The 56,913-nt window shown below is 66.2% G+C and carries 49 protein-coding genes and 4 tRNA genes (2 of these 53 running past the window's edge); 21 read left to right on the plus strand and 32 right to left on the minus strand.

Annotated features, from left to right (window positions below; all coding sequences use genetic code 11):
* Window positions 1-2,977, minus strand: the 5' portion of a protein-coding gene (locus tag D3D02_RS05460) for an ATPase, T2SS/T4P/T4SS family (RefSeq protein WP_233560586.1). 788 nt of this gene lie to the left of the window's left edge; 2,977 of the gene's 3,765 nt are visible here — the first part of the coding sequence; its start codon is at window positions 2,975-2,977; its stop codon lies off the left edge, out of view.
* 194 nt (window positions 2,978-3,171) lie between these two features.
* Here D3D02_RS05460 and D3D02_RS05465 point away from each other — a divergent pair, with 194 nt between their 5' ends.
* Window positions 3,172-5,424, plus strand: coding sequence for a hypothetical protein (locus D3D02_RS05465; RefSeq protein ID WP_121568972.1), 2,253 nt, complete (start codon window positions 3,172-3,174; stop codon window positions 5,422-5,424).
* 74 nt (window positions 5,425-5,498) lie between these two features.
* Entirely contained in the window at window positions 5,499-6,434 is a 936-nt protein-coding gene (locus D3D02_RS05470; protein ID WP_121568973.1) for a hypothetical protein, read from the plus strand.
* Between the two features lie 99 nt (window positions 6,435-6,533).
* Here D3D02_RS05470 and D3D02_RS05475 read toward each other — a convergent pair whose 3' ends face one another.
* The 3 genes from D3D02_RS05475 to gatB all read right to left on the minus strand — a co-directional run bounded on the left by D3D02_RS05475 (window position 6,534) and on the right by gatB (window position 12,165).
* Window positions 6,534-7,829, minus strand: a complete 1,296-nt coding sequence (locus D3D02_RS05475) for an MFS transporter (protein WP_121568974.1) — start codon at window positions 7,827-7,829, stop codon at window positions 6,534-6,536.
* 124 nt (window positions 7,830-7,953) lie between these two features.
* Complete coding sequence (locus D3D02_RS05480) at window positions 7,954-10,527, minus strand: DNA topoisomerase I (protein WP_121568975.1); 2,574 nt, start codon at window positions 10,525-10,527, stop codon at window positions 7,954-7,956.
* 147 nt (window positions 10,528-10,674) lie between these two features.
* Complete coding sequence (gene gatB / locus D3D02_RS05485) at window positions 10,675-12,165, minus strand: Asp-tRNA(Asn)/Glu-tRNA(Gln) amidotransferase subunit GatB (RefSeq protein ID WP_121568976.1); 1,491 nt, start codon at window positions 12,163-12,165, stop codon at window positions 10,675-10,677.
* A gap of 144 nt (window positions 12,166-12,309) precedes the next feature.
* Between gatB and D3D02_RS05490 the strand changes: the two genes are divergently transcribed.
* The 5 genes from D3D02_RS05490 (at window position 12,310) to D3D02_RS05510 (ending at window position 19,825) form a co-directional block, all read left to right on the plus strand.
* Complete coding sequence (locus tag D3D02_RS05490) at window positions 12,310-13,611, plus strand: MFS transporter (RefSeq protein WP_158599321.1); 1,302 nt, start codon at window positions 12,310-12,312, stop codon at window positions 13,609-13,611.
* Between the two features lie 79 nt (window positions 13,612-13,690).
* Window positions 13,691-14,593 carry an alpha/beta fold hydrolase gene (locus D3D02_RS05495; RefSeq protein WP_121568978.1) on the plus strand — a complete coding sequence of 301 codons (903 nt, stop codon included), beginning with the start codon at window positions 13,691-13,693 and terminating at the stop codon, window positions 14,591-14,593.
* Between the two features lie 126 nt (window positions 14,594-14,719).
* Window positions 14,720-15,187, plus strand: a complete 468-nt coding sequence (locus D3D02_RS05500) for a hypothetical protein (RefSeq protein WP_121568979.1) — start codon at window positions 14,720-14,722, stop codon at window positions 15,185-15,187.
* A gap of 29 nt (window positions 15,188-15,216) precedes the next feature.
* Window positions 15,217-18,813 (plus strand): chromosome segregation protein SMC, encoded by a 3,597-nt coding sequence (gene smc / locus D3D02_RS05505; RefSeq protein ID WP_121568980.1) that lies wholly within the window; start codon window positions 15,217-15,219, stop codon window positions 18,811-18,813.
* Window positions 18,806-19,825: a ScpA family protein gene (locus tag D3D02_RS05510; RefSeq protein ID WP_121568981.1), complete on the plus strand. Its 1,020-nt coding sequence runs from the start codon at window positions 18,806-18,808 to the stop codon at window positions 19,823-19,825. The genes smc and D3D02_RS05510 overlap by 8 nt, the downstream gene beginning before the upstream one ends.
* Window positions 19,826-19,931: 106 nt before the next feature.
* Here D3D02_RS05510 and mtnP read toward each other — a convergent pair whose 3' ends face one another.
* The 6 genes from mtnP to D3D02_RS05540 all read right to left on the minus strand — a co-directional run bounded on the left by mtnP (window position 19,932) and on the right by D3D02_RS05540 (window position 29,415).
* Complete coding sequence (gene mtnP, locus D3D02_RS05515; protein WP_121568982.1) at window positions 19,932-20,792, minus strand: S-methyl-5'-thioadenosine phosphorylase; 861 nt, start codon at window positions 20,790-20,792, stop codon at window positions 19,932-19,934.
* A gap of 186 nt (window positions 20,793-20,978) precedes the next feature.
* Window positions 20,979-21,935, minus strand: coding sequence for an AEC family transporter (locus tag D3D02_RS05520; protein WP_121568983.1), 957 nt, complete (start codon window positions 21,933-21,935; stop codon window positions 20,979-20,981).
* 93 nt (window positions 21,936-22,028) lie between these two features.
* Complete coding sequence (locus D3D02_RS05525) at window positions 22,029-22,742, minus strand: phosphoribosyltransferase (protein ID WP_121568984.1); 714 nt, start codon at window positions 22,740-22,742, stop codon at window positions 22,029-22,031.
* 172 nt (window positions 22,743-22,914) lie between these two features.
* Window positions 22,915-25,281: a PAS domain S-box protein gene (locus D3D02_RS05530; protein ID WP_121568985.1), complete on the minus strand. Its 2,367-nt coding sequence runs from the start codon at window positions 25,279-25,281 to the stop codon at window positions 22,915-22,917.
* Complete coding sequence (locus D3D02_RS05535) at window positions 25,274-26,728, minus strand: ATPase domain-containing protein (RefSeq protein ID WP_394337712.1); 1,455 nt, start codon at window positions 26,726-26,728, stop codon at window positions 25,274-25,276. The genes D3D02_RS05530 and D3D02_RS05535 overlap by 8 nt, the downstream gene beginning before the upstream one ends.
* A 179-nt stretch (window positions 26,729-26,907) precedes the next feature.
* Window positions 26,908-29,415, minus strand: a complete 2,508-nt coding sequence (locus tag D3D02_RS05540) for a PAS domain S-box protein (protein ID WP_121568987.1) — start codon at window positions 29,413-29,415, stop codon at window positions 26,908-26,910.
* Window positions 29,416-29,556: 141 nt separating this feature from the next.
* On the opposite strand from D3D02_RS05540, the gene D3D02_RS05545 reads away from it, so the two are divergent.
* Complete coding sequence (locus tag D3D02_RS05545; RefSeq protein ID WP_121568988.1) at window positions 29,557-30,456, plus strand: PhzF family phenazine biosynthesis protein; 900 nt, start codon at window positions 29,557-29,559, stop codon at window positions 30,454-30,456.
* Window positions 30,457-30,555: 99 nt separating this feature from the next.
* Here D3D02_RS05545 and D3D02_RS05550 read toward each other — a convergent pair whose 3' ends face one another.
* The 5 genes from D3D02_RS05550 to D3D02_RS05570 are packed head-to-tail and all read right to left on the minus strand — an operon-like array spanning window position 30,556 to window position 32,840.
* Window positions 30,556-31,314: a proteasome assembly chaperone family protein gene (locus D3D02_RS05550; RefSeq protein ID WP_121568989.1), complete on the minus strand. Its 759-nt coding sequence runs from the start codon at window positions 31,312-31,314 to the stop codon at window positions 30,556-30,558.
* 4 nt (window positions 31,315-31,318) lie between these two features.
* Window positions 31,319-31,501, minus strand: coding sequence for an RNA-protein complex protein Nop10 (locus D3D02_RS05555; protein ID WP_121568990.1), 183 nt, complete (start codon window positions 31,499-31,501; stop codon window positions 31,319-31,321).
* A 41-nt stretch (window positions 31,502-31,542) separates the two neighbouring features.
* On the minus strand, window positions 31,543-32,346 hold the full coding sequence (locus tag D3D02_RS05560; protein WP_121568991.1) for a translation initiation factor IF-2 subunit alpha: 804 nt from the start codon (window positions 32,344-32,346) through the stop codon (window positions 31,543-31,545).
* Between the two features lie 24 nt (window positions 32,347-32,370).
* Window positions 32,371-32,556 carry a 30S ribosomal protein S27e gene (locus D3D02_RS05565; protein WP_121558855.1) on the minus strand — a complete coding sequence of 62 codons (186 nt, stop codon included), beginning with the start codon at window positions 32,554-32,556 and terminating at the stop codon, window positions 32,371-32,373.
* A 2-nt stretch (window positions 32,557-32,558) separates the two neighbouring features.
* Complete coding sequence (locus tag D3D02_RS05570; RefSeq protein ID WP_121568992.1) at window positions 32,559-32,840, minus strand: 50S ribosomal protein L44e; 282 nt, start codon at window positions 32,838-32,840, stop codon at window positions 32,559-32,561.
* Between the two features lie 223 nt (window positions 32,841-33,063).
* Here D3D02_RS05570 and D3D02_RS05575 point away from each other — a divergent pair, with 223 nt between their 5' ends.
* A complete protein-coding gene (locus D3D02_RS05575) occupies window positions 33,064-33,321 on the plus strand; it encodes an HAH_0734 family protein (RefSeq protein WP_121568993.1) in 258 nt (85 codons plus the stop codon).
* Window positions 33,322-33,393: 72 nt separating this feature from the next.
* On the opposite strand, the gene D3D02_RS05580 is transcribed toward D3D02_RS05575, so the two are convergent.
* A complete protein-coding gene (locus D3D02_RS05580) occupies window positions 33,394-35,826 on the minus strand; it encodes a DUF2298 domain-containing protein (RefSeq protein ID WP_121568994.1) in 2,433 nt (810 codons plus the stop codon).
* Window positions 35,827-35,955: 129 nt separating this feature from the next.
* Between D3D02_RS05580 and D3D02_RS05585 the strand changes: the two genes are divergently transcribed.
* From D3D02_RS05585 to D3D02_RS05595, 3 genes are all read left to right on the plus strand, one after another.
* Window positions 35,956-36,768: a glycosyltransferase gene (locus tag D3D02_RS05585; RefSeq protein WP_121568995.1), complete on the plus strand. Its 813-nt coding sequence runs from the start codon at window positions 35,956-35,958 to the stop codon at window positions 36,766-36,768.
* Window positions 36,769-37,218 carry a GtrA family protein gene (locus D3D02_RS05590; RefSeq protein WP_121568996.1) on the plus strand — a complete coding sequence of 150 codons (450 nt, stop codon included), beginning with the start codon at window positions 36,769-36,771 and terminating at the stop codon, window positions 37,216-37,218.
* 69 nt (window positions 37,219-37,287) lie between these two features.
* Window positions 37,288-37,362: transfer RNA gene (locus D3D02_RS05595), tRNA-Met, on the plus strand.
* 304 nt (window positions 37,363-37,666) lie between these two features.
* Here D3D02_RS05595 and D3D02_RS05600 read toward each other — a convergent pair.
* The 5 genes from D3D02_RS05600 to D3D02_RS05620 all read right to left on the minus strand — a co-directional run bounded on the left by D3D02_RS05600 (window position 37,667) and on the right by D3D02_RS05620 (window position 40,982).
* Complete coding sequence (locus D3D02_RS05600; RefSeq protein ID WP_121568997.1) at window positions 37,667-38,077, minus strand: Rieske 2Fe-2S domain-containing protein; 411 nt, start codon at window positions 38,075-38,077, stop codon at window positions 37,667-37,669.
* Between the two features lie 73 nt (window positions 38,078-38,150).
* A complete protein-coding gene (locus D3D02_RS05605) occupies window positions 38,151-39,047 on the minus strand; it encodes an aminotransferase class IV (RefSeq protein ID WP_121568998.1) in 897 nt (298 codons plus the stop codon).
* Window positions 39,048-39,070: 23 nt separating this feature from the next.
* Window positions 39,071-39,958, minus strand: a complete 888-nt coding sequence (locus tag D3D02_RS05610; protein ID WP_121568999.1) for a helix-hairpin-helix domain-containing protein — start codon at window positions 39,956-39,958, stop codon at window positions 39,071-39,073.
* Window positions 39,959-40,040: 82 nt separating this feature from the next.
* The gene (locus D3D02_RS05615) at window positions 40,041-40,535 is read right to left on the minus strand and encodes a DUF5790 family protein (protein ID WP_121569000.1); all 495 of its coding nucleotides are present in this window, start codon (window positions 40,533-40,535) and stop codon (window positions 40,041-40,043) included.
* A gap of 84 nt (window positions 40,536-40,619) precedes the next feature.
* Window positions 40,620-40,982 (minus strand): dihydroneopterin aldolase family protein, encoded by a 363-nt coding sequence (locus tag D3D02_RS05620; RefSeq protein WP_121569001.1) that lies wholly within the window; start codon window positions 40,980-40,982, stop codon window positions 40,620-40,622.
* 184 nt (window positions 40,983-41,166) lie between these two features.
* On the opposite strand from D3D02_RS05620, the gene azf reads away from it, so the two are divergent.
* A complete protein-coding gene (azf, locus tag D3D02_RS05625; RefSeq protein ID WP_121569200.1) occupies window positions 41,167-41,952 on the plus strand; it encodes an NAD-dependent glucose-6-phosphate dehydrogenase Azf in 786 nt (261 codons plus the stop codon).
* A gap of 27 nt (window positions 41,953-41,979) precedes the next feature.
* Here the strand turns inward: azf and D3D02_RS05630 are convergent, their stop codons facing one another.
* Window positions 41,980-42,264: a hypothetical protein gene (locus D3D02_RS05630; protein WP_121569002.1), complete on the minus strand. Its 285-nt coding sequence runs from the start codon at window positions 42,262-42,264 to the stop codon at window positions 41,980-41,982.
* Window positions 42,265-42,318: 54 nt separating this feature from the next.
* Window positions 42,319-42,981, minus strand: coding sequence for a DUF309 domain-containing protein (locus tag D3D02_RS05635; RefSeq protein WP_121569003.1), 663 nt, complete (start codon window positions 42,979-42,981; stop codon window positions 42,319-42,321).
* A gap of 186 nt (window positions 42,982-43,167) precedes the next feature.
* On the opposite strand from D3D02_RS05635, the gene D3D02_RS05640 reads away from it, so the two are divergent.
* Window positions 43,168-43,395, plus strand: coding sequence for a hypothetical protein (locus tag D3D02_RS05640; RefSeq protein WP_121569004.1), 228 nt, complete (start codon window positions 43,168-43,170; stop codon window positions 43,393-43,395).
* A gap of 189 nt (window positions 43,396-43,584) precedes the next feature.
* On the opposite strand, the gene D3D02_RS05645 is transcribed toward D3D02_RS05640, so the two are convergent.
* A tRNA-Arg gene (locus D3D02_RS05645) sits at window positions 43,585-43,657 on the minus strand.
* Window positions 43,658-43,831: 174 nt separating this feature from the next.
* Between D3D02_RS05645 and D3D02_RS05650 the strand changes: the two genes are divergently transcribed.
* The 4 genes from D3D02_RS05650 to D3D02_RS05665 all read left to right on the plus strand — a co-directional run bounded on the left by D3D02_RS05650 (window position 43,832) and on the right by D3D02_RS05665 (window position 47,747).
* Window positions 43,832-44,329, plus strand: coding sequence for a hypothetical protein (locus D3D02_RS05650; RefSeq protein WP_121569005.1), 498 nt, complete (start codon window positions 43,832-43,834; stop codon window positions 44,327-44,329).
* A 347-nt stretch (window positions 44,330-44,676) separates the two neighbouring features.
* Window positions 44,677-46,161: a single-stranded DNA binding protein gene (locus D3D02_RS05655; RefSeq protein WP_121569006.1), complete on the plus strand. Its 1,485-nt coding sequence runs from the start codon at window positions 44,677-44,679 to the stop codon at window positions 46,159-46,161.
* 135 nt (window positions 46,162-46,296) lie between these two features.
* Window positions 46,297-46,728: a histone family protein gene (locus D3D02_RS05660; RefSeq protein WP_121569007.1), complete on the plus strand. Its 432-nt coding sequence runs from the start codon at window positions 46,297-46,299 to the stop codon at window positions 46,726-46,728.
* A gap of 2 nt (window positions 46,729-46,730) precedes the next feature.
* Window positions 46,731-47,747: a histone deacetylase gene (locus D3D02_RS05665; RefSeq protein WP_121569008.1), complete on the plus strand. Its 1,017-nt coding sequence runs from the start codon at window positions 46,731-46,733 to the stop codon at window positions 47,745-47,747.
* Between the two features lie 35 nt (window positions 47,748-47,782).
* Here the strand turns inward: D3D02_RS05665 and cca are convergent, their stop codons facing one another.
* Window positions 47,783-49,198, minus strand: coding sequence for a CCA tRNA nucleotidyltransferase (cca, locus tag D3D02_RS05670; RefSeq protein WP_121569009.1), 1,416 nt, complete (start codon window positions 49,196-49,198; stop codon window positions 47,783-47,785).
* Window positions 49,199-49,353: 155 nt separating this feature from the next.
* On the opposite strand from cca, the gene D3D02_RS05675 reads away from it, so the two are divergent.
* Window positions 49,354-49,426: transfer RNA gene (locus tag D3D02_RS05675), tRNA-Asn, on the plus strand.
* 111 nt (window positions 49,427-49,537) lie between these two features.
* Window positions 49,538-49,612 (plus strand) — tRNA-Ile (locus tag D3D02_RS05680).
* A gap of 189 nt (window positions 49,613-49,801) precedes the next feature.
* On the opposite strand, the gene D3D02_RS05685 is transcribed toward D3D02_RS05680, so the two are convergent.
* The gene (locus D3D02_RS05685) at window positions 49,802-50,476 is read right to left on the minus strand and encodes a type 1 glutamine amidotransferase (protein ID WP_121569010.1); all 675 of its coding nucleotides are present in this window, start codon (window positions 50,474-50,476) and stop codon (window positions 49,802-49,804) included.
* Window positions 50,477-50,720: 244 nt separating this feature from the next.
* Window positions 50,721-51,236 carry an ester cyclase gene (locus tag D3D02_RS05690; protein WP_121569011.1) on the minus strand — a complete coding sequence of 172 codons (516 nt, stop codon included), beginning with the start codon at window positions 51,234-51,236 and terminating at the stop codon, window positions 50,721-50,723.
* A 332-nt stretch (window positions 51,237-51,568) separates the two neighbouring features.
* Here D3D02_RS05690 and D3D02_RS05695 point away from each other — a divergent pair, with 332 nt between their 5' ends.
* Window positions 51,569-52,054, plus strand: coding sequence for a zinc ribbon domain-containing protein (locus tag D3D02_RS05695; RefSeq protein WP_121569012.1), 486 nt, complete (start codon window positions 51,569-51,571; stop codon window positions 52,052-52,054).
* Window positions 52,055-52,074: 20 nt separating this feature from the next.
* Here the strand turns inward: D3D02_RS05695 and D3D02_RS05700 are convergent, their stop codons facing one another.
* The 5 genes from D3D02_RS05700 to D3D02_RS05720 form a co-directional block, all read right to left on the minus strand.
* On the minus strand, window positions 52,075-52,503 hold the full coding sequence (locus D3D02_RS05700; RefSeq protein WP_121569013.1) for a CopG family ribbon-helix-helix protein: 429 nt from the start codon (window positions 52,501-52,503) through the stop codon (window positions 52,075-52,077).
* A 32-nt stretch (window positions 52,504-52,535) separates the two neighbouring features.
* A complete protein-coding gene (locus D3D02_RS05705) occupies window positions 52,536-53,258 on the minus strand; it encodes a DUF6663 family protein (protein ID WP_121569014.1) in 723 nt (240 codons plus the stop codon).
* Window positions 53,259-53,268: 10 nt separating this feature from the next.
* Window positions 53,269-54,228 (minus strand): bifunctional 2-dehydro-3-deoxygluconokinase/2-dehydro-3-deoxygalactonokinase, encoded by a 960-nt coding sequence (gene kdgK1, locus D3D02_RS05710; protein ID WP_121569015.1) that lies wholly within the window; start codon window positions 54,226-54,228, stop codon window positions 53,269-53,271.
* Window positions 54,229-54,311: 83 nt separating this feature from the next.
* Window positions 54,312-56,753 carry a DNA mismatch repair endonuclease MutL gene (gene mutL, locus D3D02_RS05715; RefSeq protein ID WP_121569016.1) on the minus strand — a complete coding sequence of 814 codons (2,442 nt, stop codon included), beginning with the start codon at window positions 56,751-56,753 and terminating at the stop codon, window positions 54,312-54,314.
* Window positions 56,750-56,913: the 3' portion of an NUDIX domain-containing protein gene (locus tag D3D02_RS05720; RefSeq protein WP_233560587.1), read on the minus strand. It continues 358 nt past the right edge of the window; only the last 164 of its 522 coding nucleotides appear in the window; its start codon lies beyond the right edge, outside the window — the gene reads right to left on this strand; it ends in the stop codon at window positions 56,750-56,752. Before D3D02_RS05720 ends, mutL begins: the two co-directional genes overlap by 4 nt.

The following is a 56,913-nucleotide window of genomic DNA, read 5'->3' on the forward strand; positions in this document are numbered from 1 at the left end:
CGGCGGTGACGTCCGGCGCGGCGTCGACGTCGACCAGTGCATCCGCGACGTCGACGTCTTCGAGGTCCTGGTAGTCCGGCCAGAGTTCTTCCGCCGCGCGGCCGAGGATGTCGCGACAGAGGTCGCGGATGTCCTCGTCGGGGTCCGGCCGGGGGACCATCTCCTCTTTCTCGGGGTCGACGTCGATCTCGACGGACTCCATCTCGCGGAGGTCTTCGAGGCTCCGTTCGAGGTCGTCGCGCGCCATCAGCGCGAGGATCGTCTCCTGATCGTTGATGAACGCCTGCAGCGTCGCCGCGACCTGCGTGTACGTGTTGAGGCCGCGATCGATCAGGTACGCGAGGACGACGCGGCGCTTGAACAGTTCCTCGTCGAGTCGCTCTCTGGTCCACCCGCGGTCGAACCGGACGTCTTCGAGCGTGTTCGACGAGCCCATCTTGAGGAACTCGTCGCCCTCTGCCTGCCACTGGTAGACGTCCTGGACGTTGATCTCGTCGTTCTCGGCGTCGTAGTGGTTGATCTCGGTCAGCGACTTGTTCCGCCGGACCTTGTCGCCGTGGACGCGGGTCGACGTCTGGATCGAGACGAGATCCAGCGCCGTGAACATCGTCTTCGAGACGTTGATCGGGTCGGTCGTGAAGCGCTTGAGGACCTCACCGACGCTGTCTGCGTGGAACGTCGTGTACGTGGTGTGACCCGTCGACATCACCTGAAAGAGCGTCCGCCCCTCCTCGCCGCGGATCTCGCCCATCACGATGTAGTCGGGGCGCTGTCGCAGCGCGGCCTCCAGTAAGTCGAACTCGTCGACGTCGCCGCGGTCGTCGTCGCTGAACGACGGGCGCGTGACGGAGGCGACCCAGTTCCGCTGGGGCAGTTCGACCTCGCGAGTGTCCTCGATCGAGACGATCTTGGAGTTCGAGGGGATGAAAAGCGACACCGCGTTCAGTGACGTGGTCTTCCCCGAGGCAGTCCCGCCCGCGAAGATCAGGCTCTTGTCGTTCTCGATGCAGAGCCAGAGGAACGCCATCTCCTCTAAGGAGAAGGTCTTCCAGTTCACGAGGTCGATCGGCGTGAACGGGACGTCTTTGAACTGGCGGATGGTGTAGTTGGTCCCGTGGTCGGATACCTCCCGACCCAGCGTCAGTTGGGCGCGAGAGCCGTCCGGGAGCGTCGCGTCGACCTGCGGACGGCGCTTCGAGATGCCCTTGCCCGACCGCTGGGCGAGTTTGACGACGAAGTCGTCGAGTTCCTCCTCCTCGTGGTAGACGTTGGTGATGATCTGCTCGTAGTCGGAGTGATAGACGAACACCGGGGAGTTGTAGCCGTCACAGGAGATGTCCTCGACGTTCACGTCGTGTTTGATGCCGTCGATCCGCTCGTAGCCGATGAAGTCCCGCCGGAGGACGTATAGCAGTTTCTCGACCTGGTAGTCGGTCAACTCTGTCGGGTCCTCCTCGAGCACGGCCGGTTCGGGCCGCGCGGCGATCCCGTCGAGTGAGGGATCGGAGTGCGCTGTCGTCGACTCGGCGAACAGGCCGTCGAGACGGCCGCCGAGCGAACCCTCACCGAGGCCGAGCGAGCGCGCGATCGACGCGAGCGGCCGTTCGGAGGCGGTCGCCGCCGACCCGGGTCCTGCAGATTGGGCCGCGGCGTCACCGTTGCCGAACGCTCCCCCGAGGTCGAAGTCGAACTGCGAGAGCATCCCGTCGTCCGCAGAGCCGGTAGACTGCGTCGGAAGGATCGAGAGCCCGGTCTGTCGCGGGCGGTCGGGGACCTGATAGAGGTTGTAGCGATCGAGGAGTTCGAGCGCCTGCTGTTCGATCACGCGGCGGCGGGTGTCGGGACCGTCGCCGACGACGCTCTCGTCGTCGTACTTGATTGCCGTTCGGAGTTTGCCGGTCAGGAACTCCACCAGGTCGGCTTCGATCCGGTTCTGGTAGGGCTCGACGACGTAGTACTTCTTCTCGTTCTCCTTCGTCGAGTGGAATATGATGACGAACGAGTGCGGCTTGTCGACCCAGTAGCGCTCGACCTCGCGGAAGTGCGTCTTCTTCGAAAGCGGCACCGCCTTTTCGAGATCGTAGCGGTTGGCGACCGTCGTCGCCCCACGCGCGTCGGTGAAGAAGGCGTCCTCGTCGAACTCGGGGTCGACGTCGACCGTGCGCTCGTCGACGACGTCTTTCAGCTCTGCGGCGCGCTGCCCGCCGCGAGCGAGCGCGTTCTCCATCACCTCGGGGGCGAAGCCGAGCGCGTCCTCGGCGTCGAACCGATCGATTTCGCCGTCTTCGTCCCGCGGGCGCGAGCCGTCTTCCTCGTAGTAGTACTCGCGCTTGTAGTGCTCCCACATCCAGACGTCCTTGACCACGGGCGTCGTCTCCGGGTCGCAGAACGCCTCGAACTCCGCTGAGATGCGGACCGCTTCCGCGATTGCGGCCTCGACCTCGTCGTCGGTGTCGACGGGGTGGAACTCGAGGTACGCCTCGGGATCGAGGCTCACGTCGTCCCACTCCTCGCGCGTCGGCGTCGGAATCTCGACGGTCTCGCCGTCGTCCCAGCGGGCGCTCTCGGCGTCCTCGTCGTCGTCTACCTCGCGCGGGTCGTAGCCCTGATAGAGCGTGGTGACGTCGCCGTCGACGCCGTACTCGTCGAGAAAGTCCGCCCAGGTGTACTCGCCGACTGCGACCGTCGGGCCGTCCTCGGACGGCCCGGCTGCAGCGTCCTCGGTCGCGTCGCCACTGTGGTCCTGCGCGCCGGTGCCGCGCGCAGCCTGGTCGTCAGATCCGTCCGCCGGAACGTCTGCGGCGTCAGTCGCCGGGAGCCCCCCAGCTTCCTCGACTGACAGTTCCCCCGCGTCGTCGGCGGTCCGATCGACGATGTCCCCCTCGTGAGGCGACGGCGAAGCGTCCCCGCCCCCCTCCAACGCGTCCTCGCCGTCCGACTCGGAGTCGGCGGCGGACGCGTCGTCGTCGGTTGCCATCGTTCGGGGGTCGGCTTCCCCACTGAAAAAGACTTCTGCCGGATCGGACGAGTATTTATGACCGCGTCGGCCTGAAAAAATGTGTTCGGGTTGTTACGTCCACAGCGGGAAGAACCGCCACGACCCCGGCCGACGCTATCAGGAACGGTATTTTGCCCGGTTGTTTTATGTGAGCAGTTTCGGTAAGGTGGCCTATGAGCCACGAGTCCGACGCCGATAGAACGACCGCCGTGTCAGACGACGACGTGCGCGTAGAGAAGTCGTTCGTCGGCGACGAGTTCCCGGTTCCGGCGATCAAGTTCCGGCTCGACTCCGAGAGCGACGAGCCCGTACACGTACGGCTCGTCGATCAGATCCCCGAGGACTTCCCGATGGAAGGGGTCGGCTTCCATCCGGACTACGAGAGCGACAACTGGACCGCTTACAAGGACCACCGCGTCGAGTACGAGCGGACCCTCGACCCCGGCGAGGAGACGACGACGGTGTACGGGATCCGTCTCGAACAGATCTCGGACGTCGAGGGATTCCTCGGCGAGCCGATTCTCGAACGCCCGCCCGCACCCGAAGAATCCAGCGACGACCAGACCGGCGCCGAGGTCGAAGACATCCTCGGCGCGGACCGGAGCCAACTCGTCCGCGACGCCCTGCAGGGCAACGGACGGCTTGCGACCGAAAGCGAGCCTAACGGAGACCTCGGACACGAGCAGTCGGTCGGACACGAACCAGAGCACGAACAGGAGCCGGTGCCGGACGCCGTCGAATCGTCCGCAGCGGTGGACGCCGACGACGCGCGTTCGGACGATCCGGTACTCGGCGCGGAGACCAGCGCCGAGGCGGCAGCCGAGAGCGTCACCGACGACGCCGCAGTAGAAGACGCCACAGGCGACGCAGCAGAAGGCGACGCGGACAGTGTCGCGGGAGAAGTGGACGCGGGCGACGCAGACAGTGTCGCGGGAGAAGCGGACGCAGGCGACGCCACGGCAGAGGGCGATGCAGGAACGGCGGCAGCGGAGTCGGACGCGACCGCCAGCCTGGCGGACGCATCGGACGTGGCCGCGGGGCCCGGAGCCATCCCGCGCGAGATAGCGACTGATCTCACGCCCGCACTACGCCAGCGAGACGACGGCGAGAGTACGCCAGTGGAATCAGACGAGGCCGACGAGGAGAGTGCGGAGCCGGTGGAGTCGGATGCAGAGGGCAAAGAAGATGCCGACGCCGACGCGGCCGACGAGGCACCCGAAGCAACGGCGTCCGGAGAGAGTAACGCAGACGACTATCTCGATATGGACGAACACGTCGAAGAACACGTCGACGAACCGGGTGTGAACGCTTCTGACGTCGGAGTGGCCGCCGCAGCCGACGAGTCCGGCACCGATGCGAGCGCCGAGTCCGGCACCGACGTGAGCGCTGAGCCAGCATCGACGCAGTCGGCCGGTACCCAGTCGGCGTCCGCCGCCGCGGAAGCCGGAACCGCAGCGTCCGGGGGCTTGGCGGCGACGCTCGCCGAGGAAATCCGTGCCGGGAACGTCTCCGAGTCCGATCTCGATACGCTCCGCGGCGAACTCGACGTCGGGCTGCCACGGAGCGCGGACGTTCGCCTCCGGCGCGTGCAGGCGCAGATGGAGGAGCTCAACGCCTACGCCGACGCGCTCGCGGAGTTCATCGACGAGGAGGGCACCGGCGCGGAACTGGTCGAGCGCCTCGACACGGAACTGAACGAGATCACCGCGGAACTCGACGATCTGCAGGCCTCGCTCGACGCCGCCGAGACGGACCGCGAGGAGATTCGCGCGGACGTGTCGGGCCTCCACGAAGACGTCGACGCGAACGACGAGCGGCTCACTGAGACGACGCGGCGGGTCGGCGAGATCGACGAGACCGCCTCGGCCGCCGCAGCCGGCCTCGACGACCTTCGTGAGCGAGCCGACGGGCTCGAAGAGCGACTCGACGCGACCGCAGACCGTGTCGCGGACGTCGAGGTGGGCGTCGACGACGTTGCGAGCGACGTCGAGACAGTCGCAGCCGACGTCGGCGACGTCGAAGCAGACGTCGACAGGGTCGCAGCAGACGTCGACGACGTGGCTTCCGAGATGGGGGAGGTTGCGGCTGACGTCGACGGACTCGCGGCCGACGTAGACGGGATGTCGTCCGACCTAGAGGGCGTCGCAGCCGACGTCGACGACGTCGCGATGGACGTAGACGAGACCGACGCGCGCGTCTCGCGGCTCGACGAGGAGATGGGCGACGTCCGGGAGGACATCGCGACGCTCGACGGCGACGTCGTCGACGTCCGCGACTCGCTCGAAGCCGAGATCGACGAGCTTCGGGCCGATATGTCCGCACTCTCGGCCGAACTCGATCGCTTCGAGTCCATCGAACGCGACATCGAAGAACTGCAGACGTTCCGCGACCGCCTCAACGACGCCTTCGGCCCCGGCGGTCAGTGAGCGGGTCGAGTCCCCTCCGAGAGACGTAACCGCGAAGCGCAATCTGTTTAGCGCGCCACCCCGTGCGTTCGACAATGACTGAGACGGAGGCGATTCGCGTCGCCGTCCCCCGCAAGGGCCGACCCCTCGAAGCCGTTCTCGAACGCGTCGCCGACGTTGCCGAGCGAAGCGCCGCCGGCAGCGCGGCCGACGTCGAGACCGTGGCCGACGAGATCATCTCGACGCTCCGCCACGAGAAAGCGGTCACGAAGGGCCATACCCAGCCGGGCGCGGACATCTACCAGCGGCTCGCGACGTACTCCGATCTCGAGGACGACTACGAGCCCGAGTACACGCTCCTCCGCGACGACCGCCAGGGGATGCCCCGGCGGATCGTCTTCGACAGCCTCACCGTCGACATCGACGGCGTCCCGGTCCAGTTCGTCGGTCGCGAGGAACCCTTCCGCGCGCTCCGCACCCACGAGTTCGGCCTGGGCTTCGACAGCGCGGATCTGGTCTTAGAGGAGGTCGTCGAACTCGAACCCGAAGGCGTCGGCTCGATCGCCGACGTCAACGCCCGGATCGACCCGATGAACACCGACGTGCGGGTCGTCTCGGGACTCGGCGACACCGTCTATCACACGCTGATGGCCCGCCCGGAGATTCTGCCACCGGGGGCCGACCTCGACCGCGAGTTCGTCGCCGGCTACGAGGGCGAACTGTGCATCTCCCCGCGGTACGAACGGCTCGTCGAGGCCGTCCTCGGTACGCGACCGCTCGACGGCATCTCCTTTGCCTACCCCGACGACGACCGCGAGGAGGAAGCGGCCATCGCGGACGTCGGTCTCGGCGTCTATCTGACGATGACCGGCTCGACCGCCCGCGATCACGGCCTCGTCCTCGGCGAGCACCTGTTCCCCTCGGAGACGGTCCTGATGGAGAACGTCGCGGAGGCCGAGGAACTCGACGCCGCCGAAACCGTTCGCGACGCGCTCGCGACCGCGGCCCACGAGACCGAAATCGCGGTGTGAGCGCGCAGATGGCGTGACCGCCCTGTGCGCTCCGGGCTTGTCGCTGGCGGGGTGACGCGCAGTTCGGTTCGAGCTATATCACTGACGGATAGCGCCCGGTTAGTCCTCGCCGAGCGGCGTGGCACCGCTGTCGGCGTCGGTCGGCAGCGACTCGCGGACCTGGGTGTACACGAGAACGAGCGCGACGAGCGCCGCGACCGCACCGAAGGTGAACGGCGTCGACAGCCGACCGGCGTTGTACAGGAAGCCGGCGGTGAGTGGCCCGACCGCGACGCCGAGCCCGAACGCCATCGTCAGCACCGAAAGGGTGCTGCCCGATTGTCCCTCGCGTGCCAGGTCGCCCGCGAGCGCGAGCGACGGCGCGAACACCAGCGCGACCGCGACGCCCTGGAGGAGACGTGCGACGAGCATCGTCAGCGGCGTCGAGACGACGCCCTGCGCGAAGACGGCGGGGACGAGGATCACGAATCCAGCGAGCAGGAAAGGCCGACGGCCGTAGGTGTCGCTCGCGCTTCCGATCGGGATCTGGAGCAGGACGTTCGCGATGACGACGGCCGCGAACTGGACGCTGAAGAGGAACGTCCCCTCGTTCAGGCGGGCGCGTATGGGCGCTTCCAGCGGCGCGAACAGCGCGATCGTCATCGCCATAAAGAACGTGGCGACGCCGAGGACGAACACCGAGTCGAACCGTCCCGGCCCGCTCCGTTCGAGAATCCGAACCGAGAGGTCGTCGCCGGCCTCGGCGTCGAGCGTCGGCGGGTCGTTCACTACCGCGTAGACGAGCAGGAAGCTCACGATGGCCCCGGCCACGGCGACGCCGAACGCCGCGTCGAAGCCCGAGAGCAGGCCGAACGGGGTCGGGTACGGCCCGAATCGGATGACGACGCCGGCGACGATCGGACCGAAGCCGAACCCGATCAACCGAAACGTGTTGAAGACGCCGAAGTTACCCCCGCGTTCGCTGTCCGAGCGGGCGTAGTCGTTGACGAGCGCGACGGTCGCCGGAACCGTGAACGCGGCACCGATCCCCTGGAAGCCACGGGCGACGAGGACCGCCCAGTAGTCGGTCAAGAACGGATACGCGACGCTCCCGATAGCGAACAACACCAGGCCGAAGAGGACGAACGACTTGCGCTTGCCCAACCGATCGGACAGACGACCGGTGAACGGTTGCCCGAAACTGTTGACGAACCCGAACAGCGACAGGACGAACCCGATGAGTAACTCCTCGCCGACGGCGACGCCGAAGAGGTCGCCGCCGACGAGACCGCCCAGCGATACCTGGCCACTCGCGATGTACAGCGGCAGCACGATGATGAGAAAGGAGTTGCCGAGCGCGTCCGCCATCCGGGCGAGCCCGAGCGCGATCACGCGCCCGTCGGTGTCACCGATCATCGTACGGCCCCGCTCTGTGTCCGCGTTCGAGCGACGACAGCTGGCCCCGAGCGTCTCCACATACTCGGAGCGACGGACGCCGCACGGAAGTCGCTTTCAGTCGGGACAGATCCGCAACAGGGCCTCAATCGGCGTTCGCCTGCCACTTCCGCACCGTGTCGGGACCGACGCCGTCGACCTTTTCGGCCAGCGCATCCGGTTCGACCTCTTTGAGCGAGGCGACGTCCTCGACGCCGGCGTCTTTGAGTTTCTCGGCCGTCTTCTCGCCGATGCCGCTGACGCTTTCGAGGTCGGAACCGCTCTCGCTCTGCTCGGCCTGATACTCGCGGTAGTTGCAGATCGGACAGCCGAGATCCCACGGCTCACTGTCGTCGTCGTAGGTGATCCGGAGTTCCGGGAGGTCGTGTTCCTCACAGATCTCGTCTGTCACCTCGATGTCGCCGCGGCGCGGTAAGGGAAGCGAGTACTCACAGTCGGGATAGCGCGTACAGCCGACGAGCCGCGACCCCGAGCGGAGGCGTTTGATCGCGAGTTCGCCGCCCGCTTCGCCGTCGCCGCCTTCGTCTCGCGGCGTCTCCGACGCCGCGCTCTCACCGCATTCGGGACACGGCCCGATCACCAGATCTTCCTGCTCGTCGGCCTCTTCGGCCTTACAGAGCGGACAGCCGTGGACGAACGTCTTGCGGCCCGCGAGCATCTTGATGTGGTGCAGGCCGTGTTCGTCGCAGGTCTCCTCTAAGATGAGCGGCTTCCCGGTCGAGGGCAGCGGGAGCGTGTAGGTGCAGTCCGGATAGGAGTCACACCCGATGAAGTACGAGCCCTGTCGGCTCTTTCGGATCACGAGGTCGCCGCCGCACTCGGGGCACTCGCCGACGGTCTTGTCCGCCTTCAGCGACTCCTGGAGGTGTTTTCCAACTTCCTCGCCGGACTCCATCAGCCCCTCGAACACCGATTCGAGAATCTCGCGGGACTCGTCTGTCACCTCGTCGAGCGTCGCCTCGCCGCGGGCGATGGCCTGCATATCTTCCTCCAGTTGGGCCGTCATCTCCTCGCTCACGATGCGGTCGGCGAACTCCTCGGAGGCCTCGACGACCGACCGGGCCAGTCGCGTCGGTCGCGGCGGGTCGCTCTCGATGTACCCGCGGTCGTACAGCTTCTGGATGACGTCGTGGCGGGTCGCCTTCGTCCCGATGCCCATCTGTTCCATCGTCTCGATGAGCCGCGACTGCCCGTAGCGCCGCGGCGGCTGAGTCTGCTTTGCGTCGAGGCGAGTGTCGGTGACGGTCAGTTCCTCGCCCTCGGCGACGTCGGGGACGAACGACTCGCTGGCGTTGGAGTACGGGTAGACCGCGTGGTAACCCGGGTCGAGGAGTCGCTTGCCGTTGGCCTTCAGCGAGAGGTCCTCGTCGTCGCCAGCGACGGTCGCGACGACGCGGAGGTGCTCCCAGGTGGCCGCCTCGGCGACGGTCGCGAAGAACCGCCGGACGACGAGTTCGTAGACCTCCCACTCGTCTTCGGTGAGTTCAGAATGACTGGGCAGTTCGCCGGTCGGGTGGATCGGCGGGTGGTCTGTCGTCTCCTCGTCGCCGGCGGTCGGTTCGATCTCCTCCTGGTCGAGCAGCGATTTCGCGTCGTCGCCGAAGTCCCGCGTGCCGGCGAACGAATCCAGGAGCTCCCGGGGGTCGAGGTCGTCGGGGTAGACGGTGTTGTCCGTCCGCGGGTAGGTGAGATAGCCGGCGGTGTAGAGGTCCTCGGCGATGCTCATCGCGCGCTGGGCGGAGTAGCCGATCGAACCCGCAGCGCGGATGAACTGCGTCGTGTTGAACGGCGCTGGCGGATCGTCGGTCCGGGTGCGCCGACGGACCGACTCGACCGACGCCGTCGACGACGACCGGAGGGTCTCGTAGGCTTCATCAGCCGTCTCTTCGTCCCAGACGCGCTCGGCTTCGTTGCCGTCCTCGTCGAGGTAGAAGTACTGGGCCTCGAAGGAGCCGTCTTCGTCGGCGTCGTCCTTTTCGAGGTCCGCAAACAGCTCCCAGTAGTCTTCGGGGTCGAACGCCTCGATCTCGCGCTCGCGGTCGACGATGAGCTTCAGCGTCGGCCCCTGGACCCGGCCGACGGAGATGAAGTCGTCGCCGAGTTGGCGCGCCGACAGCGAGAGAAAGCGCGTGAGCGCCGCCCCCCACACGAGGTCGATGATCTGGCGGGCCTCGCCGGCGGCCGCGAGGTCGAAGTCGAGTTCGTCGGGGTTCTCGAAGGCGTCGGTCACCTCGTTCTCCGTGATCGAGGAGAAACGGACGCGGTCGACCGGGACGTCGTCGTTGACCTCGCGGACGAGTTCGTAGGCCTCCTTGCCGATGAGTTCGCCCTCGCGGTCGTAGTCGGTCGCGATGACGACGCGGCCGGCGCGGCGGGCGAGACGACGGAGCGCCGCGACGATGTTCTCCTGGGTCGGATGCTTGTCGATCGGTGCGTCGATCAGTTCGACCGGCTCGACGTCCCGCCAGTCGTTGTACTCCGGCGGGAAGTCGACGCCGACGACGTGGCCTGAGAGGCCGATACAGCGCTTGCCGCCCCACTTGTAGACGTTCACGCCGTTGAGGCGGTCGGCCTCGGCGGACCCTCCGCTCAGGATGTCGGCGATCCGCCGAGCGGCGTTGTCCTTCTCGGTGATGATCAGTTCCGGGCCCTGACTCATTGCCCGGCGATAAGCGAGGGGCCGGCCTAAAGCTTTCGCGCCGAATCGTGCAAAATCAGCGGACAGCGTGCCCGTGCGCGCGAAACAGCCGTTTCAGGCGCTCGCAGTGTGGCGGGCGTCGCAACTCCTCGGATCGAGACGGGGTCGCTACTCGTCGAGTCGCTCGCGGAGCTTCTGGTTCACGTCGCCGGGGTCGGCGCTGCCGCCGGTCTTCTGCATCACTTGCCCCACGAGGAAGTTGATCGCGCCGCCCTCGCCGGCGTGGTAGTCCTCGACGGCGTCGGGGTTCTCCTCGATGGCTTCCGCGACCGCGACGTCGACCTCGTCGTCGTCGGCCGTGCCGAGGCCCTCCGCCTCGATGACCATATCGGGGTCGTCGCCCTTGTCGAGCATCGTCCGGAGGACGATCTCCTCGGCGTTCTTCGTCGTAATCTCGCCGGCGTCGACGAGTTCGACGAGGCGCGTGAACTCGTCGAGACGGTCGTCGACGTCGGTGATCGCCATATCGCGGTAGTTGAGTTCGCCCAGTAAGTTGTCCGCGACCCACGTCGCCGCGAGGTCGGGATCGAACTGGGAGGCGACGTCCTCGAAGAAGTCTGCGACCTCCTTCGTCGAGGTGAGTTTCGCCGCCGACTCGGCGTCGAGGCCGTACTCCTCGCGGAAGCGCTCGCGGCGGGCGTCGGGGAGTTCGGGGATGTCGATCTTCGCTTTCCAGTCGGAGACTTCGAGCGGCGGCAGGTCGGCCTCGCGGAAGTAGCGGTAGTCCTTTTCTTCTTCCTTCGAGCGCATCGAGACCGTGATGCCGCGTGATTCGTCCCAGTGGCGCGTCTCCTGTTCGACCGCGCGACCGCGCTGGACGGCGTTCTTCTGCCGCGTCACCTCGTAGGCGAGCGCCTGCTCTGCGCCCTTGTGGCTGGATATGTTCTTCACCTCGGTCCGGTTGGCCGCCTCCAGCGACTCGACGCTGATCGAGCCGTCGTCGTCGACCTCGTCGGCGGGGACGAGCGAGATGTTGGCGTCGACGCGGAGCGACCCGTCGCGCGTGGAGTCGAAGACGCTGAGGTATTCGAGGACCTCTTCGAGTTTCGCGAGGAACGCGCGGGTCTCCTGAGGGCTACGGAAGTCGGGGCGGGTAACGATCTCCATCAGCGGCGTGCCGGCGCGGTTGTAGTCGACGAGCGTGTAGTCTGCGGTGTCGATGCTGCCGCCCTTGTGCTGGAGGCTGCCCGGGTCCTCTTCCAGGTGGGCGCGTTCGATGCCGATCTCGCGGCGCTCGCCCTCGACGGAGACTTCGAGGGTGCCGTCGGCGCAGATCGGGGCGTCGTACTGCGTGATCTGGAAGTTCTTCGGCAGGTCGGGGTAGTAGTAGTTCTTCCGGTGGAACCGGGTGTGTTCGGCGACGTCGGCGTCGAGCGCCTTGCCGACCTTCACGGCGGCCTCGACGGCCCCCTCGTTCAGGACGGGCAACGCGCCCGGCAGGCCGAGACAGATCGGGCAGGTACGGCTGTTGGGCTCTTCGTCGTCCGCCGGTTCGGTCGAACACCCACAGAAGATCTTCGTGTCCGTCTCGAGTTGGACGTGGACCTCCAACCCGATGACGGTGGCGAGATCGCGCTGGGAGAGCGCCTTCGCGGTCATTGACGCGTGATTCGACGTAGCGGGGCTAAAGGCTAACGGGACGGTCGGATAGGTGGGCATCGAGACCACCCCGACCACTGTCAGCTAGCGCCCATACCACCGGGAGTTTTTTCGCCGGACGGTCAATAACGCTCGATTGGAACTGTGGGCCCAAACTCACCGCCGCGTTCGACGCGGGTCGGTCAGTTCATCGACGTCCGGCGGCTGTTGGTCGGCTTAGATCTCTACTACGGTTGGTTCGTCGTCGCCTCGTGCTTTCTCGGCGGGCTGCTGATCTACGGGCTCCTGTACTCGTTCAGCGTCTTTTTCGGCCACCTCGTCACCGCGTTCGGGATGTCGCACGCTAACACGTCTCTTATTTTCTCTCTGCAGTCGGTGATGATGTACGTCGGCGCGGCGGTGTTCGGGTTCACCATCGACCGATACGACGTCCGCCGACTGTTCGCGCTCGGGTCTGTGCTGATCGTCGGCGGCCTGTTCGGGACGAGCATCTTCTCCAGTTTCATAGGCGTGCTGGTGTGTTATGGGATCGCAGTCGGTACCGGATTCAGCATCGTGATGGTTATTGCATACGTGACACCGGTGTTCTGGTTCGAGCGGCGACGGGGCGTCGCCACGGGGATCGCGACCGCGGGTGCCGGGGTCGGGATGATGGCGATGCCACCGTTCGCTCGTCTGTTGATCGCAGCGCTGGGCTGGCAGCGCGCGTACTTCGCGCTGGCGTTGTTAGTGAGCGTCGCCCTCGCAGTTGCGACGGTCCTGATTGCCGACCGGCCGGAACGGCTCGGTATCGACGCCTCCGCGGAGTTCGTGACGACAGCCGACGACCGGTCTTACCCCTCGGCCCGTGAACAGTTGCGTGACGTCCGATCTGTCGTGCTATCGCCGTCGTTCGCTGTGTTCTTTCTGGCGTTTCTCGGATCGTATCTCGTGCCGTTGTCGCTGACGGTCAACTTCGTCGAGTTCGCCCGGTCGGTCGATATCGGAGCACAGGCCGGCGTCTTCGCAATCAGCGTGATCGGAGCGACCAACACCATCGGGAAGTTCGTCACCGGCTACCTCGCCGACCGGTTGGACACGACGCACGTCCTCGCCGGCAACGCGGTCGTGATCGGGGTGCTGACGGTTCCGATCACGCAGATACACGACGCGGGAGTGGTGCTCGCTATGTCGGCGCTGTTCGGGTTCGGATACGCCGGACTCGGGGCGCTGATGACGCCGGTGATGGCAGACCTCTTCGGAGCGGAGAATCTGAACGGGCTGTTCGGTGTCGCGTCCGTCTCCTCAGCCTTCGCGGGTGCGCTCGGCCCTTATCTCGCGAACCTCTCGTTCGACCTGTACGGGACGTACATCCCCGTGTTCCTCGGGATGGCACTCATCAGCGTCCTCTCGGCGGGCCTGTTCCTCCTGGCCCGGCAGTGGGCCGCGACGGGAGTTCGTGGATGACCGAGGAGACACGGCGCTATTCGACGTCTTCCTCGCGCTTCCGTAACCTATTCCCTCGGTCCCATCGACGGCACGCCCGATGAGCGACTCGCTGGCCGACGCTGCTGGGATCGACGTTCGCCGCGGGGTCACCTTCGCGACCCCTGACGGCAACCCCCTCCATCTCGATCTCTATCGCCCGGCGACGGCTGGGTTCGGGACAGCCGATGCCGCCCGCCGCGCCGCCGTCGTCCTCGTTCCCGGCAGTCGCGGTCGCGCCCCCGGCAGCGGCGAACTGGCGCGGTACGCGCTCGATCTGGCCGAGCGCGGCTACGTCTGCGTCGTCCCGGCGTATCGCGGCAGCGACGTCGCGAGTTTTCCCGCCCAGATTCGGGATCTGAAGGCCGCGATCCGGTGGCTTCGCGCCGCCGCGGACGACGTCGGCGTCGACTCGGACCGCGTCGGCGCGTTCGGCCACGGCACGGGCGCACACCTCGCCGTCCTCGCCGCGGTGACGGCCGGAGAGGAGTCGTTTGCGCCCCACGAATCGGCGTTCGCCGGTGTTTCGATCGGCGCCGCGACCGCATCCAGCGCACACGACGGACTCGCCGCAGCCGTCGGCGTCGCCGGCACGTACGCGCTGGAACAGCAGCCCGAAACCGACGATCTCGTGGCGCTGCTGGGCGGTGACCGCGAGTCGGCACCGGACGCCTGGGAGCGAGCGTCGCCGTCGACGTATCTGGGTGGTAACGGGCGGCCGGGAGCGCGGGACACCTCACAGACGGACGCCGCGGCCGACGTCCCTCCAATTTTGCTCCTCCACGGCGAGGACGACAACGTCGTTCCGGCGATGGCCTCGGAACTGTTCCACGATATGCTGGAAGAGAGCGACGTCATCGCCGAATGCGTGGTCGCGGCCGACGCCGGCCACGACGTCCACGAGACGCAGCGGCCGTTCACGCTCGGCTGGACCGAAGCGTTCTTCGATCGGCACCTCCGGTGAGAGGTTCGGCGTGCCGTCGCAGCCGATGCTACCGGCGTCCGTCGAATCGGATATTCACGTCAACTATCACTTCCTGGGTAGGTGTCTGACGTACGTTTATGTGGCCGGAGACGGGCTATCTACCCTATGAGCAACCGTGTGGAGGAGCTCGAGTCGAAAGTCGCGGAGCTACAGGCCGCCGTCAACGGGCTGACCGAAGAGCTCGTCGAGACGAAAGAGCGCGTTCGGCTCCTCGAAGAGGAGGTCGAAGTCGACCTCGCGGCCGGGACCCGTCCGGTCGGTCACGACAACGTCGTCGCGTCGGAGCCCGAATCGGCGTCGGACACCCAGTCCGAACCCGAGGCGGCCGCCGAATCCGACGCCGAGGCGAACACCGCGGAAGACCCGATGGACCCACACCAGGAGTCGCCGGCGCAGGCGGAGTCGCGCCGCGAAACGTCCGCACAGCAGTCCGACGACGCGGACTTCATCGACGCCGACGCGGACGACCACATCCCGAGCGAGGTCGAATCGAAGGACGACGATACTAAGACGGACGAAACCGAGGGTGACGACGAGGCGGCGACCGAAGACGACGACATCATCGTCGCATAATCGGGCGCTCCGCCCGCTACGAGCAACCTATGCACATCAAAGAGCTCGTCCTCGACGGCTTCAAGAGCTTCGGGCGGACCACGCGTATCCCGTTCTACGAGGACTTCACGGTCGTTACGGGGCCGAACGGCTCCGGTAAGTCGAACATCATCGACGGCGTACTGTTCGCGCTCGGGTTAGCCCGGACGCGCGGCATCCGCGCCGAGAAGCTGACTGATCTCATCTACAACCCCGGTCACGCCGACGACAGCGACGGCGGCGGGAGCGGACCCAAAGAGGCCACCGTCACGGTCGTCCTCGACAACGCGGACGGCACGCTGGAACGTTCGCAAGTCGTCAACGCCGCGGGCAGCGACGACGTCGGCGACGTCTCCGAGATCCGCGTCAAGCGCCGCGTGAAAGAGACCGAGGACAACTACTACTCGTATTACTACCTCAACGGCCGCTCGTGCAACCTCTCGGACATCCAGGACCTCCTCGCGCAAGCGGGCATCACGCCCGAGGGCTACAACGTCGTGATGCAGGGCGACGTCACCGAGATCATCAATATGACGCCCCACCAGCGCCGGGGCATCATCGACGAGATCGCCGGCGTCGCCGAGTTCGACGCCAAGAAGGAGGACGCCTTCGAGGAACTCGACGCCGTCGAAGACCGGATCGAGGAGGCCGACCTCCGGATCGAGGAGAAAGAGACCCGGCTCGACCAGCTCGAAGACGAGCGCGAGACGGCGCTGGAATACCAGTCGCTCCGCGAGGAGCGCGAGGAGTACGAGGGCTATCAGAAGGCCGCCGAACTCGAAGACAAGCGCGAGGATCTCGAAGCGACCCGAGAGCGAGCCGAGCGAACCGAATCGAAGCTCGAATCGCACCGCGAGGAACTCGACCGCCGACAGGGTCGCGTCTCGCGGCTGGAGGACGAACTCGAAGCGCTCACGCGGGAGATCGAACGGAAGGGCGAGGACGAACAGCTCCGGATCAAATCCGAGATCGAGGAGGTCAAAGGCGAGATCGACCGGCTGGAGAACGCCATCGAGGCGGCCGAAGCGCGAATCGACGACGCCGAGAGCGAGCGGCGGAACGCGTTCGTCCAACTCGACCGCAAGCAGGAGGAGATCGACGAACTCGACGCGGAGATCCGCTCTGTCAAAGTCGAGAAGGCCTCCGTGAAGTCCGACATCGGCTCGCTGGAGACGGACCTGGCCGAAGTCCAGGCCGAGATCGACGACGTCGACACCGAGTACGACGAGCTGAAATCCGATCTCGCCGAGAAGAAAGCCCGGCTCGAAGAGCTGAAAACGGAACAGAACGACCGCCAGCGCGAGAAGGACCGCCTCCTCGACGACACGCGACGGCGGGCGACCGAAATCTCCGAGACCGAAGCGGAGATCGAGGACCTCCGCGAGACGCTGCCCGATCTGAAAGCCGAGGTGTCGGACCTCTACTCGGAACTCGACAAGGCCGAGAAGAACGAATCGAAGATCGAGGGCGTCGTCGACGACCTCCAAGAAGAGAAAGCGGAGCTGAAAGACGACCTCGACGACGTCGTCGAGGAGATCCAATCGAAGCAGTCGGAGTACGCCACGCTGGAGGCCCGCGCGGGCGACGACGGCGACAACTCCTGGCCGCGGGCGGTCACGACGATCCTCAACGCCGGGATGGCGGGCGTCCACGGGACCGTGGGCGAGTTGGGCGCGGTCGACGGCGAGTACGCGACTGCCTGTGAGACGGCCGCCGGCGGCCGTCTCGCGCACGTCGTCGTCGACGACGACGGGGTCGGCGCTGACGGCATCGACTACCTCAAGTCCCGAAACGCCGGCCGGGCGACGTTCCTGCCGATCACGAAGATGGACGACCGGGGGCTGCCGCGACTCCCGGATCACCCCGGCGTCGTCGACTTCGCCCGCAACCTCGTCGACTACGACGCCGAGTACGAGCCCGTCTTCTCGTACGTGCTGGGCTCGACGCTCGTCGTCGAGGATATGCAGACCGCCCGCGACCTGATGGGCGACTACCGGATGGTGACGCTCGACGGCGACCTGGTCGAGCGCTCCGGCGCGATGACCGGCGGGTCCGGCGGCGGCTCGCGCTACTCCTTCTCGAAGTCCGGCAGCGGCCGGCTCGAACGACTCGCAGAGGAGATCGAGGAGCTAGAAGACCGGCGTCGGAGCCTGCAAGCGGAGATCCGCGAACTCGACGAAGACATCGAGGACGCCCGGAGCCGCGCGGCCGACGCCCGCGAGCGCGTCCGCTCGGTCGAGGCCGAGATCGAGGGCGCCGAAGCCGACGTCGAGGAGGCCGAAATCGAGATCGACGACCTCGAAGCCGAGATCGAACGCCTCCGCGAGAAGCGCGCCGAGGTCGACGAGGAGATGCGAACGATCGACGCAGAGATCGACGACCTCGACGCCGAAATCGCCGACGTCGAAGCCGAGATCGACGACCTCGAATCCGAGCTCGAAGACTCGAAGATCCCCGAGCTCACGGCCGAAGCCGACGAGATCCGCGCGTCCATCGACGAGAAAGAAGAGCGGATGGACGACCTCGACGGCCGGCTCAACGAACTCCAGTTAGAGAAGGAGTACGCCGAAGACGCCGTCGCGGACCTCGAAGAGACGATCGAGAACGCCCAAGAGCGGAAGGCCGACGCCCGCGACGTCATCCGCGAGAAAGAGGCCGGAATCGAAGACCGCGAGGGGGCGCTCGAGGCGAAGCGCGAGGCCGTCGAGGCGCTCGAAGAAGAGCTCAAAGAGCTCAAATCGGACCGCTCGGACTTGCAGGCGACGCTTCGAGAAGCCAAGAGCGAGCGCGACGAGAAGCGCGACGACGTCGACCGCGTCGAGTCGAAACTGGACTCGCTCCGAGATAGCGTCGAGCGGTTGTCGTGGGAGATCGACGAGTTGGAGGGGGAAGTCGGCGAGTACGACCCCGAGAACATTCCGGACCACGAGGAGGTCGAATCCGAGATCGAGCGACTTTCATCTGCGATGGAGGCGCTCGAACCGGTGAACATGCTCGCGATCGACGAGTACGACGAGGTGGAGGCTGACCTCGACGACCTCCAAGAGCGTCGGGACGTCCTCGTCGACGAGCGCGAGGCCATCGAGGAGCGGATCGACCGCTTCGAAGCCCAGAAGAAAGAGACGTTTATGCGGGCGTTCGACGCGATCAACGAGAACTTCACCGAGATCTTCGAGCGCCTCTCCGACGGGACGGGCGAACTTCACCTCGAAGACGCCGACGATCCGTTCGAGGGCGGGTTGACGATGAAGGCCCAACCGGGCGACAAGCCGATTCAGCGGCTGAACGCGATGTCCGGCGGCGAGAAGTCCCTCACCGCCCTGGCGTTCATCTTCGCCATCCAGCGGCACAATCCCGCGCCGTTCTACGCGCTCGACGAGGTCGACGCCTTCCTCGACGCCGCCAACGCCGAGCGCGTGGGTGAGATGGTCGACGACCTCTCGGCGGACGCCCAGTTCGTCGTCGTCTCGCACCGCTCGGCGCTCCTGGAGCGCTCCGAGCGCGCCATCGGCGTGACGATGCAGGGCGACAACGTCAGCGCCGTCACCGGGATTCAGTTGAGCGACGACGGCGACGAGGAGGAGGCGGAGGTGCCGGCGGATGACTGACTCAGCCGGGTCGGCTCCGGGAACCGGCGCTCTCACCGATGGCCTCCGCACCGACCGCAGTCCGGAGCGCGACCCGTCGGCCGACGTCGACGACGACGAAGTCGAGCCCGTCGAACTGCTCGTCCAGTTGGCCGAGGAGGGCGAAATCGATCCCTGGGACGTCGACCTCGTCGAGGCGACCGACGCGTTCCTCGAACGTCTCGACGAGACCGATCTGCGGACCTCGGGGCGGGCGCTGTTTTATGCGGCCGTCCTCCTGCGGATGAAGAGCGACGCGCTGCTGGAACCGGACGACGAGGAGCCCGAAGACGAGATCGAACCGTGGGAGGCCGCACTGGAGAGCGGCGGACCGATCGCAGACAGCGGCGGCGACGGCGCGGGCGCACCGGGGTTCGATCCGGTCGACGCGCTGGAGGCGGAGATGGACCGGCGTCTCGAACGCAAACAGGCGCGTGGGTCGCCAGAGACGCTCGACGAACTCGTCCGCGAACTGCGGGAGGCCGAGCGGCAGTCGTGGTGGAAGCGCCGCCGCGAGTACGACACCTCCGAGTCGCCGCACGGCCACCGCCGCGGGACCCAAACGCTCGATTACCGCTCGGCCGACGAGTTCCGCGAGGCCGACGAGCCGACCGCGGCCGACGTGACCGACACGGCCCACACCGAGGACATCGAGACGTCGATCGCGGCCGTCCAGGAGTCCATCGACGTCCACTACGACAACGGCCGCGAGGAGGTCCTGTTCACGGAGGTCGCCGACGCCGCCGAGACGCCGGTGACGTCCTACCTCGCGCTGCTCTTTCTCTCGCACCGCGGCGACGTCCGACTCCAGCAGGACGACCTCTTCGGGGACCTCTGGATTCGGAATCCCGACGCGGAGTTCGCGGACCCAGACGCCGACGGCGACGAGGACGTGAGCCGATCGGGAGCCGACACCAAGGCGGACGGCGATACCGACGCGGAAAGCGAGAAAACAGCGGACGAGGCCGTCGCGCCCGCCGCGGACGACGACTGAGGCGCGGTCCGCGTCGGCTGGCGGGGCAGGTCCTTCGTGACCCACAGGAGCCGGCGAGTCGTTCGTGACCCACAGGAACTGGCGGAGTCGTTCGCGACGACCGGACTTACTCGACGTACGCGCCGATGAGCGGTTCGAGGTCGTCTTTCGTCGCGTCCGGAATCGCGTCGTCGGGCGTGTTGATCGTGCCGTCGAGCGCCGTGTGGCAGTCGCAGGAGTGGTCTTCGGGAATCGCCTCGATCGCCGCCTCGACGGTCTCTTTGATCGCCGTCTCGTTCTTCGCGGCGTTTTCGAGCACTTCGTCCAGCGTGACCTCGCTGTCTTCCTTCCAGACGTCGTAGTCGGTGACGCCCGTGACGGTGGCGTAGGCCATCTCGGCCTCGCGGGCGAGTTTCGCCTCGGGGATGGTCGTCATCCCGATGACGTCCCAGCCCTGGTCGCGGTAGAACTCGCTCTCGGCGCGCGTGGAGTACTGCGGCCCCTCGATGCAGACGTAGGTGCCGCCGCGGACGACGTCAGCGTCGGTCGCCGATTCGGCGGCGTCCGCGAGGATCTCGTTGAGGTCCCCGCAGTACGGATCGGCGAACGGTTGGTGGACGACGACGTCCTCGTCGAAGAACGTCAGGTCGCGGTGTTTCGTCCGGTCGTAGATCTGATCGGGAATCACGAGCGTCTGCGGTGGGAGGCCCTCGCGGAGGCTCCCGACCGCGTTCGAGGCGAGGACGTGCGTGACGCCGAGTTTCTTCAGCGCGAAGACGTTCGCTCGATACGGCAGCGTCGTCGGCGAGCGCTGGTGGTCGGGGCCGTGTCGCGGCACGAACACGACTTCGCGGCCCGTGTCGCCGAACTCGCCGACCGTCAGGGGTGCCGAGGGGTTCCCGAACGGCGTGTCGACGTCGACCTCGCGCGTGTCTCGCAGCGGTAGCGCATCGTAAATCCCGCTCCCGCCGATGAATCCGATAGCCATAGTCGTGGCTTCGAGCGACGGCGCTAAAGCGTGATGGGTCGGCGTCGGTTCGGTGATCGTTCGCACGCGATCGGCGCGGGCCGCAGCGCCGGCGTCGCAGCGGCTTCAGAGGGAGTATCGTACGTCCCCATAGATTTCTCGCCGGACGGTACGGCGAGACTCTCCGAACAGGTACGGGACTCCCTATCAGAGCACCACGCCGCTCTCTAGAACGGCGATGAGGACCGTCAGCGTAAGCACGGAGACCACTGTGGTCGCGAAGATCGCCGTCGAGACGAACTCGGTAACGGGGACACCCGCGACCTCGCCCTCGGCGAACTCGCCGACGAGGATCAGCGGCGTGACCGCCGACGGCATCGCAGATTCGAGGACGAACGTCCGCGCGACGGCGGGATCCGAAAAGCCAACCAAGAGCGCGACGCCGACTGCGATCACCGGCGCGACGACCATCTTCAGGCCGACGACGCCGCTGACAGACGACAGCGTCGATGCGACGTTCGTCCGTGCGAGCTGGATTCCCAAGAGGAGCAGCATCACCGGAATCGCCGAGTCGCCGACGAGTTGGAGCGTCGACATCGCGGTCGAGTCGACTGGCGGGACGACGCCGAGCGCGCGAGCGAGGAGCGCGGCGGCGACGGCGTACACGAGCGGCACGCGGAAAACCTGCCGGACGCCCGCAAAGCGGCTCTCGGCGCTTCCACGTGAGGCGAGGAAGACGCCCACGGTGTAGATGAGCGCGGCCTGCACGGAGAGATAGACGACGGCCGTCGCGCGGCCGGTGTCGCCGAAGGCGAAACTGGATACGGGGACGCCGTAGTTGCCGGTGTTCGGAAAGGCGATGACGAGCGTCAGCGCCGCCAGCGCCGTCTCCGACGCGCCGAAGAGACGACCGGCAGCCTCTGCGAGCGCGATCGCGAGAACGTGAAAGACGAGAATCGCGACGGTGATGCGCGCCAGCGTGGACTGTGCGAGCGTCGTCGTCGCGAGGCTGTGAAAGACGAGAGCCGGCGCGAGCACGTAGACGACGACGGTGTTGAGCGCGTCCGTCTCGATGTCGCGGACGCGCCCCAGCAGGTATCCGACGCCGCCGACGGCGACGATCGGGAGGATCGCGGTCGCGAAGACGGAGACCAGAGAGACCACGTCAGAGGACACTCGAAGTCGCTATTCAAACGCTTCGGTCGCCGGCGTGACGGGAGCGTCCGTATCGGAGGCTCGGATCCGTCCCGACCGGCCCTACGCGCCGATACCTTCGTTGTCGACGAGTCGCCAGGCGTCAGTGTGAGCCGATTCGACGTAGCCGCGCCGCTCCATCTCGGCCATCACTTCGCTCATCCGATCGGGCTGGGCGATCTCCATCTCGATCCGGTCGACCGAGTGGAACTCCGAGAGGTAATGGCGGATGTCCTCGACCTCGAAGGTCTCCTCGTCGGCCTTCTCCATCACGCCGGAGATGAGGTCGATCATATCCTCGATGAAGTTCCAGGGGTAGACGATCCACGTCCACTCCTCTAGGCGCTCGCCGACGAAGTCGGGCTCGAACTCGCTCGTCTGCAGGAGTTGCAGCGTCGCGGTCCGGACCTCGCCCGCGTCGCGGTCGGTCACGTACTCGTAGGCGCGCTCGATCGACCCGCCGGTGTCGGCGATGTCGTCGATGATGAGCACGTCTTTGCCCTCGACGCTGCCTTTCGGCATCGGGTAGCGCACCTCCGGCTCGTCGGCCTTCTCGGCGGTGCCGACGTAGTGCTCCATCTTCAGGCTCGTCAGATCGTCGAGTCCGAGGAAGTCGCAGATGCACCGACCTGCGAACCAGCCGCCGCGAGCGAGCGCGACGACGACGTCCGGTTCGAAATCGGCGGTCTTCACCTGGTCGCTGACGTCGCGACAGAGCCCGTAGATGTACTCCCAATTAGTGATCGTGCAGTTGAACTGGTCGGGCAGGTCGCCCATAGATTTCGGTCACCGTTCGGTGAAGGGTGCGGCTGGACCCTTAATCTGTTCGTCTGGGCCGGCTTCGGAAGCGTCACGCGAACGATCCGTCTCATAGGGATTATCGTAAGTTCTCATAGATTTCTCGCCGGACGGTACGGCGAGACTCTCCGAACAGTTACGATAATCCCAATCAGCTCGTGACCGGGAGTGTGATCGAAACGACCGTGCCACGGGGGTCGTTGTCGGTGATCCGGATCCGCCCGCCGAGTTCGGTCACGACCCAGTTGACAAGCCACAGGCCGAGCCCGCTGCCGTGGAGGAGCGGCGTCTCTTCGCCCTCTTCGAGCACGAGCCGTTCGTTCTCGGGGATCCCCGGCCCGTTATCGGTGACAGTGATCGTCGCGTGGGGATGCGCAGCAGACTCGGAGACGTCGGCAGTCAGTCGCACTTTCGGGGTGTCGGCATCGTTGTGCTGGACCGCATTCCGAAGCAGTTCCGTGAGCGCGGTTTCGAGTTCGGCGTTGACGCGGTGCTGCGTCTGCGGGATCTCGACCGATTCATCGACGCCGGCAGTAGTGTCGAGGACGTCCTGCTTTGCCCGCCGGATCACTGTTTCGAGGGACCGGACGACGTTGCGCTCTTTGTCGTCGCTGAACGTGCGTTCGATCTGCTGTACCTGGTCGCTGATCCGGAGGAGTTCGTCCGCCGAATCGATGATCCTCGGGACGGCACCCCCGGCGTCGGTCCCGTGATCGGAGAGCAGGTCGGCGTAGCCGCTGATGATATTCAACTCGTTGCGGAGGTTGTGTCTGAGCACTCGATAGAGCACCTGGAGCTGTTGTCTGCGCCGCCGTCGCTCCGTGATTTCGGTATTGACTGCGACGAACCGTTCGACGGCTCCGTCGTCGCCGAAGAGAGGTGCGATCGTCTGGTCGATGTACTGGCGCCGGCCGTCTTTGCGGCGGTTGATCACCTCGTTCTCCCATATCTCGCCCGACGTGATCGTCTCCCAGAGGTCGCGGTAGAACCGCCGGTCGTGCTCGCCGGAGCGTAGGATGCGCGGTGTCCGTCCCAACGCTTCCTCTCGCCCGTAGCCAGTCGCCTTCTCGAACGCCCGGTTTACGTACTGGATCGTGCCCTCGACGTCGGTGATGTAAATCGCGTGTCCGGTGTGTTCGATCGCCTTCTCGAAGAGTTCCGCCTCTTCGCGTGCGCGGATTCCGGTGATCTCGCGACCGATAGCGCGTCCGAGGTTCGCCAGGGTCTCTCGTTCCTCCCCGCCAAATGCGTCTTCCCGCGAGGTGTAGAGGTTGAGGACACCGAACAGTGTGTCGTCGTGCTGGATGGGGACGGCGGCCGTCGCGCGGACATCGAATTCCGATAACGCGTCGTGCCACGGGGTCATCTCTGGGTCAGCCGTGGCGCGCTGGGCGGTTTCGACCGCACGAGACCGAAGCGCGCGGCCCGTCGGCCCCTGCCCGGTCGGGGCCTCGCCGGCGGTGATGTCGACCTGGTCGAGATACGCCGCCGCCTCCCCACCCGTCGCCCGCGGCACGACCGGATCGCCGCCCGTCTCGAACTTCCGTTCGCCAATCCAGGCGAACTGATAGGACTCGGATTCGGCGAGTCGCTGGCAGACAGTGGCTTCGAGTTCGTCCCGATCGGTCGCCTGAACGACTGCCTCTGTCGTCTCTTGTAGCGTCCGAGTGATTCGGGTGAGTTCTTCGAGTCTGTCTCGCTGGCGTTCGACCGTCCGCTCGCGCTCGCGCCGCGCGGTGACGTCACGGATGCTCAACACGATGTTCGGATGCGCGTCGCCGTGGCCTTCGAGGACGCTCGCAGAGACCTCTGTCTCGATGACGGTTCCGTCCTTTCGAATGCACGAAAGCGCCCCGGTCCGCGCTCGGCCCTCTTCGAGTACGCGCTGGACGAACGCCTCGTACGCGTCTCGGTCCTCACGGTGCAGGTCGGCGGACGGTGACAGCGACGCTATCTCGGACTCGGAGTAGCCAAGTAGTTCCGTCGCGCGGGGATTGCACTCAGCGATCCGGTCGGCCGCGGGATCGATAATCAACAGCGCGTCTTCGACCGCGGCGAAGATCGTCTCGTAGCGCTCTTTGTTCCGTTCGAGCCGGGTCGTGAGGTCTGCAGAGAGCCGCCGTCGTTCGAGGAGGTTTTCGAGTCGTCGTCGAAACTCCGGGACCTCAAGCGGCGTCGTGATCGTCTCGTCGACGACTGACCGGAGAGCGTCAGTAAGCGTCTCACCGCCGTCGGCCGTCGCGAGCAATACGGGCAAGAACCGCGGACGTTCGCGTTCTTTGCACGCTTCAACCCACTCGTGGTGGCGTGCGAGTGCAGCAGGGTCGACGAGACAGAGGTCGCCATCGACGGCGTCTTCGGGATCGGAGACGACGACGGGGGTGTACGGCGAGTCATCCCGGAGCCACCGTTTGAGGTGTCGTCGATTCTCCTCGTGCTCCAACAGGAGGAGGATTCGTCTGTCGCGCTGCACGGTCGGTGATTGGGGATCGCGCGGGTCGAGGCGGCCGTCAGTCATCGGTACGGGGCGACTCCCACTCGGGCGTGCCCGAGAGGATACCGCGGAGCCCCGTCAGCGGTTCACCGACTGAGAGCCCGTCTTCGGTAATCTCGAACTCCCGGAGTGACCGTTCGAAGTTGCTGGTGCGTTTCTTGAGAACGCCGCCGATTTTCCGGAGCGTCCCCTGGTGTTCGATGTGCTGGAGAACGACAATGTTGTCCGCGAGATAGCTCAGATCGGCACCCGTCGCGGAGAAATCGCCAGTGACAGTGGGTGTCTCGTCGACGAGGATGACCGTGACACCCATATTCTTCAGATACCGGCTCAGCGCGTGGAGACGTCTGGTGAGTTCGTTCTCGGGACCGCGGACGGAAACTTGGTAACCGTCGATACCGTCGATCATCACGATATCGGCGTCTTGCTCTTCGACCTCCTGCCGGACGCGTCCAGCGAACTGTTGTGGAGACAGTTGCAGCGGTTCCATCTCCTCGATTGACAGCGATTCCTGCTCGCACATCTCCGTCACGGGCACGTCGATCGACTCAGAGCGCTCGTGGAACGTCGCCGTATTCTCCTCGAAGAGGTAGATCACCGAACGCTCACCGCGCGCTGCGGCTTCCTTCATAAAATGCGTCCCGAGGGTGGTCTTGCCGACGCCCGTAGGCCCGCTGATCACCGTGACCGTTCCCCGTTCGATACCGCCGTGAAGCAGTTCATCGAGGCCGGGAACGCCCGAAGAGATCGGTTCGGCGACGAACTGCTGAGTGTGCTCTTCGGGCTGTAACGCCGGATAGACCACCATTCCCTCGTCTGAGATCTCCATCGCGTGCGTGCCGCTTTGTGCCGCCGACCCGCGGAATTTCGGAACCGAAATCGATTGCCCCTGCTCGGCGTCGCCGAGTTCGATCGTGCCGTCGCTGAGGAACTGGAGGTCCTCGTCGGATGAGCCCGCAGTATGTTGGGAGGTGAAAAGTACGGTCGCGTCGTCCCGTGTGAGATATTCGAGGAAGCCAATCGCCTGTTTTCGGAACCCGCGGTCGTCGCGGGTCAGATGCCGAAGCCGAGTGATCGGGTCGACGAACACGCGGTCGGGATCGACCGTTTCGACCGCGTCGGTGACGCTCTCGGCGAACGGCTCCCGTTCGACATCGCTCGCCTCGAAGACAGTGTACGATTTGTCTTCGAAGAACACGTCCGCGCTCGGACTCAGATCCAGGAACTCGACGGAGTCGAGGTCGAACCCCAGCGCCGTGCCGTTCTGTTTGATATCTTCGGCGGCTTCCTCGAGGTTGATGAAAAGTGTCGTCTCGCCTCGTCGGACGCCTTCGAGTAAGAAATGGCAGCCGAGAATCGTTTTTCCGGTCCCGGGGTCACCGCGGACAAGGTAACTACGACCGGGGATCAGCCCACCCTGCAACACCGAGTCGAGTCCGTCGACGCCCGTCGAGAGTCGACGATCAGTCACAGCCTGTCCCCCCATAGCCCGTGTGGCCGACAGGGGAGCACACGACACTCGTTGTGTTCCCTGAGATTCCCTCCGAGTTCCCCACTACCATTTGGTTGTGCGTATGGCAGTGTTTACGATAGAAAAATCACTGTGGTCATATGTACATATGAACTTTTATTTATATTGGATATTTCCAGTCAGCGGCCAGAGCCAGCAGCGCGGTCATCGAAGAGGCTGCTGAGGAGGTGCCGTTGTGCCGCCCGAAGGTGATTGTGGAACGACGACGAAGAGATATCCATTTTCGCGGCGAGTTCGGTGCCGGAAAGCCCCTTCGGAGACTCGAAGTATCCGCCGTAGTACGCAAGCTCGATGGTCTCTCGCTGACGGTCGGTGAGTCCGTCGAGGACGAACTCCGAAGAGTGTTCTGAGACGACGGGCGGATCCTCCGGTCCCTTCACCGCGAGGAGTTCTGCGTCCGGATACGTCGCAGCGACGATGTCGACAGCGCGATGGACGGGCATCGTCGACGGAGTCGTAACACGGATCCGGGCATTGGTTTCGTCTTCGCCGACGATCTGCTGGAGCCGGATGCCGTGCTTGGCTAAGATGGTCGCGATAAACGGGTCTGAGAACGTCACCTGGAACAACACGTGGTCGCCGCCGTCACCGAGCTGTCGGATGGACGTGATTCCAGTCGACTCCACCGCCGTCTGGACAACCCGTTCGGCCGAACCTGCGAGCAGTCGTACGAAGACCGTCGTCTCGCCGCTTTCCTTCTGGTGGAGTCCGTCGAACGAGACAGAACACTGATGTTCCAGTGCGATCCGGATGAGCGGACACGACTGCGAGCGGATCTCGAAGTCGAGTTTTTGGCCCTGCTCCGAGAGAACAGCATCCTCCCACTCCATCATACTCATCATACAGCCCAGGAGTTCACCACACTCTTCGAGTACGGCGGTGGTCCACTCCGACACCGCGCCACGCTCGCTCGCGAAGACCGTGAGGACGCCGTAGAGAACGCCCTGGTACTGGAGCGGGATCGCGACAGCCGATCGAAAGCCACGGCGTACTGCGTCCCGACGCCAGGGTTGGTGTTGGATATCTGTCGCCGTGTTCTGGACGACAGTCGTCTCAACGGTGCGAGCTGTCCGAACTGCGGGCTCCGCGACCGTCTCGTCGAGAGTGAACGCGTCAGTGTCGAGGTACCCCTGGTCTTGGCCAGCCCACGCTTCGGGGACGAGTTCGTCGCGTTCTGGACTCAGGCTCCCAACCCACGCGAACGTGAACGGGTCGGTGGTGCTAAAGAGTTCACACGCTTTCTGCTCGAGTTCCGCGCGCGTGTCTGCCGTAATAGCGATCCGAACGATCTCACGGATGTCCGCGTTCAGTTGTTCGATCTGCTGGAGCGTCTCCGTCTGCGCTTCGAGTTCGCGGCGCTGTCGTCGCATCTCCTGTTCGCGCTCCGTGCGGGCAAAGACGGCCTCCGCGTTTCGCGAAAGCAGTTCGAGTAGCCGCTGCTCCGTGACCTCGAACTCGTCGACAGAGGTGTGGCCGCAGACGATCGCTCCGAACCCATCGATCGGGGCAACGAGGACGCTCCGGATCGGCGTCTCCGAGCTTTGGATGCACTCGTCCGTTCGGGCGTCGGCGAGTCGAACCGACTCGCTCGTCAGATATGCCTCACCGATGATACTCTCGCCGAGCGACAGCGGGAGGAGATCACCGAACGCCTCCGGGACGTCGTCCGAGTGCGCGATCGGATGCAGTCGTTCGTCGTCGGGATCAAAGAGATAGACGGCGACGAAGTCCCGATTGATGGTCTCGACCGCCGTCTCGACGATCGACTCTGCGATTTCGACGTCTGTCTCGGCGCGAACCAAGTCGCGCGCGTTCTCGTGGAGTTCTTCGAGCGTCTGCTCGTACCAGACTTGATCGGAGATATCGCGAAAGATACCGTGTATCAGCGTCTCGTCTGTCGGGGCCTCGTCTGGCGCCTCGACGGCGGCGACGCTGATCTCCACGGGGACGGTGTCGCCATCGGCGTCGACGACGTGGATCTGCTCGCCGTCAGGCCGATACCGCAGCGTGCCACCCACTTCGAGGTGTCTCTCAAAGAGTTCCTCGTATCGGTCCGATTCATCACGGGGGTGCAATGTCGTTATCTTCTCGCCGATCAGTTCGGATCGCGATCGCCCAGTCAATTGCTCGGCTTTGTCGTTCAGTTCGCGGAGATGCCCGGTCTTGTCGCTCACGAGAATCGGAACCGGTGCGTTTTCGACGAGCGCACGGTAGGGGTCAGCTGCCGCATCGGACTGCAGCGCGCCGCTCGTCGCCCCATCGAGACGACCGACGACGAAGCGCTGCTTCGCCGACTGGACCGTCGACTCCCAGACGAGGAGGTGGGAGCGTCCCTCACCGGCCGCGGAGGCACCGCCGATCACGATCGGTTGCTCGTCGACGCTCGGGTCCTCGGGGTCGCTGGAGTCTGACTCGAGTCGCTCGCGAAACGCCTCTCGAGCGTCTGCACGGCTGTGGGCGGGAACCAGCGCGTCGAACAGATCCGCATCACGAAGTGTTTCGCTGCCGGTGTTGACGGCGTCACAGAACGTATCGTCGACGTACCTGATGCAGCCATCAGCGTCGACCGTCACGATCCCCGCCGAGAGCGATTCGAGAATCGATTCGAAGAACTGCGCTGACGGCATTCGAACTGCAATCTTTCCCCCTGACTGGTCATTCTATCGGTACGCGTGAGAGTCGCCACCATTCGCCAATAATCCGAGGCGCAGGACGAACCACACACGGAGGGACGGGGACTTTTCACCCGCGACCTCGTTCGGGCGGGTATGGATACCCGCCGTACACTGCTCGTAGACGCCTTCGCCGCCGAACCGCTCGCCGGCAACGCGGCCGGCGTCGTCCCGGAGGCGGACGGTCTCACAGCGGATCAGATGCGGGCAATCGCCCGCGAACTCGCCGTCAGCGAGACGGCGTTTCTGCTCCCCTCGGAGACGGCCGACCGCCGACTCCGCTACTTCTCGCCGGAGCAGGAAGTCGACCTCTGCGGGCACGCGACTGTCGCCGCGCACGCACATCTCCGCGAGGCCGGGGCGATAGACGAGGGTGAGCACACCATCGAGACGAACGTCGGCGTCCTCGACGTCGAGGTCGAATCTGACGGGAGCATCTGGATGACCCAGGAGATGCCGCGGGTCGAACGCGTCGAGGTCGACTACGAGCGGCTGGGGAACGCGCTCGGAATCGACCCCGCGGCGCTTCGCGACGTCGGCGCGGACGCTCCCGTTGCGGTCGCCTCGACGGGGCTCCCCTTCCTGATCGTGCCGGTGAACTTCCTTCAGAACCTCGGGTCGGCCGATCCGAACGACGGGGCAGTCGAAGCGATCGCCGACGAGCACGACGTTGCTGGCATCTACGCGTTCACCTTCGACGCGCTGGGCGCTGACTCGACGCTGCACGCCCGGGCGTTCGCGCCGTCGGTCGGCATCGCCGAGGATCCGGCGACGGGAACCGCAAGCGGCGCCTGCGGCGCGTACCTGCGCGAGGTCGGCGCCTTCGATGACTTCCCCGAGGAGATGGTCTTCGAGCAGGGGCACTTCGTCGACCGGCCCAGCGAAGTCCGCGTGCGCGTCGCGGGAGACGTTCGCGTGGGCGGGCGCGCGGTGACGTCGCTCGACGGCCGGCTCGCGGTCCCGCCGGCAGAAGAAGACGACATCGTCGAGGCGTGAGCACTCGACGCCGACGGGCGTACCGCAGACCGCGTATTCGGGAGGCGAACCGATCCGAACCAACCTGGATCGGCCGCGGGCTCACTTACAGGATCCGGCTCAGCCGATGTACCGCAGGTCGTCGTCGGTCGGCATCCCCTGCTGTTGGCTCTGCATCTCCTGAATCTTCTCTGCGACCTCTTTCATCTCCTCGGCGCGCTCTTCGAGGGAATCGTAACCGACCTCGAATCCGATGACCGCCTCGAGAATTTCGAGAACCACTTGCGCGCTCGTGGGATCGACCAGATAGCCGCTCGTCTCGCCCATCAGGCACGCGGCCGAGAAGTCGCGGCGGCCGCCGAGCCCGAGGAGCAGACCGCTGACGCCGACGATGCCGCCGGCGGGTTCGCCCTCGCGGAACTCGACGCCGGCCTCAGTCAGGGCGTCGATGGCGTCGGCGTCGCTGACAGCGCCCAGCACGTCCGGCTCCTCGACGAGTTCACCCGTCGGGACGCCGCCGAGCGCGTAGATCTCGTCGACGCCGAACGACGTCGCGACGTCGAGGAAGGCGTCGGTGACGTGGTAGTGTCCCGAATGTGACTGTGCCTGGTGGTCGCCGGTGAGAACCAGGAGGTCGCGTTCGCCGGCGTCGACCGCGTGGAACTCGGCGCAGGCCAGCGAGGCGACGCCGTCGTCGTCGACGCCGACCTGCGGGGGGAACTCGTCGGAGTAGACGCGGGCGACGAGGTCCGAATCGAACTCCTCCAGCAGGTGCTCTACAGCCAGTTTTCCGACATGGCCGACGCCGGGCAATCCCTCAACGAGCGCCGGCTCGCGGAGCTCAGGCTCTGCGAGCGTCTCGATTTCGATGTCGTCCATACCCTCACTCGCGGACGCGGCGTTTAAGAGCGCGTCGGTACTCGCCGTAGGCGTCCTCGGGGTCGAACGGCGCGGGCGCGGAGTTTTCCGTCTCGGCGCCGCACTCGGGGCAGGTAGAAGAGAGCGTGTAGACCGGGCGCTCGTGGGCGTCGCGCCAGGCGGAACACACGCGAATGTCGGATTTCACGAGCGGAAGATGGGGTCGTGGTCGCAGTCGGTCAGTCGGGGTTATTCGTCTTCTTCGTGCCGTTCGCGGTGGTAGTTGGCAGTACCGCCGTCGGCCTCGATCGACTCGCTGGCGCGGCCGGCGGCCGCCTCGAGGGCGTCCTCGGCCGTCTTGTAGTCCGGCGCGCGGACGCGGATGCGGTACTCCGGCGAGCCGACGTAGGTGACTTCGAGTTCGATCTCCTCGGGGATCTCGTCCTCGTCGCCCTCGGCCGCCTTGAGCGCCTCCTTGATCCGATCGACGCCGTCGCCGGTCGGACACCGGAGATCGACGTAGCCCGTGACGTTCACGTACGGGACGGAGACGTTCTGGCGTGCGGTGTCGACGATCGCCTCGATCTCGTCGTCGTCGAGGTCGACGTCTTCGAGCGCGCTGGTGCCGTGGATCGCGGCCGACTCGAAACTGTCGTAGAGGGACTCGAACTCCGCCAGCAACGCGTTCGCGACTGCGCTGTAGCGCTCGTCGTCGACGTCGTCGCCGAACGCGATCTCCATCCAGTTGTCGGCCTTCTGTTCGTTCTTCCACTCCTGGATCTTCTCTTTCCGCTGGTGCTCGTTGACGTCCTTGATCGAGAGATCGATCTGCTGTGAGCTCTCGTCGACGTCGATGACCTTTGCCACGACGGTCTGTCCCTCGCGGACGTGGTCGCGGACGTTCTTGATCCAGCCGCTGGCGACCTCGCTGATGTGACAGAGGCCGCGTTTGTTCTCGTACTCGTCGAGGTCGACGAAGACCCCGAAGTCCGTGATCTCGTCGACTTCGCCGACGACGAGTTCACCGGATTCAGGCCAACCGCTGTACTTCATATATTGGAACCTCCGAGCGGAGACTTACGCCTCGGCCGAGCGTCGCTCGACCGTCTCGATGACTTCGCCGTGGATCTCGGCGTCGCCGCCGGTCGGCGTCGCGAGCGTCGTCCCGCAGACGGCGCAGTTGACGGTCGTGGACGCCTTGCCGAAGACGACCTGTTCGTTGTCGCAGTCCGGACACTGAACGCGGTAGAAGTTTCCTGCCATCGTTACTCCTGGAAGGTGAGACGGCCTGCGCGCCACCCTTCTCGCATATGGGCTTTGCCGCAGTCCGAGCAGATGTACTTCAGGTGGGTCTTCTTCGTCGGCTTGTCCCCACCGGGCACTTTCGAGAACTTACCGGCGTTTCCGATCGTCGCTTTTCCGCGGCGGGTCTGCCGCGCGTTCCACTTCATTCCGGTCGACCGGCCCGTTCGGACCTTCTCGACCTCGTGCTCGTGGTGCCCGTCACAGTTCGGGCAGTACGTGTTGAATCGGCGTGGCATCTCCATAGATATCGACCTTGTGCGCCTTTCGATATGGCCAGTTAAAACCCGTTTGGTTCGGATCGACGCTCACGACGCCCGCCAGACGGCTTCGGGAGGCCGGCCGCGTGTGAGACAACAACGAGCGGACATAGAGGAGAGATTCGTCGCGGTGGCCGCTGAGAGACGCTGGGAGCGCCCCCGAGGCGTCTCCGAAGCGATTAAGCCCCGACTGAGCAAACGTCGTCGTATGAAGAAGGTCATCATCCGCGGGGATCCGGACATCAATCGCGGCGCGACCATCGAGGTCGACGGCGAGGAGGTCGTCTGCTTCTCGATCGACCGCCAGAGCGACTACCACGGTGCCGAACGGCCGCAGCTGTGGTGTACGGTCGGGGCCGAAGACGAGCGCGAGGCCTTCGAGAAACGCGAGTTCGTCCCGCACTTCCTCGACGTCGTCGCCGTCGACGCCGAGGCGGTGAACGTGATCTCCAAGCGCGGCGCATAACTCGGGTCGATCACGGGTCGATCACCCGCTCACCGGCCGGTCTGCCGCTGTTTCTGCCGGAGGCGAGAGTGGCTACGCGGCATCAGACGGCTCGCGCCGGAGTTCCCCGAGCGCGACTTCGTAGACGGTCACGTCGCCCGAACGGTGGACGGCGTCGATGGCTTCGGAGCCGAACGACACCGAGCCGTAGCGCGCGCGCTCGTTCGGCCCGACCCAGATGTACCGCACCTGATACTCGTAGAGCAGCGCCGCCCGCGCCGACGCGTTGCCGGTGTAGATCGTGTCGACGTCGCGCACGCGATCGAAGTACGCCTCGCGCCCGCGGTAGCCGATCTCGTGTCGCCACCCCGCCACGGTCGGTACGCCAGTCAGACTCGATGCGGGGTTTGCGTTCCAACTGTACATCGCGCGCTCGCGAGCGTCAGTCCCGCCGGGATAGGTGGTCGTTCCGGGCGCTTCGAGGATCGTCGGTCGGCCCTCCAGGTCGTCGATCCAGTCGATCGCCGCCGCTTGTTCGGGGTGGTCGGTCTCGACGAACTGTGTCGCGTCGAGCGTCGGTCCGCCGGCGGGGACACGCTCGACGTGCGCGCCGACCGCGAGCACGCCGTAGACGCTCGTCGAGGCGACGAGGGCGACAGCGAGACCGACGGCGGCGACGCGTCGCCACGGAATCTGTGACCACAACGTCGATCCAGAGGTGTCGCCGTCGCCACCGCCGTCGCGTGCGGCGTCTCGGTCACCTGTTGCCCACGGCCCGAGCACGAGTCCGGGGAGCGCGACGCCCATCGCGGTGCCCCAGAACGCCCAGATCTGCGCGTACGTCTTGAAGACGGTGTTCATCCGGCCGGGTCCCGCCTGCTCGTTGACGTACACGAGTTCGACGAGGGTGACCAGGCCAGCGCCGGCGACGACGAGCACGGCCTCGTAGCCGATCGACCGCGACGTGCGGAGACCGACCCAGGCGACGACGAGGAGCGGCATCGAGACCGCGAGCGTGGCGAAGCCGATCGAGTGGCCGACGTAGCCCGCGACGAGGAGTCCGGCCGCGAGGAGCCACGGGCGGGCGACGCGCAGGCGCGAGAGGAGATAGCCGCCGAGGCCGACGACGAACGCGCCGTGGACGAGCACGAGCGCGCCGAGACCGCTCCGCATCTCGGGGCCGAGGAGTTCGATCGAGCGTCCCCCGCCGCCCGTCGCCGTGCCCAGGAGAAACGGGGCCGCGAACACGACGGCGACGACCGCGGCGACTACTGCGACGACGAGCGAACCGAGAACGCGGCCGAGTTCGTCTGTCGCTGCGGCGGTCGGACCGTCGCCGTTAGTGCGTGCGACTCGCTCAGAGAGGCGACGAAGTCGCGAGCGAAGCCCCGCCGTGTCGGGAAGGAGCGTCCACGGATCCGCGGGCGCGAAGGTCACCGCGAGCCATCCGAGCGCGAGCACGCTCGGGAAACTCCAGGTGTTCTGGACCGCCTGCCAGGACGCGAGCACGGGAACGACGAGGAAGACGAGCGCGCGCCTGCGACCCCGCTCGCGCGCGGGCGTTCGGTAGTACGCGTAGCCGACGGCCGCCGCCAACAGGAGCGTCGGCGTCCCCATCATATGCGCGTGCAGATCGCCGTTCAGCCACGCGAACAGCGGAAATTCGTTGATCGTCCCGGGGATGACGCGCGAGGCGTTCCAGTAGCTGAACGAGTCCGCACCGGCGAGGATCCGCTCGGCCGTGTAGTCCGTTCGCGCCGCGACGTAGGTGGCCGCCGACCGCCTGAGCGGCTCGGGGAGCGCGAGCAGCGCGAACCGACCGGCCGTGACGAGGTTGCTCGCGAGCCCGACGAAGAAGACGGCGACGCCTCCGGCGAGACGGCGCGGGAGTCCCCGATCGGCGCCGATCGAAGCCGCGAGTTCGAACGCGGCAGTGACGAACGCGGCGTAGAAGCCCGCGAGCGCGAGGTTGTAGGCGAACCGCGGCGGCGTGCCCGTCAGCCACGCGAGCAGCGTCGTCGTCAGGTGGCCGCCGTAGTAGTACTTCACCGGCGCGTTCGCGAACCAGAAGTCCTCCGGCGGGAGGGCCGCCGAGCGCTGGAGCGTCTTCAGAAGCCCGAAATCGAGGAACTTCTCGCCGCCGCCGGGGTGGACCGCCGGGTCGAACGCGCGGAGCGCGACGACGAAGACGAAGCCGAGGAGGAAGATGGCCGCCGCGTCGCTCGCGGCGTTGCGGTCGATGTCCACGCCGAGGCGAACCCGACCGTCACGGAGGGCTGTGAGGTCGAGCGCGGCAGTCGCACTCGCGACGAGCAGCGTCAGCGCACCCGCCGCGAGCGCGAGCGGACCCCACGTCAACTGACCGACCCAGTAGGCGGGGACGCTGAGGACGACGAGCGCAGCGGGGACAGCCAGGCCTGCGCCCCGACCGCTCGCGCGAGGGAGGAGCCTGGCGACGAGCGGGAGACCGAGAGCGAAGAGCGCGGCGTAGAGGACCAGCCAGCGGGCGACGAGGGCGTACTCCATTCTCCGTATCGCACGGACCGAGACGCCGAGACATACGTTTTGTGATGCGCCGGGCGGATACCGGAGGAAGTGACTCTCCACCGACCGCTAGCGGTTCGTTTTTCACACAGAAGCCGGTATCTGGGGGTGATGACTCGTTCCGTCGGGATCGTCGTCCCCGCCTATCGGCCCGATCCCGAACGTCTCGGCGCGTATCTCCGTGCGCTCGCGGAGCGACTCGATCCCGCCGTGATCCGAGTCGAACTCGACGCGCCGCGGTCCGACCCCCGCAGTCAACTCGGTGCCCTCCCCGACTGTGTCGAGATCGCTGCCGTCGACGCCAGACGCGGCAAGGGGGCTGCGATCACGGCTGGGTTCGAGGCGCTCGTCGACTCGGTCGACGTGCTCTCTTTCGCCGACGCCGACGGGAGCACGCCGGCAGCGTCGTTCGCGGCCGTCGTCGACGCCGTCACGTCGGGAGACGCCGACGTCGCGACCGGCTCCCGTCGGCACCCAGACGCCGACGTCGCCTCGCATCAGACGCTCGCCCGTCGCCGCCTCGGCGACGGGTTCGCGTGGCTCGCGCGCCGCTTCCTCGACGAACGACTCTACGATTACCAGTGCGGCGCGAAGGCGATCACTGCCGACGCCTGGCGCGAGGCCCGCGGACACCTCTACGAGCCCGGATTCGCCTGGGACATCGAACTCGTCGCCGTCGCTGGCGCGCTGGATCACCGGATCGCGGAGGTCCCGGTGCGCTGGGAGGACCGCCCCGGATCGACCGTCTCGCCCGTCCGAACGACGCTTCGGCTCGGCCGAGCGCTCGTGACCGCGCGACACCGTGCGCGTCTCCTGCGGGAGGACCGGCTGCACGAACTGCTGGATGCGCGCCGCGAGGCCGAGCCGTCGCTGATCGAGCGCCTCGCCGCAACGGACGCCGCAGACGCCGTCGAGGCCGACTGAATGGTCCGCGAGACGGTCGACGCGCTCGCCTCGGGCGTCCGGTTCGGCAAGTTCGTCTCCGTCGGCGCGGTCGGCGCGGTCTTCGATATGACCACCACGACCGCGCTGATCGTCGGTCTCGGGATTCTCGGCGAGTACGCGAAGCTGGTCGGCGCGGAGGTCGCGATCGTCGTGATGTTCGCGATCAACGAGCGCTGGACTTTCTCGGAGCTGGGTGCGTCGGGGCCGCTCCCGACGCTGAGTCGGTTCGTCCGGTCGAACCTCGTCCGCAGCGGCGGCCTCGCCGTCCAGTTTCTGATCGTTCGAGGGCTCCGACAGCTCGATCTGTCGGTCGTCGTCTTCGGCTTCGACCTCTGGCAGTTGATCCCGATCCCGATCGCCATCGCGGGATCGATGTTCCTGAACTACGTCGCAGAGAGCCTGCTCACGTGGCGCGTAACGCGGTCCTGACCGCGAGGGAAATTGCCACACTGCGGGTGAAACACAACCCTTAACCGTAACCCACGGTTTCGTTTCAGTAGCGGGATGGGATAGCCAGGAGATTCCGCCGGGCTCATAACCCGGAGATCGGTAGTTCAAATCTACCTCCCGCTATGATTTTGCCGAACGTAACACAGCGAGGCGTCGTATCGCCGAGCAACCCCTGCGTTCGGCAGTCATAGCGCGAGTAGATTTGAACGAGACTGCGAGGGTGCGCTGCGACCGGTGCAGGCGTCGTTCAAATCTACCTCCCGCTATTCTCCTGAAATCGACCATCCGAGCGGTGCTGTTCGGGTATCGATCGAATGCGGTTCAAAGACCACGAGCCGTCAGCTTCTCGTAGGGGTTAGCGTACTTATTCATCAGCTCGTACCGCACCACGCGGCGAGAATGCTATGCGGGCGTACGGTACTTCCGATCAGAAGTCGATCCGACCGCCCGAGGAGAGGTCCCGCTCCTCGGAGAGGCCGGGTTCGGCGGCGTCCCACTCGTCGTCGGTGAGATAGACCGCGCCGTCGTCGACGGTCACCTCGAAAGTGTCGAGGACGGCCCCCTCACACGGGCCGAAGTTGCAGTCGCCACTCTGCTTTTCGAACGTCGCACCGTGTTTCTGACAGACCAGTTCGCCGTTGCGCACCAATGCGCTCGAACCCGTGTCTAATCGGACGTCGCGCCAGTGCGGACAGTAATTCGTGAAGGCAATGACAGAACCGTCGTCGCGTCGAGTGAGGATCCCTTCGGTCGTCTCGAACCCGGATTTCGCGGTGAAGACGACTGTCTCGTCCGCAGAGACCTCGTCGGCCGCAGCGATGCGGCGTTCCTCGTCCATAGCCGCGCGTTTGGGGTACGGCGATTCAAGCGTGACGGTTTGGCGTCGACGCGGTGGGAGACGTGAGTGGAGGTCACTCTCGGACATCGCTGCCGCCCCCGGCATAGTGGTCGCGCTCGACGCGAGCGTCGTAGACGCGCTGGAACAGCGTCGTGAGCGGGCCGCTGCCGACGTCGATGCCGTCGACCGTCTCGACGGGACGGACCTCCCAGGTCGTGTTCGTCACGAACGCTTCTTCGGCCCCGCGGAGGTCGTCGGGTGTGAACGCTCCCTCGCGGACCGGGACGCCTTCCTCGTGGGCGATGTCGAGGACTTCCGCGCGTGCGACCCCCGGACGGACGGGACCGTCGAGACTCGGCGTGCAGAGCGCCTCGCCATCGACGAAGAAGAGGGTGGACGTCGCGCCCGCCGCGAGGTGACCGTCGCCGTCGAGCATCACGGCCTCGTCGGCGTCCGAGACGCGGAGTTCGATGCGGGCGAGGACGCCGTTCAGGTAGTTGTGCGTCTGCGCTCGCGACGGGAGCGACTCGTCGGGGATGCGACGCGTCCGAACCGTCTGGAGCGTCGCCGGCTCGTCCCAGACGGAAGTCGACTCGACGCCGCCCCGGGGGCGCGGGGTCACTTGGACGACAACCGTCGGGTCGACCGCCGAGTCGGGCGTGAGCGTGTCCGACTGGACTCCACGGGTGACAGAGAGCGTCACAGAGGCGTCTTCGAGGTCGTTCGCCCGCAACGTCTCGTCGACGCGCCGTTTCAGCTCCGCGTTCGAGAGACCGTGGTCGAGCGAGATTGCCTCCGCGGAGGCTGTGAGGCGGTCGGCGTGCGCGTCCCAGCGGAACACGTCGCCGCCGTACGCGCGGAGCGTCTCGAAGACCGCGTCGCCGTACACGAATCCCCGATCACGGACGCTAACAGCCGCTGCTTCTACCGGAACCAGTTCGCCGTCGACGTGATAGCGGAGATCGGCCATCCGGTCGGAGAACACCGAGAGAGCTATGACTGATCGCGAGCGCGCTCGACCCAGCCGGAGACGCGCTTCACTGAGACGCCGATGTCGTCGGCGACGTCGTCGGCGTCAGCAGCCGCGAGGTCCGCGACAGTCTCGATGTCGACGGTCCCGAGTCGCTCGGCGTAGGCAGGACCGATGCCTTTGAGCGTCTCGACCGGTTCGCTCTCGTCCTCGTCGGTCTCTGCGCCGGCGGCTTCGTCGTCTGCTGTCGTGGCCGCTTCGTCCGCTGTCGTATCTGCTTCGTCCGCTGTCGTATCTGCTTCCGCCACTGTGGCGTCCGCTTCGTCGTCAGCAGACGCAGCGTCGTCATCTTCCGCACTCACATCCTCGTCTTCGCTCCCGTCTTCGGGCGCTTCCGTCGGCGTGACGGCCTCGGCGGGCTCTTGACCCGTCGCCTCGTCGACGAGCGTCTCGGTCGAGGCCGCAGCGTCGGTGTCTGCCGCGACCGCGTCGTCGGCCGTCTCGATATCCTCGGCGTCGGGGTCGGGAGAGACAGCTTCCTCACCTTCCCCTGCCGTTTCGACGGCCTCTGCGGGCTCTTTGCCGGTCTCATCGTCGAGGAGCGTCTCAGTCGACGCCGCGGCGTCGGTCTCGGCCGCTGCTGGCTCTGCGGTCCCGTCTTCGGTCGACGTCTCTGAGTCGGCCGTGTCCCCGAGCTCAGTCGCATCTTCGGATTCGGTCGAGGTCTCGGCGTCGTCGGCGCCTTTGATCGTCGCCTCCGTCGACGCGTCTGCGTCCGCACGTTCCGTCTCGTGTTCGACAGAGACCTGCCCGCCCGCCCGCGTCGATCCCGGCGACGATTCAGACTCGTTCGTGCTCCCGCCGCCGACGAGCGAGCGCAGCGACGACAAGATCGTGTCGAAGATACTCATTACGTTGATGATATGGCCGTCGAGTATTTAAAAACCGTTGCGCCGCGTCGGCGTCACCAAGCGGATGTCCGGGTTGCGGTCGCTATGCGTCCGCCTCGTCCGCACTCGCGTCCGCTGCGTCGGCCTCGTCTGCGGCCTCCTCGTCGCTGTCGGCCGCATCGTCCGCCGCAGCACTCTCGGCGGCTTCGGCTGCCTCCTGCAGTTGGCTCCGGACCTGCGGCATCGTGCCGGTGAGGTCGCCGACGAGGTCTTCGGCCTCGGCGAGCGACACCAGGAGTTCCTCGACTGACTCGACCTGCGCTTCGATCGCGTCGGGGTCGTCGAAGGCCTCCGCGCGCTGGCCCACGATGAAGGTCTTCTTCGCCTGGCGGAGGTGCGCTTCCGCCTCGCCGACGTCCAGTGCCGAACGGAGCGCGTTGAGAACCCCGAGGACGTTGTCGGCCTCCGCGTCCCACACCGCGTCGGAATCGGGGAGTTCCGCCCGCGCGTCGGCGAGGTGGCTCTCGACCTCCTCGCGCATCTCTGCAGCAGCCTCTCCGAACAGGTCGTCGTCACCGAGTGTGCTCTGGCTACTCATACCATCGGCTTCGACGCGGGAGGGGTTAAAAACACGCCCGAAAGTGAAAGTGAAATCGTGCGGCTGATGCGCGCTCGGGCGCGGTCACTCCTCGACCGCGACGAGTTTCATAAGCGGATAGTCGCCTTCCATCTCCATCCGCGTGCGGACGGTCACGCCCTCGTACTCGATCCGCATCTCGACGTCGACGAACCGGCCGGTCAGTTCCGTGTACTCGGCCGACTGCGCTTCTAACTCTGCGGCGATGCGGTCCGTTCGGACGTCGACGTCGACGTCGACGCAGTACGGTTGGTTCTCGATCGCTTCCTCCATCGCCCGGCCGAGGCTTTCGGCGCTCTGGGGGCTCACGGGTGTGCCCGCGAACTGGTGATAGAGCGTGCCGAACTTGATACCCGCCTCGAAGCACGCGCGCTCTGCATCCGTCCCTGCCTGCCCCGCGTCGGTCATATCCGGTCTCCGTCGCCGTGGGCTAAGGGACTATCGGCTACGGCGACGGATCGGTCCAGTCAGGATGGGCTCCGGGCGGTGCAGCCGACCCCGAGACGTGGAAAACCGGAGCGAGACCTGTCGGCTCGCCGTCACGGTCGCGAATCGGACGTTTCTTGGCCTCCCTGCCCGGATGGTCGTTCGAATGGACGACCCGGTTCTCCTGACAGGGGCGGGCGGACGCGTCGGGCAGGCCATCCTCCGCCACGTCGGCTCCGAGTTCGACTGGCGACTGCTCGACCGAGAGCCGCTGCCGGACGCGAAGCGTCCCGAGAGCGTCGACGACGACGACGTGTTCGTCGCGGACGTCACCGACGACGAGGCGGTTCACGAGGCGCTGGAAGGTTGCCGCGCCGTAGTCCACCTCGCGGGCGATCCGCGCCCGGAGGCGCCGTGGGACAGCGTCCTGCAGAACAACATCGACGGGACGCAGACGATGTTCGAGGCGGCCGTCGAGACGGGCGTCGAGAAGTTCGCTTTCGCCTCATCGAATCACGCCGTCGGCGCGTACGAGACGGATGCGCGGACGCCGGAAATGTATCGACCCGAAGACGAGTTCCGCTTGGACGGGACGGAGCTGCCCCGCCCCAGCAACCTCTACGGCGTGAGCAAAGCGAGCGGCGAGGTGCTCGGGCGATACTACCACGACCATCACGACCTCTCGGTCGTCAACGTCCGCATCGGCAACCTCACCGAGGGCCATCCCCCGATCGACTACGAGCGCGGGCAGGCGATGTGGCTCTCCTACCGCGACTGTGCGCACCTCTTCGAGCGCTGTATCCTGGCGGACTACGACTACGAGATCGTCTACGGCATCTCCGACAACGACCGGAAGTACTACTCCATCGAGCGCGCGAAGGATGTCCTCGGCTACGACCCGCAGGACAACTCCGCGGAGTGGCGCGACGACGAACGCGTCGTCGAGGAGTGAGGCACGCTCGCGGTCGAACCGAAACGATCAGTCCTCCCAGGCGTCGTGGCGCTGTATCTCCTCGCGGACCGTCTCGCAGTCGTCCGCAGAGGACATCCCGAGCGCGTCGACTACCTTCGAGCGCGTCTGTCTGTCGGCGACGCTGGTCCCGTCGGACGTTTCGAGCCTGAACGTCGGCGACGACGAGAGCCCGCCGAGGCTCGATCCGCCCGATTCGACGATCGTTGGGAGAACGCCGTGCGTCGCCAGCACGCGAACGAGCTCGTCTCGCCCGTCACCGATGGCGTCTTTGATATCGTCTTGGATTACCATACCAGAGAGTCGTACGCGCCGACAGTCGTTCAATTTTTTGACCGATTCGGGCGTTCAGTCGAACAGCCCGGCGACGTCGCGCTCTTTGCTCCGCTGCCGTTCGACGTGCCGCTGGAGCCGGTCGTAGACGATGCCGCGTCGCTCGCGGTCGGCCGCGAAGTCGAACAGCATCCCGACGAAGCCCCGCGAGCGCGAGGCTGCGAGCGCCGTATCGGGCGAATCGCCGTCGGGGGCGTCGCTCTCGTCCGCCTCTGATCGCGCGTACCGAATCGCGTCGTCGACGACTGATTCCTCGAACGCCTCGTACTCGTGCGCGAGAAGGGCCGCCGCGGCAGCGACGTGCTCGAAGGAGAGATCCGTCGGCTTCAGCGCGTCGCCGTCGTAGCGGAGCGCGGGCGGGCGACGGCGTTCGGCGATTTCCGGGTCGGCGGCGAGTCGCCGGAGATACGCACGCACGTCCGCGACGTTCACGTCCCGGTACGCTGGGTCAACGTCGGCGAGGTACTGCGCCGCGCTCTCGGCCAGTCCGCGCGCCCCGCTCCAGTTGCGCCGGCGGGCGTGATGCACCGCCGCCGCGTACTGGATCAGCCCGTGGAGCAGTCGCTCATCGGACGTCCCGTCGTCGAGATCGAGCCACGGGTCCTCCCAGGCGTCGTGTGCGGCGCGGTGGTCGCCGGCGTTGAACACCGCGACACCGATCCGGAGCGCGTCTTGCACGGTCGGAAGTGGTCGTCGCGCGAGTAAATACTCGGCGTTCGACGGGATCCCGACCCTTCGGTGCCAGCGAGAGTGTGCCAGCAGTAGTGTGACACTGGGTGACGAACTTATCCGCTTGCAGGACTATCGTACAGGTGAACAGCGTATGACTACACAGCCCACATCCCCGCCCCGGAGGCGAAGCCAATGACCCGCGCGCACGTCACCTGTCTCGACTGCGGTACCGAGTTCGTCCGCCCGAACGGCTACGGAGGGAACTACTGCCTCTCGTGTCACGAGTCGTGGGCGGCCGACGCCGACGAGCGCGAGTCCGAGGAGACGGGCCCCCGCCGACTCCGGCGTCGGACGACGCCCTCTGTACGGCGACTCGACGACGATGACGCCGACGCGCCGTCTCGCTACGACGACGAGTGAGCGGCGCGGGCGAGCTTTTTTTCGGAGGGAGCGTCTCGCTGTGCTGGTCGTGTTGTGTCTCGTAGAAACGTCCTGACGGTAATTCGAACTCACTGGCAACTCGGGATTTGCTCGCTCCTCGAGCCTCCGATAGTCGCATAAACCGGCACAGACGACTCGCTCCGCTCGTCACATTGCGTCTCGCAGAAACGTCCTGACGGAGATTTGAACTCCGGTCCCTGGCTCCGCAAGCCAAGAGGATAGTCCACTACCCTATCAGGACTCATCTCTTCGTACTCCGCATTCACTTATGAGGGTTACGATGCGACGGTGCTACGGCACCGACACACACGGAGGCGGTCGGCCGGCAAATCGAACCCGAATCCTGACCGAGGAGACATAAGAGACCGTTTGAGCCTCCGACACCGCTTTTGGGTGGTACGTGCTATCGAAGACTATGCTGCGCCGAACGGTCCTCTCGGGCCTCGCGGTCGCCCTCCCGACCGCGGTCGCCGGCTGTACCGGCTCAGAGCAGACGACGCCGGGAACGGACACCGCGAACGGAGCCACCGAGACAGACACGCCGACCAGTTCAACCGTGACGACGAATCATATCACAGCGACGTTGATACCGCGAGAAGAGTGCCCCGAGCCCGGCGCAGCGACCGTCTCGTTTGGCGACGACGGCGCGATCTCGGTCGTCGGCTGCGTCGTCGGCAAGAACGCCTGTACCGTCCCGCGGTTACAGGACGTCACCTACGACGCCGACACGGGCGTCGCCACCGTCGTCGTCGCGGCCGTCGAAGAACGCGAGGAAGACGAGGCGTGCGCAGAAGTGCTCACGAATCTCGGCTACGAGGTCGACATCGGGACGAGCGGCACAGCGCCGACCGGTGTAGAGGTCGTCCACGACGACGTCGACGGGCGACGGACTGTGGTGGACGTGACGAAGTGACCGCGTTCCGGCAGAGAGGAGACGGCGCGCCGGCGACGTGACGAACTGATGGCGCACCGGCACCGACGGGCGCATCGAACGTTCAGGTCCAGCGAACGTTCATATAGGACGACGGGACCACACCCCGCGTGCCACAGATCGATCGGGGGATACATTACGTAGCACGGGGGCGAATCGGGGAACCGCGAGACGGCGAGACGGCCCGCACACGGCGCGGAACCACCGACAAGACAACGCTTAAGCGGCGGCCTACCCTGGCTGTGGATATGCCTGTGGCCGTATCCGCTCGACCCGCGGGTTTCGCGCTCGAACCCGACGGCCGTCGCCGCGATGGGGGTGTCGCGTAGATGGGAGCAATCGAAGACGTGTACGACGACCTCGACACCGACGTCGACTTCGAGGAGTTCGAGGCCGCCGTCGAGGACAAGGTCGAACAGATGGGGGGCCTCGCCGACGAGGAGACCGCCGCGATGCTCATCGCCCACGAACTACGCGACGAGGAAGTCGAGGGCGTCGCCGACGTCGCACCGGGGATGGACGACGTGAAGTTCCTCGCGAAGGTGATGAGCGTCGGCGACCTCCGAACGTTCGAGCGCGACGGCGACGACGACGACGGGAGCGTCGTCAACGTCGAAGTCGCCGACGAATCCGGCCGCATCCGGATCACGATGTGGGACGATATGGCCGAAGACGCCGTCGAGAGTCTCGAAGTCGGCCAGGTGCTCCGCGTGGCGGGCCGTCCGAAAGACGGTTACAACGGCGTCGAAGTCGACGTCGATAAGGTCGAACCCGCCCCGGACGCCGAAGTCGACGTGGAGGCGCTCGACACCTACCGCGTCGAGGACCTCGCGCTCGGGCTCTCGGACGTGAATCTGAAGGGTCGCGTACTCAGTACCGACAGCGTCCGGACGTTCGACCGCGACGACGGCTCGGAGGGCCGCGTCGCGAACCTGACGCTCGGCGGCCCGACCGGTCGCGTGCGCGTCACGCTCTGGGACGAGAAGGCCGATCTGGCGACCGAGTTCGGCACCGGCGAGTCCGTCGAAGTCGTCGACGGCTACGTCAGAGAGCGCGACGGCACGCTCGAACTCCACGTCGGGAACCGCGGCGCGGTCGAAGCCCTCGACGAGGCGATCGAGTACGTCCCCGACACGACGGACATCGACGCGCTCGAACTCGGCGAGACCACCGATATCGCGGGCGGCGTCATCGAGACCGATCCCAAGCGGACGTTCGACCGCGACGACGGCTCCGAGGGACAGGTCCGGAACGTCCGAATCAAAGACGAGACCGGCGATATCCGGGTCGCACTCTGGGGGGAGAAGGCCGACCTCGACATCGACCTCGCGGACTACGTCGTCTTCACCGACGTCGAGATCCAGGACGGCTGGCAGGACGACCTCGAAGCCTCCGCCGGGTGGCAATCGACGATCAGCGTGATGGACGACGCGCCGGAAGACGCCGCCGACACCACCGCCGAAGCAGCGCAGTCGACCGGACTGGGCGCGTTCGAGTCGAGCGGTAGCAACGAAACGGACGACACCACAGCGAGCGACGGAGCGGCCAGCGTCGACGGGTCGGGGTCGGGCGCAGTCGCCGCGACAGTGACGGACCAGTCGGCGGAGGCGACGACCACGGACGCGGAGACGGGCGGCACCGAGACGTTCACCGGCACAGTCGTACAGGCCGGAAGCCCGGTCGTCCTCGACGACGGGACCGAGACGCGGAGCGTCGAAACCGACGAGTCGCTCCGCCTAGGCGAGGAAGTGACCGTTACCGGTCCCGTCAGCGACGGAACGATCACCGCGGCGGACGTCGAGCGGACGGAGTAAGCCGCGACGGATCGGAGGCGACGTTCGCCAGTCGCGCCACGCAGAACCGCCGAGCGACGGCGTCGGACAGACAGCGAGCGGCACAGGGGTCGCTACGGAAAGGATTATACGCCGGTCGAACCGCATATGTTGGTAATGAGTGTCGAGTTGCCGTTCGCCCCCGTGGACACTATCATTCGACGGAGAGCCGGCGACCTCCGGGTCAGTTCCGGGGCAGCCGAGGAACTCGCTCGTCGCGTCCAAGAACACGGGGCGGCGCTCGCCGTCGAGGCCGCCGAGAAAGCGGCCGAAGACGGCCGCAAGACGCTGATGGCCGAGGACTTCGACGTCCAGCAGGTCGTCAGTCGTCGCGAACTCGAACTGCCGATCGCGCCGATCGACCGTATCGCCCGCCTCGAAATCGACGACCGGTACCGCGTCTCGATGGATGCCCGGATCGCCCTCGCGGACATCCTCGAAGACTACGCCGACAACGTCGCGAGCGCGGCCGCGACGCTGGCGCAGCACGCGGACCGGCGAACGGTTCAGGCCGAAGACATCGAGACGTACTTCGCCCTCTTCGAGTAGCGATGCAGTTCGGCTACAGCGAGACCTGTCTCGCACACGACACCGGCGACCGGCACCCGGAGACCGCCGACAGACTCCGCGCAATTCGTCGCGCACTCGCGAAGCGACACGGCGTGTCCTACGTCGAAGCCGACGCCGCCGACGAGTCGTCGGTGACGGCCGTCCACGAGGCCGACTACGTCGACGAGATCAGTTCGTTCTGCGACGACGGCGGCGGCAACTGGGATCCCGACACCGTCGCGTCCGAAGACACCTGGGACGCCGCTCTCGCCTCGGCAGGGCTCTCACAGTGGGCCGCCCGGGAGGCTGCCGACGGCGCCGACGGCCGCGACACGCCGTTCGCGATCGGCCGCCCGCCCGGACACCACGCCGTTGCCGACGACGCGATGGGGTTCTGCTTCATCAACAACGCGGCGGTCGCCGCTCAGACGGTACTCGACGATCCGGACGCGGACGTCGACCGCGCGGTCATCTTCGATTGGGACGTCCACCACGGCAACGGCACCCAGGACATCTTCTACGATCAGGGCGACGTCCTCTATGCCTCCGCCCACGAGGAAGGGCTCTATCCGGGGACCGGCGAGGTCGACGAGACGGGAACTGGCGACGGCGACGGGACGACGTTGAACATCCCGCTCGCTGCGGGCGCGGGCGACGAGGACTACCTTCTGGTCGTCGAGGAGGTCCTCAGACCCGCCATCGAGCGGTACGATCCGGATCTGTTCATCGTGAGCGCCGGCTTCGACGCACATCGGCACGATCCGATCTCGCGAATGCGCGTCTCGACGGAAGGGTACGCTCTCCTAACCGATCGGATCCGCTCGCTCACCGACGACGTCGACGCAGGGCTTGCGTTCGTGCTCGAAGGTGGCTACGGCCTCGACACCCTCTCAGAGGGCGTCGCGATCGTCCACGAGACCTTCGACGGCCGCTCGCCGATGGATCCCGACGACGACCCCGACGAACAGACCGAGCGGTTGGTCGAAGACGTCCGGACGGCCCACGGCCTCGACGAATAAAGAGACGGAGCCCGACGCCAGCGATCGGCCCACCGCTATGGCTGCGGGTCGAAATACGCCGCTAACTCCGAGCCGAATTCGTCACAGAGCGTCGCAACCGCCTCGTCGACGAGCACGTCGTAGTCGTCTTCGAGGGTGGTCTGGATCCGCGCGCCGAGGCCGACGGTAAACAGTTCCTCGGAGGCGAGCAGTTCGGCGGCGTCGGTGAACTCGCGGGCCCGTTCGACGACGTATCGGTCACCGTCGACGAACGGTCCGTAGACGTCGGGAGCGGAGTCCGAGTCGGGCTCCTCGCGTCCCTCGTCGTCCGCGTACGCATCGCCGTCGTCCGCATACACCTCGTAGAAGCCCTCGGCGTGCTGGCGGACGTGCACGGGCGGGCCGTCGTGGCGTTCGATCGCCGGGAGCGTCCGGTGGGCGAGTTCGACGAACAGCACCGCGCGCTCGTCAGCGAACGTCGCGGCGCGGATCGGCTCGAAGCCACGGCGATCGAGCTCGTCGCGAACCCCCGACAGCGACTTTCTGAGCTGGGGGTACAGCTGATCGTCGACGATGTCCGGCGCGTCGAAGACGATCGCGACGGGCGTCGTCCCGCGGCGGTCGACGTGGGTACGAACTGCCTCGGGGGCGAGCGGATCCGGTGTCGCGGACGCGAACAGTTCCGCGCGCGGATCGTCGAGAAAGTCGCGGGCGTAGTGCTGGAGACGCGCGAGATTCGCGGCCGAGCAGACCGCGGCGACGTTCCGCGTCGGGTCTGTCGGGTCGACCATCACGAGCGGGTCGTCGTGGGACTGCGAGCCGTGATCCTCGGGGTCGAAAACGACCGGCGGGTGCCAGTCTGCGGCCGCCGCAAGCAGCGATGCGAAGTCGCCGTGTTCGAGAACGAGCAGTTCAGAGAGGTACCCCGAGAAGCCCTCGGTCCGGAGATTGCTCCCGTAGACGCCGATGCCCTTCAGGAACTGTTTGAACACGCGCATCTCGCTCGCGAGGTCGTCGTTGATGCGCGCCCGGAGATAGGCGTTGTGGTGTGGCGTGCGGTCGACAGCCGACTGTAACGCGGATCCCTCGCCGACGTCGTAGCAGGGAACGAGATCGACGTCGAAGCCCTCGAACTCGCCGGTGACGTAGGGGTGTTCGGCGTACTCCTCGTGTCCGCCGGGGAGGACTGCGTTACCGATTTCGAGGCCGTAGCGCTCCAGCGTCTCGCGGTCGAGCGACGGCGGGAACCGGACGAACAGGTCGATGTCACGGTCGCCGGCGAGCCACGTCCCGCGGGCCGTCGATCCCACCTGAACGACGTCGCCCTCGACCGGGAGCCCGGCGAGTTCGGCTTCGACGCGCTCGGTGAGCGACGCCACTGCGGCCCGCATCGCCTCGCGCTCCGCGGCGTCGGGCGTGATCCGCTCGCGGACGCGTTCGATCGCTTGGCGTCTCTCGTCGGCATCGACCATCGTTGTCACCGCTTCGGGTGGGCTCGGCGAAAGAGTGTCGATGCGCCCAAGACAGTCGCCGTGGGGCGTCTCGACTGTGCCGGTACCTCGCATCCGTGCGGTGAAAACGAAAGCCCTATCATACTACCTCGGTGTACGTTCGTGTGCAGGCACGAGCCGTCGTAGCTCAGTTGGTAGAGCACCTCGCTGTTAACGAGGTGGTCCCAGGTTCGAGCCCTGGCGACGGCGCTTCTTCCTCTCGACGCCGAGGTCTGAGCCGCTGGTATCGCCGCTGCGGTACCGAGTCGCGCCACGATAACGATAACGTCTAAGAGGGAGACCGCGGAACGATAGACCGTCGGGCCCTTAGCTCAGTCTGGTTAGAGCGCTCGGCTCATAACCGAGTGGTCGATGGTTCGAATCCGTCAGGGCCCATACGAGTGTCCGAGCGGAAGCGAGGACCGAGCCGGCAACGCTGACGGAATCGAATCAGGGAGCAGCTTTGCTGCGACCGAAGTTCGAATCCGTCAGGGCCCATCCGGCTCGGAGTGTCTAGCCGCTCTCATTCTGCACTCTCGTCTCGAAAACGCCTGACAGGGGCGTGGCATCACTCCAAAACAACGCTTACGCAGTCGCCTCGCTGACGAGCGTCTTGAAATTCTCGAAGAGTCGTTCCGCGGTAACATCCGCGAAAGAGTGTTGCGAGGACTCCCAGCCGAAGTCGTCGACGAGCCGGTCTCGGTGGGATGCCGTGATTTCCGGATGGAACTGGACCGTCCACAGCGGTGCTGTCCGGTGGCGGGTACCGAACACGCGAGCGTGGGGTGCCGACGCAATCACATCCATCTGCTCTCCGGGAGTCGTCACGGCGTCGCCGTGAAGTGAGACCACGGCCGGGTCGACGCCCTCGAACAACGGGTCCTCGGCGAGCCTTGCTTCGACGAGGGTCGCAGTCGTCCCGATATTCTCGACAGTCCCACCGAGCGCCGAGTTGGCTACTTGATGTCCGAAACAGACGCCGAGAGTCGGGAGCTCCCGCTCGACGAGTTCGCGAACGAAGGCCTCCTGTTCGGCAATCCACGGACGGCTGTCGGCCTCGTAGACAGCCGCCGTACTGCCAGTCAAGACGACACCATCAGCCTCGTCGAGGGGCACGCGTTCGCCCGCAACGAAATCCACTTCCTCAGCGGTCGGAAACTGCGCCGCCAACGCGTCGCAGTGGTATTCGCAGTCAGTATCGACCTCGTTGCGGACGACGTACAAATCCAGTGAGTCCGTAGTCGTGGTACCAGTAGTCACGTGTTCTCGTCTTCCCTGGCAGCCGCCCTCATCTTTTCGACTGGCTCAATCGCCCGTCTCGACGGATCAGTGGCCTCGCGGAGCCGGAACGCGGACCAGCCTCTGACACACGATAGTAGCGTTTGCAACTGAGTACACCGCCAATCGCACGACGGCGTGCGATTCGGTGCGTGAAGACGTGCAAACGCTACGATACCTGTAGAGCGCGTCTGTGGCGAGTAGGGAGAGTCCGCAGCCGGCCGTCTTACCGTCCCTTCGTGAGCTTGAGTACGTCCTGTTTGGCGAGGTTCGCACCCGTCTCGAGGAACGAAGCGAGCGTAAACGTCTCGGGGACGACGCCGAGTTGCTGCATCTGTCCGAGCGCGTCCCAGACGGCCCAGGCCTCGGCGACCTTCCCATCCTCGTCGAACTTGTGGACGAAGATGCCCGGGGACGTCCCAGACTCGTCGGTCGCGGGGATTCCCATAAATTCGCCGTCGTGTGTTCCGCTAACGGTGAATCCGACGGTGATCATATCGTCTTCCGCCAGCATAAACTCGACGTCCATATGGAAGTCCGAGAATCCCTCCCTGACTGCCCGAATGAACGCTTCGAGGCCGTCTCGGTCCACGTCGCCCGCTTCTAAGTCGAACCAGTGACCCACGTACTCCTCGCTGATCGTCTCCTCGATGATGTCGTAGTTGCCGTTGTTCCACGCTTCGTCGATGAAGCGCTGTTCGTACTCTTTCAATTGCTCCGGGTTTAGCTCTGTGACTGCCATTGGATTTCCTCCTAGTACAGCTCCAGTACCGGGGGAGAGGCCCTGTACTAGGTGATAAGTCGGTCGCCAGCGTAGAAAGTGTAGTTGCCATATATATTCAGGTGGTTGACTTTTAGGGAGTCTGAGTCAACAGGGAGCCTCATAGAGCGGATCGAGCACGGAACACGACAGAGAATCGTCGAACCATTCTGTGGACTGATTCTGAAAGTAGCCCGTATTGTGAGCGGCTCCCATCGACCGCTGAGAGCGGCGAGGCCGTCGCCGTGGGGCGCTCCTGTCGGGACGAGTGAAAGACCCACAAGACCTAATCGGTCGGGTCCGAAAGTGTACGTATGAGTAGTCAGCGGGAGAAGCGGCCGTGGCTCGCGGCGTTCCTCGGCACGCTCGCCACCGGGCTCGGACACTTCTACCTCAGACGGTGGAAGCGCGGGCTCGGATGGTTCGCCGCCGCGGTTGCCGCCTCGGTGCTGTTCGTGCCACCCGAGGCCGCACGGACGCTTCTCGACGGCGGCGGCGATCCGGCGACGCTCGCGCCCGTCCTGATAGTCGGCGTCGCGAGCGTCGCCGACGCGTACGTCCTCGCCCGGAGCCGACAGCACCGATCGCGGGTTGCCGACGCTCGTCGGGCGGCGACGGGTGGCGAGTACGGCCGCGACGACGTCGACGGGGCGGCTGACACCGCGACGTCGACGGACGAGACGGTGACGACGGACGCAGAGGAGACGTGTCCTCACTGCGGGAAGGAGTTAGACCCGGATCTGGACTTCTGTCCGTGGTGTACGACGCGGTTGACAGACGAAACGCGGCGCACCGAGTGAGAGGCTCTCGCGGTCTATTCTTACTCTTCGGTCGGAATGCCGCTGAACTCGTCGACCGGCATCACCGAGTAATCGACGCTGAGCGTGTCTTTCGTCGCGCGGATCTTGCCGACGAACGTGGAGATGTCTTCGAGACCCCCCTCTAGGACGAACAGTTCCATACAGCGGTGCTCGCCGACGTGACTGTGGAAGTTCGAGGCGACGAGGTTCTCGTACTCGTGGCGGAGTTTCATCATCCGCTCTTCGACGTTCGTCGTCTCGTACTCGAAGACGACCGTCACCACGGCCATCAGTTCTCTATCTTCCAGTCGTTTGTCCTCGAACTCCCCGAGCAGATTCCGCGAGGCCTCCCGGACGACCTCGCTCCGGCCGGTGTAGCCGTGCTCTTCGGCGAAGGCGTCGATTCGCTCGACCAACGCTTCGGGCATCGAGACGCTGACGACGGTCATATATTAACTCAGAGGCCGTCGAATATTAATTCCTATGAATCGGGGTCGCCGTACGTCGACCGGAGGGTCTCAGCCAGCACCCCATCGCGGCGGAACACCACGTACACGACGAGGAAGGGTTCGTCCGCGGGTCGAAGGACGAACACGGCACGAGGTTGCTCGGTCTCGGGCGGGGTCGACTCACCGCGGTCGGCGCGGCGCACGAGCGGGTCCAGCGGCGTGACGCCGGTGCGGAACTCCTCGAAGAGGTCGCGAGCGCCGGCCTGCTTGGCGAAGACGTAGAGCGCGCCGTTGGGTTCGCCGTCGGTGTTCTTCGTCACACGGCCGTTCATCGCCGCGTTGTCGGCCTCGGCGACCATCCACGTCTGTTTGGCTGCCTCGAAGATCCCGGTGACGCCGTCGTAGAACTCGAAGACGGAGTCGGCGAGGAGGTCGATCGATTCGAACCGCGGGTCGCCGTCCGACCACGCGAGCGTCGCGTCGACGAGCGTGCCCGCGCGGAGCGACGCGACGGCGTCGGCGAGTGCACCGTCGTAGCCGGTGGTGTCGACGTACGTCGGAGCGAACGCCTCGTCGGGGTCGGAGTCTGCCCGCGCTGCCTCCTCCTCGGAGTCGACAGTTGCGGCGTCTGCATCGTCGGAGTCGGCAGCCACTGCGTCTGCATCGTCGAAGTCGTCGACCTCGACGAGCAGGAGTTCGTCGGGGTCACGAGGGCGGCCGAGAACGCGGTATCGACCGCTCGTCTTCAGATCCATCACGCACTCATCACCGCGAGATGCCGCCGCCCTGCTCGGCGACGACGCGTTCGACTTCGGCGGGCGTGACGACTGCCAGGTCGCCGTCGACGGTGCGCTTCAGCGACGCCGTCGCCGCCCCGTATGCGAGCGCATCGGGAACGTCGCCGCCGGCGACGCGCTCGGCGAGATACCCGCCGACGAAGGCGTCGCCGGTGCCGATGGCATCGAAGGTGTCCGCGTCGTAGACTGCCTGTTCGAACACCTCGCCCTCGTGGACGGCGAGCGAGCCGTTTTCACCGCGAGTGAGGACGACCGTCTCGAAGTCGAAGTCGTGCAGGAGGCCGTTTGCCACCTCGACGGGGTCGCCGTCCCGGCCGAGGCAGGTGGCCGCGTCGCGCTCGGCCGCGACGAGCACGTCGATGTGCGGAAACAACGATTCGTATCCCGTTTTCGCCTCCTCGGGCGTCCACAGCTTCGAGCGGTAGTTCAGGTCGAAGGCGGTAGTCACGCCCGCCCGTCCGGCCGCCCGGAGCAGCGCGTCGGTCGTCTTCGCGAGCGTCGACGAAAGCGCCGGCGTGATCCCGCTCGTGTAGAAGAACTCCGCGCCGTCGAGTGCGGTCGCCGGCAGTTCGTCCGGCGTCGCGGTCGTCACCGACGCGTCCGTCCGATCGTAGATCACGTCGGTGCCGCGGGGTTCGCCCCCGTGTTCGAGGTAGTACGTCCCGAGGCGCGCGTCCTCGGAGTCGTCCCACGCGATGTCCGTCTGGACGCCGTGGCTGCGCAGTTCGGAGACGATCCGTCGGCCGAGCGGCGAGTCGGGGAGTTTCGAGACCCACGCCGCGTCACAGCCCAGTCTCGAGGCCGCGACGGCGACGTTGCTCTCTGCTCCGCCCGTTCGCGCGTCGAGTTCGCGGGTCCGTTCGAGGCGCTCGCCCCGCGGCGGCGAGAGTCTGAGCATCGTCTCGCCGAAAGTCACGATATCCGCCATACCCGCTCGTTCTCCGAGGGGATACATAAGTTCCGGAGATGGGCAGTCTCCGCGCCCGGGAGGATGAGACAGAAAACGCAGACTCAGGCGTCCCGCCGGCCGCCGTGTCCCGGGTAGTCACGCTCGAATCGATCGCCGATCTCGTCGCCGTCGATCGCGACGACGACTGGGCGGCCGTGCGGGCACGCGTAGGGGTTCTCGCAGTCGTCGAGCGCTTCCAGCAGATCCACGACCGAGCCCTCGGTGAGCGAGGTGTTGCCGGTCACGGAGGGGTAACACGCCAGGTCCGCGAGCAGGTCCTCGGCGACTGCCTCGACCGTCTCCGCGCCGCCGTCGCCGTCCTCGGCGACGAACGCCGTGAGCGTATCGCGCAGGAGTTCGGGATCGAGCGCCTCCGCGAACACCGCGGGGACAGCCTCGACTGCGACGGTGCGCTCGCCGACGCGCTCGGCGCGGAAGCCAAGCGACGCCAGCGCCTCGCGGTACTCCTCGAACAGCGCCGCCTCGCGCGCGGTGAGTTCGAGATCGACGGGGTCTGCGAGCGCCTGTGTTGCGACGTCGCCGTCCAGTTCGCGCTGGAGGCGCTCGTAGTTCACTCGCTCGTCGGCCGCGTGCTGGTCGACGAGCACCATCCCCGAGTCGGTCTCGGCGACGACGTACGTGTCGTGGAGTTGGCCGAGGATCCGCATCGACGGCAACGAGTCGAAGTCGGGTTCGAGTGTCGCCGCCTCACCGTGGAGGTCGCGCTGGGTCGTCGGCCCGACGATGCCCGTCGGGCGCGACTGTGAGGCGTCCGAGCGCTCGTCGCGGGTCGTGCCACGGGCGTCGTCGACGTCGAAATTGCCGCTCGATCGGGAGTCCGTGTCTGCGCTCCGCGCCGTCGCCGTCGGATCAGCAGCCGTTCCCGACGGCGTAGCGGTCCGCGACGACTCCTCGATCGAAGCAGCCTCCGACTCGCCGAACGTCGATTGATCCGGCGTCGAATCTCGGGAGTCGCGGGCGGGCGGACGCTCGTCGCGGCCGCGCTCTCGTTCGCTGCCAGCGTCGGTGACGGTCCAGGCGTCCTCGTCAGTCGGATCGACCGTCTGAGCGCGGCCGTCGGCGTCGCCGCTGTCACGGTCGCGATCGAAGCCGTCGCTGTCGGTGTCGACGCTGTCGGAACCGTCTCCGGTGTCCCCCGAGCGGCCGCCGCCGCGATCCGCGAAGCGGTCGGCGTCGAGACGGTCGTCCGAAGTGGTGTCCAGATCACCCGTTTCGGAGCTGCTGCCGCGCGCTCGCCCGACCTCGGAAGACTGCAACGCGTCGCCGTCTTCGGTGCCGGTGACGCTATCAGCCACCGTGTCTCCGGCCTCGTCTCCGTCACTCGGCTGCGGGCTGTGTCCCGCGCCGCCGCGCACTTCCGAGTCGGGCGATTCGGGTTCGATCGCGGTCTCTGCGGGCGCAGAGCGACCTCTAGGCGCTGTCGACCTGATCAGTCCCTCGTCGAGCAGCGCGGTCCGCACGGCGTCGGTGACGTCTCCCCGGACGCCCGCCTCGTCGCCGAAGCGGACTTCCATCTTCCGCGGGTGGACGTTCACGTCGACCGCGTCGGCGGGGACGTCGACGAACAGGACTGCGAACGGGTAGCGGTCGGTGGCCAACTGGCCGCCGTAGGCGTCGAGGACCGATTCTCGAAGCGCGCGGGCGGTGACGTACCGGTCGTTGACGAACGTCGAGAGGTACTCCCGAGTGCTGCGGGTCGTCTCCGGGTGGCTGACCAGTCCCGTGACGCGCTCGATCGGCCCCGCGTCGGGCTCGTGTTCGACGCGGATCATCGACTCGGCGACCTCGCGGCCGTACACCGAGAGGACGGCCGACTGGAGGCTCCCGCGGCCCTCGGTCGCGAACACCTCGCGGTCGTCGTGCTCTAAGGAGATGGCGACGTCCGGGTTCGCGAGCGCGTAGTGCGTGACGACGGTGTTGACGTGGTCGAACTCCGTCGCGGTCGTCTTCAGGAACTTCCGGCGCGCGGGCGTGTTGTAGAACAGGTCGTCGACCTCGACGACGGTTCCCTCCGGACAGCCTGCGGCGCTCACGTCCGTCACGTCGCCGCCCTCGACGCGGAGTTCCGTGCCGACGCCGTCGCCACCGCGGGGCTTCGTCCGGATCGTCACCCGCGAGACCGCGCCGATCGTGTGGAGCGCCTCGCCGCGGAACCCGAGCGTTCCGACGCCGGCTTCGAGGTCGTCGATGTCGTCGATCTTGCTCGTGGTGTGTTCTTCGACCGCGCGCTGGACCGCCTCGCGGTCCATCCCGACGCCATCGTCGCGAACGCGAACGCCCTCGGTGCCGCCCGCGTCGACCGCGACGGAGATGCGATCCGCGCCGGCGTCGAGGCTGTTTTCGAGGAGTTCCTTCACGACCGACGCGGGCCGTTCGACGACCTCGCCGGCCGCGATCTGTCGTACGGTCTGCTCGTCGAGCGCGCGGATCGTCGGCGTCGGATCGGCGTCTGCGGCATCGCCCGCAGCGTCGTCTCCGCTCACGGGTCGTAGACCCCCATCGCCGTCAAAACTGCTTCGGACTGTACCGCGCTCAGTCGGTCGGCGGCCGCTTCCGGCGACAGCCACGCGTGCGTCGAGTGTTCGTGGCTGAGCTGGACTGGATCGTCGGCGACGACGTCCAGGCTCTCGGGGACCGCACACC

Source organism: Halobellus sp. Atlit-38R (assembly GCF_003665925.1).
In the GTDB taxonomy this organism is placed as follows: Archaea; Halobacteriota; Halobacteria; order Halobacteriales; family Haloferacaceae; genus Haloquadratum; species Haloquadratum inordinatus.

What these genes read in the sequence shown, in the direction of transcription:
- D3D02_RS05465 (WP_121568972.1), top strand. Translation starts at nt 3,172, where the DNA reads ATGAGCCACGAGTCCGACGCCGATAGAACGACCGCCGTGTCAGACGAC.
- D3D02_RS05470 (WP_121568973.1), top strand. Translation starts at nt 5,499, where the DNA reads ATGACTGAGACGGAGGCGATTCGCGTCGCCGTCCCCCGCAAGGGCCGA.
- D3D02_RS05475 (WP_121568974.1), bottom strand. Translation starts at nt 7,829, where the DNA reads ATGATCGGTGACACCGACGGGCGCGTGATCGCGCTCGGGCTCGCCCGG.
- D3D02_RS05480 (WP_121568975.1), bottom strand. Translation starts at nt 10,527, where the DNA reads ATGAGTCAGGGCCCGGAACTGATCATCACCGAGAAGGACAACGCCGCT.
- gatB (WP_121568976.1), bottom strand. Translation starts at nt 12,165, where the DNA reads ATGACCGCGAAGGCGCTCTCCCAGCGCGATCTCGCCACCGTCATCGGG.
- D3D02_RS05495 (WP_121568978.1), top strand. Translation starts at nt 13,691, where the DNA reads ATGAGCGACTCGCTGGCCGACGCTGCTGGGATCGACGTTCGCCGCGGG.
- D3D02_RS05500 (WP_121568979.1), top strand. Translation starts at nt 14,720, where the DNA reads ATGAGCAACCGTGTGGAGGAGCTCGAGTCGAAAGTCGCGGAGCTACAG.
- smc (WP_121568980.1), top strand. Translation starts at nt 15,217, where the DNA reads ATGCACATCAAAGAGCTCGTCCTCGACGGCTTCAAGAGCTTCGGGCGG.
- D3D02_RS05510 (WP_121568981.1), top strand. Translation starts at nt 18,806, where the DNA reads ATGACTGACTCAGCCGGGTCGGCTCCGGGAACCGGCGCTCTCACCGAT.
- mtnP (WP_121568982.1), bottom strand. Translation starts at nt 20,792, where the DNA reads ATGGCTATCGGATTCATCGGCGGGAGCGGGATTTACGATGCGCTACCG.
- D3D02_RS05525 (WP_121568984.1), bottom strand. Translation starts at nt 22,742, where the DNA reads ATGGGCGACCTGCCCGACCAGTTCAACTGCACGATCACTAATTGGGAG.
- D3D02_RS05530 (WP_121568985.1), bottom strand. Translation starts at nt 25,281, where the DNA reads ATGACTGACGGCCGCCTCGACCCGCGCGATCCCCAATCACCGACCGTG.
- D3D02_RS05540 (WP_121568987.1), bottom strand. Translation starts at nt 29,415, where the DNA reads ATGCCGTCAGCGCAGTTCTTCGAATCGATTCTCGAATCGCTCTCGGCG.
- D3D02_RS05545 (WP_121568988.1), top strand. Translation starts at nt 29,557, where the DNA reads ATGGATACCCGCCGTACACTGCTCGTAGACGCCTTCGCCGCCGAACCG.
- D3D02_RS05550 (WP_121568989.1), bottom strand. Translation starts at nt 31,314, where the DNA reads ATGGACGACATCGAAATCGAGACGCTCGCAGAGCCTGAGCTCCGCGAG.
- D3D02_RS05560 (WP_121568991.1), bottom strand. Translation starts at nt 32,346, where the DNA reads ATGAAGTACAGCGGTTGGCCTGAATCCGGTGAACTCGTCGTCGGCGAA.
- D3D02_RS05565 (WP_121558855.1), bottom strand. Translation starts at nt 32,556, where the DNA reads ATGGCAGGAAACTTCTACCGCGTTCAGTGTCCGGACTGCGACAACGAA.
- D3D02_RS05570 (WP_121568992.1), bottom strand. Translation starts at nt 32,840, where the DNA reads ATGGAGATGCCACGCCGATTCAACACGTACTGCCCGAACTGTGACGGG.
- D3D02_RS05575 (WP_121568993.1), top strand. Translation starts at nt 33,064, where the DNA reads ATGAAGAAGGTCATCATCCGCGGGGATCCGGACATCAATCGCGGCGCG.
- D3D02_RS05580 (WP_121568994.1), bottom strand. Translation starts at nt 35,826, where the DNA reads ATGGAGTACGCCCTCGTCGCCCGCTGGCTGGTCCTCTACGCCGCGCTC.
- D3D02_RS05585 (WP_121568995.1), top strand. Translation starts at nt 35,956, where the DNA reads ATGACTCGTTCCGTCGGGATCGTCGTCCCCGCCTATCGGCCCGATCCC.
- D3D02_RS05590 (WP_121568996.1), top strand. Translation starts at nt 36,769, where the DNA reads ATGGTCCGCGAGACGGTCGACGCGCTCGCCTCGGGCGTCCGGTTCGGC.
- D3D02_RS05600 (WP_121568997.1), bottom strand. Translation starts at nt 38,077, where the DNA reads ATGGACGAGGAACGCCGCATCGCTGCGGCCGACGAGGTCTCTGCGGAC.
- D3D02_RS05605 (WP_121568998.1), bottom strand. Translation starts at nt 39,047, where the DNA reads ATGGCCGATCTCCGCTATCACGTCGACGGCGAACTGGTTCCGGTAGAA.
- D3D02_RS05610 (WP_121568999.1), bottom strand. Translation starts at nt 39,958, where the DNA reads ATGAGTATCTTCGACACGATCTTGTCGTCGCTGCGCTCGCTCGTCGGC.
- D3D02_RS05615 (WP_121569000.1), bottom strand. Translation starts at nt 40,535, where the DNA reads ATGAGTAGCCAGAGCACACTCGGTGACGACGACCTGTTCGGAGAGGCT.
- D3D02_RS05620 (WP_121569001.1), bottom strand. Translation starts at nt 40,982, where the DNA reads ATGACCGACGCGGGGCAGGCAGGGACGGATGCAGAGCGCGCGTGCTTC.
- azf (WP_121569200.1), top strand. Translation starts at nt 41,167, where the DNA reads ATGGACGACCCGGTTCTCCTGACAGGGGCGGGCGGACGCGTCGGGCAG.
- D3D02_RS05630 (WP_121569002.1), bottom strand. Translation starts at nt 42,264, where the DNA reads ATGGTAATCCAAGACGATATCAAAGACGCCATCGGTGACGGGCGAGAC.
- D3D02_RS05640 (WP_121569004.1), top strand. Translation starts at nt 43,168, where the DNA reads ATGACCCGCGCGCACGTCACCTGTCTCGACTGCGGTACCGAGTTCGTC.
- D3D02_RS05650 (WP_121569005.1), top strand. Translation starts at nt 43,832, where the DNA reads ATGCTGCGCCGAACGGTCCTCTCGGGCCTCGCGGTCGCCCTCCCGACC.
- D3D02_RS05655 (WP_121569006.1), top strand. Translation starts at nt 44,677, where the DNA reads ATGGGAGCAATCGAAGACGTGTACGACGACCTCGACACCGACGTCGAC.
- D3D02_RS05660 (WP_121569007.1), top strand. Translation starts at nt 46,297, where the DNA reads ATGAGTGTCGAGTTGCCGTTCGCCCCCGTGGACACTATCATTCGACGG.
- D3D02_RS05665 (WP_121569008.1), top strand. Translation starts at nt 46,731, where the DNA reads ATGCAGTTCGGCTACAGCGAGACCTGTCTCGCACACGACACCGGCGAC.
- cca (WP_121569009.1), bottom strand. Translation starts at nt 49,198, where the DNA reads ATGGTCGATGCCGACGAGAGACGCCAAGCGATCGAACGCGTCCGCGAG.
- D3D02_RS05690 (WP_121569011.1), bottom strand. Translation starts at nt 51,236, where the DNA reads ATGGCAGTCACAGAGCTAAACCCGGAGCAATTGAAAGAGTACGAACAG.
- D3D02_RS05695 (WP_121569012.1), top strand. Translation starts at nt 51,569, where the DNA reads ATGAGTAGTCAGCGGGAGAAGCGGCCGTGGCTCGCGGCGTTCCTCGGC.
- D3D02_RS05700 (WP_121569013.1), bottom strand. Translation starts at nt 52,503, where the DNA reads ATGACCGTCGTCAGCGTCTCGATGCCCGAAGCGTTGGTCGAGCGAATC.
- D3D02_RS05705 (WP_121569014.1), bottom strand. Translation starts at nt 53,258, where the DNA reads ATGGATCTGAAGACGAGCGGTCGATACCGCGTTCTCGGCCGCCCTCGT.
- kdgK1 (WP_121569015.1), bottom strand. Translation starts at nt 54,228, where the DNA reads ATGGCGGATATCGTGACTTTCGGCGAGACGATGCTCAGACTCTCGCCG.